Origin of the sequence: Streptomyces zinciresistens K42, from assembly GCF_000225525.1 — a bacterium.
In the GTDB taxonomy this organism is placed as follows: domain Bacteria; phylum Actinomycetota; class Actinomycetes; order Streptomycetales; family Streptomycetaceae; genus Streptomyces; species Streptomyces zinciresistens.
In genome coordinates this window covers 1-57,671 of the sequence record NZ_AGBF01000006.1, presented here as the reverse complement: position 1 = coordinate 57,671, position 57,671 = coordinate 1, and the positions used below count along the sequence as shown (strand labels likewise).

41 protein-coding genes, 3 pseudogenes and 1 riboswitch (1 of these 45 running past the window's edge) are annotated in these 57,671 nt (G+C 71.3%); of the genes and pseudogenes, 32 read left to right on the top strand and 12 right to left on the bottom strand.

Going from position 1 to position 57,671, the window contains the following annotated elements; translation table 11 throughout:
* From SZN_RS03960 to SZN_RS03950, 3 genes are all read left to right on the top strand, one after another.
* Positions 1-196 carry the end of an IucA/IucC family protein gene (locus SZN_RS03960; protein WP_007491614.1) on the top strand. The gene continues 1,796 nt to the left of window position 1, outside the view, so the window shows 196 of its 1,992 coding nt (coding positions 1,797-1,992); the start codon falls outside the window, past its left edge; it ends in the stop codon at positions 194-196.
* A 38-nt stretch (positions 197-234) separates the two neighbouring features.
* The gene (locus tag SZN_RS03955; RefSeq protein ID WP_007491611.1) at positions 235-1,152 is read left to right on the top strand and encodes a GNAT family N-acetyltransferase; all 918 of its coding nucleotides are present in this window, start codon (positions 235-237) and stop codon (positions 1,150-1,152) included.
* A 295-nt stretch (positions 1,153-1,447) separates the two neighbouring features.
* Positions 1,448-3,469, top strand: a complete 2,022-nt coding sequence (locus SZN_RS03950; protein WP_007491610.1) for an ATP-dependent DNA helicase — start codon at positions 1,448-1,450, stop codon at positions 3,467-3,469.
* A 235-nt stretch (positions 3,470-3,704) separates the two neighbouring features.
* Here the strand turns inward: SZN_RS03950 and lexA are convergent, their stop codons facing one another.
* Positions 3,705-4,484 carry a transcriptional repressor LexA gene (gene lexA, locus SZN_RS03945; protein ID WP_007491609.1) on the bottom strand — a complete coding sequence of 260 codons (780 nt, stop codon included), beginning with the start codon at positions 4,482-4,484 and terminating at the stop codon, positions 3,705-3,707.
* Between the two features lie 549 nt (positions 4,485-5,033).
* On the opposite strand from lexA, the gene nrdR reads away from it, so the two are divergent.
* Both nrdR and SZN_RS03935 read left to right on the top strand, forming a co-directional pair.
* Positions 5,034-5,597: a transcriptional regulator NrdR gene (gene nrdR / locus SZN_RS03940; RefSeq protein ID WP_007491608.1), complete on the top strand. Its 564-nt coding sequence runs from the start codon at positions 5,034-5,036 to the stop codon at positions 5,595-5,597.
* Between the two features lie 162 nt (positions 5,598-5,759).
* A complete protein-coding gene (locus SZN_RS03935; protein ID WP_007491607.1) occupies positions 5,760-8,654 on the top strand; it encodes a vitamin B12-dependent ribonucleotide reductase in 2,895 nt (964 codons plus the stop codon).
* A gap of 171 nt (positions 8,655-8,825) precedes the next feature.
* Here the strand turns inward: SZN_RS03935 and SZN_RS03930 are convergent, their stop codons facing one another.
* Positions 8,826-9,359, bottom strand: coding sequence for a TerD family protein (locus tag SZN_RS03930; protein ID WP_007491606.1), 534 nt, complete (start codon positions 9,357-9,359; stop codon positions 8,826-8,828).
* 168 nt (positions 9,360-9,527) lie between these two features.
* On the opposite strand from SZN_RS03930, the gene SZN_RS03925 reads away from it, so the two are divergent.
* The 7 genes and pseudogenes from SZN_RS03925 (at position 9,528) to SZN_RS03895 (ending at position 15,931) form a co-directional block, all read left to right on the top strand.
* Positions 9,528-10,133, top strand: coding sequence for a YdbC family protein (locus SZN_RS03925; protein ID WP_043727971.1), 606 nt, complete (start codon positions 9,528-9,530; stop codon positions 10,131-10,133).
* 891 nt (positions 10,134-11,024) lie between these two features.
* Complete coding sequence (locus SZN_RS03920; RefSeq protein ID WP_208865754.1) at positions 11,025-11,798, top strand: group II intron maturase-specific domain-containing protein; 774 nt, start codon at positions 11,025-11,027, stop codon at positions 11,796-11,798.
* 107 nt (positions 11,799-11,905) lie between these two features.
* Positions 11,906-12,565, top strand: coding sequence for a histidine phosphatase family protein (locus SZN_RS03915; protein WP_043727964.1), 660 nt, complete (start codon positions 11,906-11,908; stop codon positions 12,563-12,565).
* A 12-nt stretch (positions 12,566-12,577) separates the two neighbouring features.
* On the top strand, positions 12,578-13,483 hold the full coding sequence (locus SZN_RS03910) for an ADP-ribosylglycohydrolase family protein (protein WP_007491599.1): 906 nt from the start codon (positions 12,578-12,580) through the stop codon (positions 13,481-13,483).
* Between the two features lie 300 nt (positions 13,484-13,783).
* Positions 13,784-14,443, top strand: a pseudogene (locus SZN_RS03905) (TetR/AcrR family transcriptional regulator).
* Between the two features lie 82 nt (positions 14,444-14,525).
* Complete coding sequence (locus SZN_RS03900; protein WP_007491594.1) at positions 14,526-15,227, top strand: ribonuclease HII; 702 nt, start codon at positions 14,526-14,528, stop codon at positions 15,225-15,227.
* A gap of 68 nt (positions 15,228-15,295) precedes the next feature.
* Positions 15,296-15,931, top strand: coding sequence for a hypothetical protein (locus tag SZN_RS03895; RefSeq protein WP_078508428.1), 636 nt, complete (start codon positions 15,296-15,298; stop codon positions 15,929-15,931).
* A 511-nt stretch (positions 15,932-16,442) separates the two neighbouring features.
* On the opposite strand, the gene SZN_RS03890 is transcribed toward SZN_RS03895, so the two are convergent.
* A complete protein-coding gene (locus SZN_RS03890; RefSeq protein ID WP_007491592.1) occupies positions 16,443-17,078 on the bottom strand; it encodes a hypothetical protein in 636 nt (211 codons plus the stop codon).
* Positions 17,079-17,587: 509 nt separating this feature from the next.
* On the opposite strand from SZN_RS03890, the gene SZN_RS03885 reads away from it, so the two are divergent.
* The 7 genes from SZN_RS03885 (at position 17,588) to SZN_RS03855 (ending at position 29,383) form a co-directional block, all read left to right on the top strand.
* Positions 17,588-19,747, top strand: a complete 2,160-nt coding sequence (locus SZN_RS03885; protein WP_007491591.1) for a RecQ family ATP-dependent DNA helicase — start codon at positions 17,588-17,590, stop codon at positions 19,745-19,747.
* Between the two features lie 159 nt (positions 19,748-19,906).
* Positions 19,907-21,676 carry a DUF4192 domain-containing protein gene (locus SZN_RS03880; protein WP_007491590.1) on the top strand — a complete coding sequence of 590 codons (1,770 nt, stop codon included), beginning with the start codon at positions 19,907-19,909 and terminating at the stop codon, positions 21,674-21,676.
* A gap of 505 nt (positions 21,677-22,181) precedes the next feature.
* Positions 22,182-22,940, top strand: coding sequence for an NUDIX hydrolase (locus SZN_RS03875; RefSeq protein WP_007491589.1), 759 nt, complete (start codon positions 22,182-22,184; stop codon positions 22,938-22,940).
* Between the two features lie 215 nt (positions 22,941-23,155).
* The gene (locus SZN_RS03870; RefSeq protein WP_043728026.1) at positions 23,156-25,327 is read left to right on the top strand and encodes an ABC transporter ATP-binding protein; all 2,172 of its coding nucleotides are present in this window, start codon (positions 23,156-23,158) and stop codon (positions 25,325-25,327) included.
* Positions 25,328-25,490: 163 nt separating this feature from the next.
* Positions 25,491-26,375, top strand: a complete 885-nt coding sequence (locus SZN_RS03865) for a FadR/GntR family transcriptional regulator (RefSeq protein WP_078508427.1) — start codon at positions 25,491-25,493, stop codon at positions 26,373-26,375.
* A gap of 495 nt (positions 26,376-26,870) precedes the next feature.
* Complete coding sequence (locus SZN_RS03860) at positions 26,871-28,409, top strand: RNA polymerase sigma factor (protein WP_007491585.1); 1,539 nt, start codon at positions 26,871-26,873, stop codon at positions 28,407-28,409.
* Between the two features lie 134 nt (positions 28,410-28,543).
* Positions 28,544-29,383: a S1 family peptidase gene (locus SZN_RS03855; protein WP_007491583.1), complete on the top strand. Its 840-nt coding sequence runs from the start codon at positions 28,544-28,546 to the stop codon at positions 29,381-29,383.
* A 133-nt stretch (positions 29,384-29,516) separates the two neighbouring features.
* Here the strand turns inward: SZN_RS03855 and SZN_RS03850 are convergent, their stop codons facing one another.
* Complete coding sequence (locus SZN_RS03850; protein WP_007491582.1) at positions 29,517-29,747, bottom strand: DUF7455 domain-containing protein; 231 nt, start codon at positions 29,745-29,747, stop codon at positions 29,517-29,519.
* Positions 29,748-30,193: 446 nt separating this feature from the next.
* On the opposite strand from SZN_RS03850, the gene SZN_RS03845 reads away from it, so the two are divergent.
* The 3 genes from SZN_RS03845 to SZN_RS03835 all read left to right on the top strand — a co-directional run bounded on the left by SZN_RS03845 (position 30,194) and on the right by SZN_RS03835 (position 34,646).
* Positions 30,194-32,317, top strand: coding sequence for a DNA gyrase/topoisomerase IV subunit B (locus SZN_RS03845; protein WP_007491581.1), 2,124 nt, complete (start codon positions 30,194-30,196; stop codon positions 32,315-32,317).
* Positions 32,318-32,595: 278 nt separating this feature from the next.
* Entirely contained in the window at positions 32,596-33,057 is a 462-nt protein-coding gene (locus SZN_RS03840) for a DUF485 domain-containing protein (protein ID WP_078508426.1), read from the top strand.
* The gene (locus tag SZN_RS03835; protein ID WP_007491579.1) at positions 33,054-34,646 is read left to right on the top strand and encodes a solute symporter family protein; all 1,593 of its coding nucleotides are present in this window, start codon (positions 33,054-33,056) and stop codon (positions 34,644-34,646) included. The genes SZN_RS03840 and SZN_RS03835 overlap by 4 nt, the downstream gene beginning before the upstream one ends.
* A gap of 414 nt (positions 34,647-35,060) precedes the next feature.
* Here SZN_RS03835 and SZN_RS03830 read toward each other — a convergent pair whose 3' ends face one another.
* From SZN_RS03830 to SZN_RS03810, 5 genes are all read right to left on the bottom strand, one after another.
* Positions 35,061-35,741 carry a response regulator gene (locus SZN_RS03830; protein WP_007491578.1) on the bottom strand — a complete coding sequence of 227 codons (681 nt, stop codon included), beginning with the start codon at positions 35,739-35,741 and terminating at the stop codon, positions 35,061-35,063.
* On the bottom strand, positions 35,738-37,414 hold the full coding sequence (locus tag SZN_RS03825) for an ATP-binding protein (protein WP_043727957.1): 1,677 nt from the start codon (positions 37,412-37,414) through the stop codon (positions 35,738-35,740). Before SZN_RS03825 ends, SZN_RS03830 begins: the two co-directional genes overlap by 4 nt.
* A gap of 89 nt (positions 37,415-37,503) precedes the next feature.
* The gene (locus tag SZN_RS03820; protein WP_007491575.1) at positions 37,504-38,445 is read right to left on the bottom strand and encodes a sucrase ferredoxin; all 942 of its coding nucleotides are present in this window, start codon (positions 38,443-38,445) and stop codon (positions 37,504-37,506) included.
* A 236-nt stretch (positions 38,446-38,681) separates the two neighbouring features.
* A complete protein-coding gene (locus SZN_RS03815; protein WP_086021328.1) occupies positions 38,682-38,918 on the bottom strand; it encodes a hypothetical protein in 237 nt (78 codons plus the stop codon).
* Positions 38,919-39,063: 145 nt separating this feature from the next.
* The gene (locus tag SZN_RS03810; protein ID WP_341865551.1) at positions 39,064-39,561 is read right to left on the bottom strand and encodes a DUF6082 family protein; all 498 of its coding nucleotides are present in this window, start codon (positions 39,559-39,561) and stop codon (positions 39,064-39,066) included.
* Positions 39,562-39,933: 372 nt separating this feature from the next.
* Between SZN_RS03810 and SZN_RS03805 the strand changes: the two are divergent.
* The 4 genes and pseudogenes from SZN_RS03805 to SZN_RS03790 all read left to right on the top strand — a co-directional run.
* Positions 39,934-40,323, top strand: a pseudogene (locus SZN_RS03805) (GTP-binding protein); the annotation flags it as partial.
* A 225-nt stretch (positions 40,324-40,548) separates the two neighbouring features.
* Positions 40,549-41,598, top strand: coding sequence for a tyrosine-type recombinase/integrase (locus SZN_RS03800; protein ID WP_007491569.1), 1,050 nt, complete (start codon positions 40,549-40,551; stop codon positions 41,596-41,598).
* Between the two features lie 190 nt (positions 41,599-41,788).
* Positions 41,789-44,041: a tyrosine-type recombinase/integrase gene (locus SZN_RS03795; RefSeq protein WP_244313281.1), complete on the top strand. Its 2,253-nt coding sequence runs from the start codon at positions 41,789-41,791 to the stop codon at positions 44,039-44,041.
* Positions 44,042-44,088: 47 nt separating this feature from the next.
* A complete protein-coding gene (locus tag SZN_RS03790; protein ID WP_007491567.1) occupies positions 44,089-44,700 on the top strand; it encodes a hypothetical protein in 612 nt (203 codons plus the stop codon).
* Positions 44,701-45,136: 436 nt separating this feature from the next.
* On the opposite strand, the gene SZN_RS03785 is transcribed toward SZN_RS03790, so the two are convergent.
* Positions 45,137-46,243 (bottom strand): hypothetical protein, encoded by a 1,107-nt coding sequence (locus SZN_RS03785; RefSeq protein ID WP_007491566.1) that lies wholly within the window; start codon positions 46,241-46,243, stop codon positions 45,137-45,139.
* Between the two features lie 208 nt (positions 46,244-46,451).
* Here SZN_RS03785 and SZN_RS03780 point away from each other — a divergent pair.
* Positions 46,452-47,177, top strand: a pseudogene (locus tag SZN_RS03780) (CobW family GTP-binding protein); the annotation flags it as partial.
* Here SZN_RS03780 and SZN_RS03775 read toward each other — a convergent pair.
* Positions 47,174-49,630 (bottom strand): DNA gyrase/topoisomerase IV subunit A, encoded by a 2,457-nt coding sequence (locus tag SZN_RS03775; protein ID WP_007491564.1) that lies wholly within the window; start codon positions 49,628-49,630, stop codon positions 47,174-47,176. The pseudogene SZN_RS03780 and the gene SZN_RS03775 sit on opposite strands and share 4 nt — an antisense overlap.
* A gap of 506 nt (positions 49,631-50,136) precedes the next feature.
* Between SZN_RS03775 and SZN_RS03770 the strand changes: the two genes are divergently transcribed.
* The 4 genes from SZN_RS03770 to SZN_RS03755 all read left to right on the top strand — a co-directional run bounded on the left by SZN_RS03770 (position 50,137) and on the right by SZN_RS03755 (position 54,953).
* Positions 50,137-51,504 carry a M16 family metallopeptidase gene (locus tag SZN_RS03770; protein ID WP_007491563.1) on the top strand — a complete coding sequence of 456 codons (1,368 nt, stop codon included), beginning with the start codon at positions 50,137-50,139 and terminating at the stop codon, positions 51,502-51,504.
* Positions 51,501-52,889, top strand: coding sequence for a M16 family metallopeptidase (locus SZN_RS03765; protein WP_007491561.1), 1,389 nt, complete (start codon positions 51,501-51,503; stop codon positions 52,887-52,889). Before SZN_RS03770 ends, SZN_RS03765 begins: the two co-directional genes overlap by 4 nt.
* A 213-nt stretch (positions 52,890-53,102) precedes the next feature.
* Positions 53,103-53,266, top strand: a riboswitch (cyclic di-AMP (ydaO/yuaA leader).
* 12 nt (positions 53,267-53,278) lie between these two features.
* Positions 53,279-54,067: a M23 family metallopeptidase gene (locus tag SZN_RS03760; protein WP_007491559.1), complete on the top strand. Its 789-nt coding sequence runs from the start codon at positions 53,279-53,281 to the stop codon at positions 54,065-54,067.
* Between the two features lie 190 nt (positions 54,068-54,257).
* Positions 54,258-54,953, top strand: a complete 696-nt coding sequence (locus SZN_RS03755; protein WP_007491558.1) for a GntR family transcriptional regulator — start codon at positions 54,258-54,260, stop codon at positions 54,951-54,953.
* A 249-nt stretch (positions 54,954-55,202) separates the two neighbouring features.
* Here the strand turns inward: SZN_RS03755 and SZN_RS03750 are convergent, their stop codons facing one another.
* On the bottom strand, positions 55,203-55,484 hold the full coding sequence (locus tag SZN_RS03750) for an HPr family phosphocarrier protein (protein WP_003973180.1): 282 nt from the start codon (positions 55,482-55,484) through the stop codon (positions 55,203-55,205).
* 205 nt (positions 55,485-55,689) lie between these two features.
* On the opposite strand from SZN_RS03750, the gene SZN_RS03745 reads away from it, so the two are divergent.
* Positions 55,690-57,671 (top strand): GNAT family N-acetyltransferase (locus SZN_RS03745; protein ID WP_007491557.1); only part of this gene is annotated, 1,982 nt, incomplete at its 3' end.

Genomic DNA, 57,671 nt, shown 5'->3' with positions numbered 1-57,671 from the left:
GTTCCGCCGCTTCCTCGGCGACGTGGCGTCGGGCCCCGCGCGTCTGCGCACCCCCCTCCCCGCGCGACTCCTCGACTCGCCCGTGCTGCGCTGCAAGGCCAACCTGCTGACCCGGCTCCAGGGCCTGGACGAACTCGTCGGCCCCGTCGACACCCAGTCCGCGTACGTCACGATCACCAACCCCCTTCATCTCTGAGGAACATGCCCCACCCGCCTCCTGAGAGGAGCGTCGCCGTGCCCCCCACCGACGCGAGCGCCAACGCCGACACGTCCCCGGCCACCGACATCGGCACCGAGCCGGGAGCCGGCCGCGGCGACGGCCGCACCCCACCGGCCTCCCCACCGGCCGCCCCGCGAGGTGCGTCGAAAGCGGTCGAGGACACCGACCCGGACAGCGAGGACACGCTGGACCTGGAACTGCCCCCCGAGTTCGTCGCGCTCTTCGCCGATGACAGCACGGACGGCACAGAGCGCACAGACAGCACGGACCGCACAGAGAGCACAGACCGCGCGGACCATGCAGAGCGCGAGGGCGACAAGTGCGCGGTCCCCGGCTCCGCCCGCCCCACTCCGCTCACGGACGATCTGCTCGACCACCTGGCCGACTGGGGGCCCACCCGCACCCCCGCCGGGCTTCTCCACCTCGTGCCCGTACACGTCGAACGCGACCTGCGGATCATCAGCCGGTGGATGAACGACCCCGCCATCGCCGCCTTCTGGGAACTGGCCGGCCCCTCGAACGCCACCGAGGAGCACCTGCGCTCCCACCTCGGCGGTGACGGGCGCAGCGTCCCGTGCGTCGGCCTCCTGGACGGCACTCCCATGAGCTACTGGGAGGTCTACCGTGCCGACCTCGACCCGCTGGCCCGGTACTACGCGGCCCGCCCCCACGACACCGGCGTCCATCTGCTGATCGGCGCCGCGGGCGACCGGGGACGGGGACTCGGCACCGCACTCCTGCGGGCGGTCGCCGACCTCGTGCTCGACAAGCGCCCCGCCTGCGCGCGCGTCGTCGCCGAACCCGACCTCCGCAACACCCCGTCCGTCGCCGCGTTCCTCGGCGCCGGATTCCGGTTCTCCGAGGAGGTCGAGCTGCCCGCCAAGCGCGCCGCCTTCATGGTCAGGGACCGCACCCTGCGCCATCTCATGTGACGCCGCGCAATGCGATCGTCACCCCGCTCCCGGCCCTCCGGCGCGGTGGCCGGGAGGGTTCACCGGCTCGCGGCGCCCGGCACCTCCCCCGAGCCCTGCGGGCAGGGGGACCCCCAGGCCGCGTCGTCGCGTCATCCGGGTGCGTCCCGTACGCGGGTGACGCTCCGCCTCGCGGGGCACCGCACCGGACGCCGCGAGCCGCCCCCACCGCACCAGGAACCAGGGTCTTGATCCCGCCCCCCGTCCCCACCGTGATCGCCCGATTGTCAGTGGCGGGTCGTAGGGTGGTCGCGCTATGACGAAGCCCTCACTCCCCGAACTCCTCCATGCCGCCGTCACCGCCGTCGGCGGTATGGAGCGCCCCGGCCAGGTGACCATGGCCGAATCCGTCGCGCAGGCGATCGACGACGGCTCCCATCTGCTGGTCCAGGCCGGCACCGGCACCGGAAAGTCGCTCGGCTACCTCGTGCCCGCGCTGGCGCACGGCGAGAGGGTCGTCGTGGCGACGGCGACCCTGGCGCTCCAGCGTCAGCTCGTGGAGCGGGACCTTCCGCGCACGGTCGACGCGCTGCATCCGCTGCTTCGGCGGCGGCCCGAGTTCGCGATGCTCAAGGGCCGGTCGAACTACCTCTGCCTGCACCGCCTGCGCGAGGGCGTCCCGCAGGACGAGGAGGACGGCCTCTTCGACCAGTTCGAGGCGGCCGCCCCCACGAGCAAGCTCGGCCAGGACCTGCTGCGGATGCGCGACTGGGCGGACGACACGGAGACGGGCGACCGCGACGACCTGACTCCCGGTGTCTCGGACCGCGCCTGGTCCCAGGTGTCGGTGTCCTCGCGCGAGTGCCTGGGCGCGACGAAGTGCGCGTACGGCGCCGAGTGCTTCGCCGAGGCGGCGCGCGAGCGGGCCAAGCTCGCGGAGGTCGTCGTCACCAACCACGCCCTGCTGGCGATCGACGCCATCGAGGGCGCTCCGGTCCTGCCGCAGCACGAGGTGCTGATCGTCGACGAGGCGCACGAGCTGGTGTCCCGGGTGACCGGGGTCGCCACGGGCGAGCTCACCCCCGGCCAGGTCAACCGGGCGGTGCGCCGTGCCGCGAAGCTGGCCAACGAGAAGGCCGCCGACCAGCTCCAGACCGCCGCCGAGGGCTTCGAGCGGCTGATGGAGCTGGCGCTGCCGGGCCGGCTGGAGGAGATCCCGGAAGACCTGGGCTACGCGCTCATGGCGCTGCGCGACGCCTGCCGGACGGTCATCTCGGCGATCGGCGCGACCCGCGACAAGTCCGTGCAGGACGAGGACGCCGTCCGCAAGCAGGCACTCGCCTCGGTGGAAGCCGTCCACGGCGTGGCGGAGCGGATCACGAACGGCTCCGAGTGGGACGTCGTCTGGTACGAGCGGCACGACCGTTTCGGCGCGTCCCTCCGCGTGGCCCCGATGTCGGTCTCCGGTCTGCTGAGGGAGAAGCTCTTCGCGGACCGTTCCGTCGTCCTGACGTCGGCGACCCTGAAGCTGGGCGGGGACTTCAACGGCGTCGGCGCGTCCCTGGGACTGGCCCCGGAGGGCACCGAGGGCGACGACCTCCCGCAGTGGAAGGGCGTCGACGTCGGCTCGCCGTTCGACTATCCCAGGCAGGGCATCCTCTACGTCGCCAAGCACCTGGCCCGCCCCGCGCGGGACGGCGACCGGACGGACATGCTGGACGAGCTGACGGAGCTGATCCAGGCAGCCGGGGGCCGCACTCTCGGCCTCTTCTCCTCGATGCGGGCCGCTCAGCTGGCCGCCGAGGAACTACGGTCCCGCATCCCCGAGTTCCCGATCCTCCTCCAGGGCGAGGAGACGCTCGGCGAGCTGATCAAGAACTTCGCGGCCGACCCCCGGACCTGCCTGTTCGGGACGCTGTCGCTGTGGCAGGGCGTCGACGTCCCCGGGGCCGGCTGCCAGCTCGTGGTGATGGACAAGATCCCGTTCCCCCGCCCCGACGACCCCCTGATGAGCGCCCGGCAGAAGGCGGTGGAGGACGCCGGAGGCAATGGGTTCATGGCCGTCGCCGCCACCCACGCCGCCCTCCTGATGGCCCAGGGCGCCGGCCGCCTCGTCCGTGCCTCCGGTGACCGGGGGGTGGTGGCCGTGCTGGACCAGAGGCTGGCCACGGCTCGCTACGGCAGCTATCTGAAGGCGTCACTGCCCGACTTCTGGTACACGACGGACCGTGATCAGGTCCGCCGGTCGCTGGCCGCGATCGACGCCGTGGCCCGGAAGGCGGAGGCGGAGGCGGAAGCTGCGGCGCCGGAGCCGGCAACAGTGGACCGGGCGGAGTGAAATGAGGTGGGTGGTCCTTCGCGGCGCCGTGAAAGGCCACCCACCCCTCGCGGACCCACGGGCACCGGGGTGGAGAGCGGAGCCGAACGGGGTGGGCGAACGGTCCTCGCACACCACCCCGGCCCCGGAGGGCGGCGCCTTGGCCGCCGGACAGCACAGGGCCCCGGAACCGGCGCAGAGGTCCCGGGGCCCGGTCAGAGGGCGAAAGCCTATGGCCCGCCCGCCGCGGCGGTCGTCAGACTCGCCGCAGCACCGCCACCACCTTGCCCAGAATGGTCGCGTCGTCACCGGGGATCGGCTCGTACGCGGCGTTGTGCGGGAGGAGCCAGACGTGTCCGTCCTCCCGCTTGAAGCGCTTCACGGTGGCCTCGCCGTCGAGCATGGCGGCCACGATGTCGCCGTTCTCGGCGACGGGCTGGCGGCGGACCGTGACCCAGTCGCCGTCGCAGATCGCGGCCTCGATCATCGAGTCGCCGACGACCTTGAGGACGAACAGTTCACCGTCGCCGACGAGCTGCCGGGGGAGCGGGAAGACGTCCTCGACGGACTCCTCCGCGAGGATCGGGCCGCCGGCGGCGATGCGGCCGACGAGCGGAACGTACGACGCGGCGGGCTTGCCCGTGGTGTCGGTGGGCTGCACCGAGGCGGCCTGGTCCGAACCGCGGACCTCGTACGCGCGCGGGCGGTGCGGGTCGCGGCGCAGGAAGCCCTTGCGCTCCAGGGCCATGAGCTGGTGTGCGACCGACGACGTGCTCGACAGTCCGACCGCCTGGCCGATCTCCCGCATCGACGGCGGGTAGCCGCGCCGCTGGACGGAGTCCCTGATGACCTCGATCACGCGGCGCTGGCGATCGGTGAGTCCCGAGCTGTCCGCCCGGATTCCGGGAGGTCGGCCGGGTAGGGAGCGCTTTTGTCCCTCGGGATTCACGGCTTCGTTCATCGCATGCACCGGCTCGAGTCGGCCCTGGGAGCGGTCCTGGGCAGTGATGGCGGCACTGTCTGCGGTGGTGGTCACGTCGGCCCCTCTCGATGGTCTCCCTGCTGCACAACGGTAGTTGCTTTCGAAAGGTTGCGCCAAACACACGTTCGAGTGAAAAATCGCGGAGCGCCTGACCTGATCGCATGTCGGGGTGTATGGCCAGACGATCCGGCCTACGGGCAAAAAGGTCCATTGCTGTACTCTTCACCGCCGGGCCGGCGCCCCAGTCTGTCATCCGGGGTCTGCCCGCTCGCGAACCGGCCCCGATCTGTGCGGGAGTCCCACGTCCCCTCCGTGCCGCGCTCACGCTATCTCCGTATGTGCCGCGGCGATACGGCCGTGCACCCCGAGGTGCGCCGTGCGGGTGCCCGCGTACGGCGCGTTCCGATGTTCCCGCGACACGCGTGTTCGGCGTGGATGTATGAGCCAATCCCCACATCTAGTGGTTGGATTGCGGCAGCGGCCCAGAAGTTGTGGTCCCCCCGGTCTTCGGACGTTCGGAGATCGCCTATGCTTGGGGCTGCTTCGAGGGGCCCATGTGGCCCTGCGAGGCTATTGAGTCTGCTGTGAGGAGGGTTGGGACTGATGCACTGCCCCTTCTGCAGGCACCCCGACAGCCGGGTCGTCGACAGCCGTACGACCGACGACGGCACGTCGATCCGCCGCCGCCGCCAGTGTCCCGACTGCTCCCGTCGTTTCACGACGGTGGAGACGTGCTCACTGATGGTGATCAAGCGGTCCGGGGTCACCGAGCCCTTCAGCCGTACCAAGGTCATCAACGGCGTGCGCAAGGCGTGCCAGGGACGGCCTGTCACCGAGGACGCGCTCGCCCAGCTCGGCCAGCGGGTCGAGGAGGCGGTGCGGGCCACCGGAAGCGCCGAGCTGACCACCCATGACGTGGGGCTGGCCATACTCGGCCCGTTGCAGGAACTCGACCTCGTCGCCTATCTGCGATTCGCCTCCGTCTACCGGGCGTTCGACTCGCTGGAGGACTTCGAGGCCGCGATCGCGGAACTGCGGGACACGCCGGGAGGCCCCGCCGCGGACGACGAGGACCGTGAGGAAGACGCGGTGGCGGGGAGCCGTGAAGACGGCCACGGGCCCGGAGGGACCGGCCAGGTCCCCGTGCCCGCGGGCGCCGCCGACTGAGGGCTGACCGGATCCGCCTTCAGGGCGGATCCGGTCGTGCGGCGGCCACACAAGACCTGTTGCGGGTGGCGATCCAGCGGTGCCCGCGACACCAGACAGAACCACGTGCCACGGGGAACATCGCGGCACTTCAGGGCGTTTTCGCCCGTAGAGGGAGGCGGCATGACAGAGACGGCGAGCGGTCCGGCACGGAGTTCCCGAGCCAAGGGCACCAAGGCGACCAAGGGACTGCGTATCGAGCGCATCCACACCACCCCCGGCGTGCACCCGTACGACGAGGTGGTCTGGGACAGCCGTGACGTCGTCATGACCAACTGGCGCGACGGCTCGGTGAACTTCGAGCAGCGCGGCGTCGAGTTCCCCGGCTTCTGGTCGGTGAACGCGGTCAACATCGTCACCAGCAAGTACTTCCGGGGTGCCGTCGGCACTCCGCAGCGCGAGGTGAGCCTCAAGCAGCTCATCGACCGCATCGTGAAGACGTACCGGAAGGCCGGCGAGGACCACAAGTACTTCGCCTCGCCCGCCGACGCCGAGATCTTCGAGCACGAGCTGGCGTACGCCCTCCTGCACCAGATCTTCAGCTTCAACAGCCCCGTCTGGTTCAACGTGGGCACCCCGCAGCCCCAGCAGGTCTCGGCCTGCTTCATCCTGTCCGTCGACGACTCCATGGAGTCGATCCTCGACTGGTACAAGGAAGAGGGCATGATCTTCAAGGGCGGCTCCGGCGCAGGTCTGAACCTCTCCCGGATCCGCTCCTCCAAGGAACTGCTCTCCTCGGGCGGCAACGCCTCGGGCCCGGTCTCCTTCATGCGCGGTGCCGACGCCTCCGCGGGAACGATCAAGTCGGGCGGCGCCACCCGCCGCGCCGCCAAGATGGTCATCCTCGACGTCGACCACCCCGACATCGAGGACTTTATCGAGACCAAGGTCAAGGAGGAGGAGAAGATCCGCGCCCTGCGCGACGCGGGCTTCGACATGGACCTGGGCGGCGACGACATCACGTCCGTCCAGTACCAGAACGCCAACAACTCGGTCCGTGTGAACGACACGTTCATGAAGGCGGTCGAGTCGGGCGGCACCTTCGGCCTGACCTCCCGTATGACCGGCGAGGTCATCGAAGAGGTCGACGCCAAGGCGCTGTTCCGCAAGATGGCCGAGGCCGCCTGGGCCTGCGCCGACCCCGGCATCCAGTACGACGACACCATCAACCACTGGCACACCTGCCCGGAGTCCGGCCGCATCAACGGCTCGAACCCCTGCAGCGAGTACATGCACCTGGACAACACGTCCTGCAACCTCGCCTCGCTGAACCTGATGAAGTTCCTCAAGGACGACGGCCTGGGCAGCCAGTCCTTCGACGCCGAGCGCTTCGCGAAGGTCGTCGAGCTCGTCATCACCGCGATGGACATCTCCATCTGCTTCGCGGACTTCCCGACGCAGAAGATCGGTGAGAACACGCGCGCGTTCCGCCAGCTCGGCATCGGCTACGCCAACCTCGGCGCCCTGCTGATGGCCACCGGACACGCCTACGACTCCGACGGCGGCCGTGCCCTCGCCGGTGCCATCACCTCTCTGATGACCGGCACGTCGTACCGGCGGTCCGCCGAACTCGCCGCGGTCGTCGGCCCCTACGACGGCTACGCCCGCAACGCCCAGCCGCACCTGCGCGTCATGAAGCAGCACGCCGACGCCAACGCCGTGGCCGTCCGCATGGACGACCTCGACACGCCGATCTGGGCCGCCGCCACGGAGGCCTGGCAGGACGTGCAGCTCCTCGGCGAGAAGAACGGTTTCCGTAACGCCCAGGCGTCCGTCATCGCCCCGACCGGCACGATCGGTCTGGCGATGTCCTGCGACACCACCGGCCTTGAGCCCGACCTCGCGCTGGTCAAGTTCAAGAAGCTCGTCGGCGGCGGCTCCATGCAGATCGTCAACGGCACGGTCCCGCAGGCCCTGCGCCGCCTGGGGTACCAGGAGGAGCAGATCGAGGCGATCGTCGCCCACATCGCCGACCACGGCAATGTCGTCGACGCCCCGGGCCTCAAGCACGAGCACTACGAGGTCTTCGACTGCGCGATGGGCGAGCGTTCCATCTCCGCGATGGGCCACGTCCGGATGATGGCCGCGATCCAGCCCTGGATCTCCGGCGCCCTGTCCAAGACGGTCAACATGCCGGAGTCGGCGACCGTCGAGGAGGTCGAGGAGATCTACTTCGAGGCCTGGAAGATGGGCGTCAAGGCGCTCGCGATCTACCGCGACAACTGCAAGGTCGGCCAGCCGCTCTCCGCCAAGACCAAGGAGAAGGAGAAGGCCGAGGTCACGCAGAAGGCCGAGGCCACCATCCGCGAGGCGGTCGAGAAGGTCGTCGAGTACCGCCCGGTCCGCAAGCGGCTGCCGAAGGGCCGCCCCGGCATCACCACGTCCTTCACCGTCGGCGGCGCGGAGGGCTACATGACCGCCAACTCCTACCCGGACGACGGTCTCGGCGAGGTCTTCCTGAAGATGTCCAAGCAGGGTTCGACCCTCGCCGGAATGATGGACGCCTTCTCCATCGCCGTCTCCGTGGGTCTGCAGTACGGCGTGCCGCTGGAGACGTACGTCTCGAAGTTCACGAACATGCGCTTCGAGCCGGCCGGCATGACGGACGACCCGGACGTGCGGATGGCGCAGTCGATCGTCGACTACATCTTCCGCCGCCTGGCGCTCGACTTCCTGCCCTTCGAGACGCGTTCCGCCCTCGGCATCCACTCCGCCGACGAGCGTCAGCGTCACCTGGAGACGGGTTCGTACGAGCCCTCCGAGGACGAGGTCGACGTCGAGGGCCTGGCCCAGTCGGCGCCGCGCGCCCAGGAGCTGAAGGCCGTTGTGACGCCCAAGGCCGAGGTCGAGGCCGCCAAGCCCGCTCCGCAGCAGGCGCACACCAGCGCCGAACTGGTGGAGATGCAGCTCGGCATCCAGGCGGACGCCCCGCTGTGCTTCTCCTGCGGTACGAAGATGCAGCGGGCCGGCTCCTGCTACATCTGCGAGGGCTGCGGCTCCACCAGCGGCTGCAGCTGACGCCGCGCGGGGCCGCGGGGCCCGTGGCTCCCGAGGGGGCCTGACGCAGCGCACGCAGAGGGGCGCCGACAGACAGTCGGCGCCCCTCTCCGCGTACGCGTCGACCGCCCACGCGTGCGCGTGGGGACGTCTCCGAGCCACGCCCGCCCACGCGTGCGTGGGCACGCCTTTTCAGGCCAGGTCTGCGTGGCCCATGGTCGCCGTGAAGGTGGCCGGGTCGTCCTCGAAGCCGTGGACGCCGGGCCGGAACTCCCAAGGGCCCGCACCGTCGCGCACGAACTCCGCGACCGTCGCCGCCGTGGCCCCGAGGACACCGCCGAAGTCGTCCTCGGCCAGCTCGGTGTAGCCCTCCCGGATGCGCAGCGCCGGATTGACGACACTGACGAACGTGCGCTGCGCCGGGCGCTGCTGGATCACGACGCCGACCAGCACGCGCGCGTACTTGGCGTCGAGCCGGTCGAGCTCGACGGTCAGCACCTCGTCCCAGCCGAAGCCCTTGCCGTCCTTGCTGTCCCGGTTCAGATAGATGGTGCCGTCGGGGGAGCGGCTGTCGAAGTGCACCACGTACGCGGGATCGCCGTGCGGATCGCCCGCCAGGTAGGTCGCGGCGACCACGTCCAGGTCGGTGGGCGGCTGACCGGACGGACTCGGGTCCCACTTGACCGAGATCTCGACCTTCCGACTGCCCTTGTTGATGGCGTTCACCAGGTTTCCCCTTCCCCGTGCCGCGTTGTCGTCAGCCTTGACCGCCTGCCCGCAACCACCAGGCGGAGAAGGCCGGTTGTCCATCCTGCCACGTCCTCGGGAGCGAGCGCGGGAGAGCACTCGCGCAGACCGCGACCGCGCCACGCTTCCTGGCCTTACCATGGCGCGGTGCTGGTCAAGTGGATTCGCTGCACCGTGGTGGACCGCCGCGGCTTCGAGCGGGGGCAGCGAAAATGGGCGGGGCTTCTGGGAGAGCCGGGGTTTCGGGGACAGGGTGGCGGGTGGAGCCGGGGGCGGCAGGGCGTGGCACACGTCTTCTCCTTCTGGGAGAGCCGCTCCTTCTACGACTCCTTCATGGCCCGCTCCCACGACCGGCTCGCCGCGTCCCAGTCGGGCACGTTCAAGGACGCCCAGGTCAAGCTGTTCGACTACCGCTTCGACGTGAAGACCGGATTCGAACCGCGTTTCACCGACGCCGACCTCGTCCGGGTGGCCCACTGCCGGGTCCACGAGGAACGCGCCGAGCACTTCACGCTCATGCAGGAGAAGGTGTGGAACCCCGCCATGGCCGGTTCCCCGGGCATGATCCGCGGGCTCTTCGGTGAGGCCCCCGGCCCGGAGTTCCTGATCCTCTCCATGTGGCTCTCGGCGGCCGAGCACGGCAAGTACCGCACCGAGCGCGTGGAGCGACTGGCGCTGCGGGCCCAGACCGAGGCGGACGTCGCCGCCCTCACCGGGGACATCGTCGGCCTCGAACCGTCCTGGACGGTCTGAGCCGGCCGCCGCCTGCCCGCTGCCCGGACCCGCGTCCACCACGTCTCCGTGTGACCGATGGTGCGGGAAATGTGTGACCTACGCCGTATGGAGCCCGTACGAGTGCTCGATCAGCCGTCACCCGATCTAGGGTTTTGGCATGTTGCGTCCTGAAGGCTGGTCCAGGCTCGCGGGTGGAAGTCCCGTCCGGGTGGACACCGGAGTGCCCGGTAGCAGGCCCCGGTTCGTCGTGGAGACGCGGCGGGCTGAGCGGGGCGTCGAATGCCTCTTTGGAGGGAGCAAGCACGCGGGCCGTAGCATCAAGCGAACCTTGCAGCCTCGTCAAACCGACAGCGGAGAAGCCGAGCCCGTCATGCCGCGGCGAAGGCCATGTCCTGGGGGCCCTGTTCCGGGGGCAGCCTCCGGGGTTCTCCCGGGGTACGGAGGGCGGCACGTGTGCATAGTCTGGGCCGGAACAGGAGAGCCCCGTCTGACCACGCCTGACGTCGGGCACGAGACCGGACGTATAAGCCGATGGTGAAGTCGTCCGGAGGGCAGCGGGAGTCCGAGCGGGGCGTAGTACCGCTGATCGGCGTGCAACATAACGCGCCGGGAGGGAAGGGCCCGCACTTTGATCACGTCCGTGGCGGGGGTAAGCGCGAGGGCATGACCGGGGAGACCCGGTCCAACCACCCCGACGGGCACTGCACCGTCGTAGTGGACGGGCATGCGTCCGTCTCGAAAGTGCGAAAACTCCAACGCGGACTATGGGCTGCGGCCAAGCAGCCTCCGGAGCGGTGTTTTCACGCCCTGTATGACCGTATCCACAGAGGTGACGTGCTGTGGGAGGCGTGGGAACGTGTCCGGGCCAATAGGGGAAGTGCCGGGGTGGATCGGGTCACCTTGGCGTTTGTGGAGAACGAGTATGGGGTCCGCCGGATGCTCGGCGAACTTCAGCGTGATCTCCGCTCAGGTATGTATCGTCCTGCGCCGGCCAGGCGTGTAGATATGCCGAAACCGCAGGGTGGCAAACGGCCGCTGGGTATTCCGACGGTGCGCGACAGGGTTGCTCAGCAGGCGGCGAAGATTGTGCTGGAGCCTGTTTTCGAGGCGGGGTTTCTCCCGTGTTCGTACGGTTTCCGGCCGAAGCGGTCGGCGACGCAGGCGATGGAACGGCTTCGTGTCGGCTTCGCTAAGGGCAGCTGCTTTGTCGTGGAGTTCGATATCCGTAACTTCTTCGGTGGATTCAGGCTCAGAGAGGGCCGGGGAGGACTCGACTTCCTCGGCTGCCACTTCAGAGCCCGCTTTTCGGGCCGGTCGTGGGAGAAGTACGACACAGTCCGCTTCTACCTGCATCGCCGGCCCTCGCAAGCGGCGATGAAGCGACTCCGGGACAAGGTCCGTGTGCGGACCGACCGCCGCCGGTCTGGAATGGATATTCGCGATGTGATCGCGGAGCTGAATCCGATCCTGCGCGGCTGGGGAAACTACTTCCGAACCGGGAATGCCGCCAGGAAGTTCCGCCAAGTTGACAACCATGTAGTGTGGCGACTTCGCCGATTGATGCTTGAGAAGCGGGGGCGTAACTTGCGTGGTGGGCAACAAAATGCGTGGACGGAAGAGTGGTTCGTGGGGCACGGCCTGTACTGCCTGCGTGGCACCATCCGCTACCCGAAGACTGCGTAACCATGCCAAGAAGATCATCGGTAAGCCGTGTGCGGGAAAACCGCACGCACGGATTGAAAGGGGAATGGGGAAACGGGCTCGAAAGAGCACCGCGCCCCTGACTACCAATGGCACGACCACGGCGCATCGTCCTTGTCCGGCACGGGGAGTCAACGGGCAATGTTGATGACACCGTCTACGAGCGTGAGCCCGACCACGCGCTGGCCCTGACGGAGCGGGGCTGTAGGCAGGCCGAGGAGACGGGAAAGCGCTTGCGCGAGGTGTTCGGCCGCGAGCGCGTGAGCGTGTACGTCTCCCCGTACCGCCGCACGCACGAGACACTGCGGGCCTTCCACCTGGACCCCGGGCTCATGCGGGTGCGCGAGGAGCCCAGGCTGCGTGAGCAGGATTGGGGGAACTGGCAGGACCGCGACGACGTGCGCCTCCAGAAGTCCTACCGGGACGCCTACGGCCACTTCTTCTACCGCTTCGCCCAGGGCGAGTCCGGCGCGGACGTGTACGACCGCGTCGGCGGCTTCCTGGAGAGCCTGTTCCGCAGCTTCGAGGCACCCGACCACCCCCCGAACGTGCTGCTCGTGACCCACGGCCTGGCGATGCGGCTCTTCTGCATGCGGTGGTTCCACTGGACGGTCGCCGAATTCGAATCCCTGTCCAATCCGGGGAACGCGGAGATGCGCATGCTCGTTCTCCGCGGCGACGGCCGATACGAGCTTGACCGGCCGTTCGAACGCTGGCGTGAGCCGGAACCGTACGGAATCACCGGATAGAGTGGCAGAGCGATGACCGCTGACCCCTCCCCCGCAGGGCGCCTGGACCGCGCCCTCGCCAGCCTGCGCGGACTCGCGGTGGGGGACGCGCTGGGCTCGCAGTTCTTCGTGCCGGCGAACCATCCGCTGCTGAAGCGCCGCGAACTGCCGGCCGGTCCCTGGCAGTGGACGGACGACACCGAGATGGCCTGCTCCGTCGTCACCGTGCTGACCGCGCACCACCGCGTCGACCAGGACGCCCTGGCCCGTTCCTTCGCGGAGCGCCACGACTTCGACCGGGGCTACGGCCCTGCGGTCAACCGCCTGCTGCGCCTGGTCCGCGAGGGCGGCGACTGGCGTGAGCTGTCGGCCGCGCTCTTCAACGGCCAGGGGTCCTGGGGCAACGGCGCCGCGATGCGTATCGCCCCCCTGGGTGCCTGGTACGCGGACGATCCCGAGCAGGCCACCCACCAGGCCGAGATCTCGGCCTACCCCACGCATCAGCACCGGGAGGCCGTCGTCGGGGCCATGGCCGTCGCCGCGGCCGCCGCTCTCGCCGCCGCACCGAGCGGCCCGCCCCGCCCGGAGGCCCTGCTCGGCGACGTCATCGCCCTGGTCCCGAAGAGCGCGGTCGGCGCGGGGCTGCGCCGCGCCCGGGACATGCTCGACTACGCCGACGCGGCCACCGTGGCGGCCGTACTGGGCTGTGGGCGGCGTACGACGGCCCACGACACCGTGCCCTTCGCGCTGTGGTCCGCCGCGCGGGCCCTCGGCGACTACGAACAGGCTTTCTGGACCACCGCCCAGGTCGGCGGCGACGTGGACACGACGTGCGCGATCGTGGGCGGAGTGATCGGCTCCGGCAAGGCCGGTGCGGTGCCGGGCCCGTGGCTGGAGCGGACCGAGGCCCTGCCGGACTGGGTCCCTGCGGCTGCCTAGGACGGGCCCTGTCGCCGCCTGGGCGGGATGACCGGGATAACTTTCTGTGCCTTCCGGGAACTCTGCGTGACGGTTCGGCCGTTGTGGAGGCAGCGGGGTGCCCGCTGGGGTCGCGGCTGTGGGCTCGCGACTGTCGGGGGGCGGATGTGGAGGTGCGGGTGTGGAGGTGCGGGGCTCCTGGTGCGGGGCGGTCGTGGCGGTCGTGGCGAGGGGCTCGGGGGTGAGTGAACGCCCGCGTTCACTCATGTGTTCTTCGTGCGGCCGGTTCTCCCGTCGTGGCCGTGCGGTGTGCCCGAGTCCCTGTCATCCCCGCTTCACTCGTTCGTTGGAGACGCGCAGACGGTTGCCTCGCGCTGCAGGGCCGCATCCGCACGGTCGGCCGCCCCCGTCGACGTGGCGCCGTGCTCGAACGCGCAATCCTGGACACCGCGTTGGAGCAGTTGAGTACGGTCGGCTGCAAGGGCCTGACCATGGAGGGCGTCGCGGCAGGCGCGCAGACCAGCAAGGCTGCCGCCCACCGCCGCTGGCCGTCCAAGGAAGACCTCGTCGTTGACGCCCTGCGCGTGACTGCCCCACTTCGAGGAGGCTCCGTGCCGGGGAAGCGTGCGCGAAGATCTGCTCGAACTGGCCCGGCAGGCGCGTGACGCGACGTTCTCGCGGCCCGGCCTCGCGCTGCGGGCGGTGATTCACGAATGCGACGGAACTGAGGCCGAGCGGTTCCACGCGGCGATCTTCGAGGGGGTCGTGGAGCCGACGATCAGACTGCTGCGTGAATTCATCATGCCGGGAGTTGAGCGGGGTGAGCCGCATAAGGAGGCCGCTGGCGACTACGTCGTCGACGCTGTCCCGGCCATGAGGATGTACCGGTCGAAGATGTGCGCGAGTGAATGGAACGACCAGGATCTGGAGGAGATGATCGACCAGCTCATCCTCCCGCTGCCGCGTCCTGCGGGCGGCTGAGTCCTCGCCGCGCCGACTCCGGTCCCGATTCGGTGAACCGGGGTGTCGGAGCGGCTTCCGGGCGGCGTACGCTAAGGGCGCCATGCCGTACGAACCACCTACCCACACCGTCGAGCGCTCCCTCAGGGCCACGACCGGAGCGAAGATCATCGCCGGGGTCGACGAGGTCGGTCGTGGCGCCTGGGCCGGTCCCGTCACCGTCTGCGCGGCGGTCACCGGGCTGCGCCGGCCCCCCGACGGGCTCACCGACTCCAAGCTGCTCACCGTCAAGCGGCGGAACGAACTCGCCGAGACGCTGCGCACCTGGGTCACGTCCTTCGCACTCGGTCACGCCTCCCCCGAGGAGATCGACGCGAGGGGGATGACGGCGGCGCTGCGCCTCGCCGCGGTGCGTGCGCTGGAAGGGCTGCCGATCCGTCCCGACGCCGTGATCCTCGACGGGAAGCACGACTACCTCGGATCGCCCTGGCGGGTCCGTACGGTCATCAAGGGCGACCAGTCCTGTGTGGCGGTCGCGGCGGCCTCGGTGATCGCCAAGGTTCAGCGCGACAAAATGATGGCCGAACTGGGTGCCGACCATGCAGACTTCGCTTTTGCGGACAACGCCGGGTACCCGTCGCCCGTGCACCAGGCCGCGCTGGCGGATCGGGGCCCCACCCCGTACCACCGGTTGTCGTGGGCGTATCTTGATGCGCTGCCCCAGTGGCGGCACCTCAAGAAGGTCCGCAGCTGGGCGGAAGGAAACGTTCCGGAGATCGAGGGACAGCTCGGCTTCGACTTCTGACGACTCCGCGCGCGCTCGCGTGCCACCCGCCGACGCAAGTCGCACCAGTGTTTGATAAAAATCAGCTCATGCCTCTCATTCCCGAGGAGCCTCAGATTCACGAGAGTGCCCAGGGTCCCCGCGCCACGCCGGCCGCCGGCCGTACCGCGCCGACCCCTCGTCCTGTACCCGGCCCCCGCCCCGCGGCCCCACCGCGTCCGGGCCGCCCCGGGCCCCTGCGTCCCACGCCGCCGGTGCAACGTACGGCGCGCGACGTGGCGGCGCCCAAGCCGGGACCGTCGGCCCCCGCTTCCCCCGCTGCCCCGGCCGCGGCGACCCCTCAGATCCAGGTGATCCCGGCCTCGCCCGAGGGAGCGCTCGACGCCGCCGAAGGCGCCGTCGACCTGCTCCTCGACTCCGGTCGAGCCCCGGGCGAGGTGCTGGTGGTCACCGTCGGCGAACGGCATCCGTGGGCCACCCACGAGCTGTCCTTCGGCGAAGCCTCCTACTGGGCCCAGCACGACGCGGGAGACGATGTCTTCTACGCCGGTGCGGGCGAGATGGGCCGGGCCGGCTCGCGTCCCGTGGTGGTCGTGGCCCTCAACGGCGGTACCGACGCCGTCGCTGCCGCGACGCTGCCCACGGCTCTCGGCCTGGCCGGTGCCCTGCTGATCGCCTGCGGCGATCCGGAGCGGATCAACTCGGCGCTGGGCGCGGCGGTCTGACCCCGTTCGGGCTCGCCCGGAGGTGGTGCCCGGAGGCGACTCCGGGGACCCGGGGGAGAAGTGCCCGGGGGCCGGCGGCCACGCCGGTCATACCTCGGGGCATGACGTCACGGCGTCAGTACGGCGGGATGTCAGGCGCGCGCACGGCGGGGAGCCGTGGTTTCGCTGGACGCGGCCCCGTCACGTGCGAGGCCGCGCCCCCGGCGTCCGCTCCGTACCGAAGGTGCGCGGCGGAGACGGGCGTCCCGTCCGGGGCGGGGCCGACCGCGAGCCCTGCTGCGGCGGTGGCCGCGGACGGGATTCAGGCTCGTTCGCCGGGTGCGCGTGGTGCCGCGTCGCCGCGCGGTGACTCCTCGCCGGACAGTTCGCCGCCCGGTGTTGCCGCCGTGCCTCGACCCGCTCGCGTCCACCCGGTCGTGCCGCCGTGCCGCGGCAGGGCGGCGTCGGTGGCATCACGCCGCACCGCGAGCCGGTCGGCGCGGGACCGGGCGCGACGTCGCCGGTTCCGTCCTCAGCGCGCCGCCGCTCGGCGGAGTACCTCCGAGGCCGAGCCACCGGTACGCGGCGCCGGGAACGGCGACTCGGACAGGGCGAACGGCTCGGGCGTCGAGTCGACGTGGGGGCGGCGGCCACCGCGGCCCTCGCCGAGCACCTGCCAACCGTCGTGCGTCAGCGTGATGTACGCCCCGCAGCGCAGGCCGTGCAGCGTGCAGGCGTCACGCAGCCCCCACATCCAGGCGCCGTCCTCCTCCGTCCAACGGGCGTCGCCGTCACGGCAGTAGAGAAGCACCGCGGTCCTGACCGGTGTGCGACGGCGCAGGTCGTGCGGGATGACGCGGCGCAGCTGCGAAAGGAGCGCGTTGCGGAACATCCACCCGTCGGCCGGGGCCGGGCGACGGACGAACGACGCGCTCGCCCGCAACCGCTCGTCCGCGTCCAGGACGGCCACGATCGCGGTCGCCGGTCTCGGACGGTGCCGAGAGTGCAGACCGCTCACGACCTCACGCGGATTGCGCAGCAGAGGGATGCCCGCGGCGGCCCACTCCGCGGGTTCGAGCGTGCGGGCCAAGGAGTTGGCGGAAGCGGCGGGCAGGTCGGCTGACGTCGACGTGGATGCCGCGGAGGACGGAGCGAATCCGAAGGTCACGGTCCTCCCTTCGGCTACGCGCCCACACTGCGGGCGGGGTCGGATTCGGGGGAGCGCGCACCGCAGCAGAGCCCTACCGGATCACGGACGGGCCGTGCGGGGAGCGGACTTCAATTCTTCCTGGCGAACCTGGTTGCGGCAACGAGCAATTGGGGTCACCGACCGAAATCTGGTGGTGCGAGTGTTATATCCCTACCCGTAGCTCGACCTGGCGACGCATGGGGCGCCGTGTACGACGGGAGTACCGCGAGTCGGCGCAGGTCCCACCTCTTCGCGCGGGCGGTCGGCGCAGTGCCGAGGGTCCGGCACGCCGGGGCGCGCGACGAAGCCCGCCGCTGCCGCGACCAGCGGCGTCAGCGGGCGCCGGTGCCGGTCACGGGCGGCGATGTCGGTAACGCGCGCGTGGTACAGCGGCGGCGGCCCCGGGCAGCGGGGGCGCGCGGCCTGGATCGCTCGGTGCCGGCCGGTGCGAGTGGCTGATTGTCAGTGGCATCGGGTTGCATGGAGACATGAACGACCTGGAACTGCGCACGGAAGCCGATGCCGTCCTCGCCGAGCTCGTGGGCGCCCCGCAGGGAGCGGCGCGGCTGCGGGAGGATCAGTGGCAGGCGGTGGACGCGCTGGTCAGGGAGCGACGGCGTGCCCTGGTGGTGCAGCGGACGGGCTGGGGCAAGTCGGCCGTGTACTTCGTGGCCACCGCGCTGCTGCGCAGGCGCGGCGCCGGTCCGACGGTGATCGTCTCGCCGCTGCTGGCGCTGATGCGCAACCAGGTCGAGTCCGCCGCGCGGGCCGGCATCAGGGCGCGCACGATCAACTCGGCCAACCCGGAGGAGTGGGACACCATCCACGGGGAGATCGAGCGCGGCGAGACCGACGTGCTCCTCGTGAGCCCCGAACGGCTGAACTCCGTCGACTTCCGCGATCAGATGCTGCCCAAGCTCGCGGCCACCACCGGCCTGCTGGTCGTGGACGAGGCGCACTGCATCTCCGACTGGGGCCACGACTTCCGCCCCGACTACCGCAGGCTGCGGGCCATGCTCGCCGAGCTCTCTCCCGGCGTACCCGTGCTGGCCACGACGGCGACGGCCAACGCGCGCGTGACCGCGGACGTGGCCGAGCAACTGGGCACCGGGGCGGGCGAGGCCCTGGTGCTGCGCGGGCCGCTGGAGCGGGAGAGCCTGCGGCTCGGGGTGGTCCGCCTCCCGGACGCCGCGCACCGGCTGGCCTGGCTCGCCGAGCATCTGGACGAGCTGCCGGGGTCCGGGATCGTGTACACGCTGACGGTGGCCGCGGCCGAGGAGGCCACGGCGTTCCTCCGCCAGCGGGGCTTCGCGGTGGCTTCCTACACGGGCCGCACGGAGAACGCCGACCGCCTCCAGGCCGAGAACGACCTGCTCGGCAACCGGGTCAAGGCGCTGATCGCGACGTCCGCGCTGGGCATGGGCTTCGACAAGCCCGACCTGGGCTTCGTGGTGCACCTCGGGTCGCCGTCCTCGCCGATCGCCTACTACCAGCAGGTCGGCCGTGCGGGACGAGGCGTCGCCCACGCCGACGTCCTGCTCCTGCCGGGGCAGGAGGACGAGGCGATCTGGCGCTACTTCGCCGATACGGCCTTCCCGCCCGAGGCGCAGGTACGCCAGACCCTCGCGACCCTGTCCGAGGCCGGACGCCCGTTGTCGGTACCGGCCCTGGAGGCGTCGGTCGAACTCCGGCGCAGCCGTCTGGAGACGATGCTGAAGGTGCTGGACGTCGACGGCGCGGTCAAGCGCGTGAAGGGCGGCTGGACGTCGACGGGAGCGCACTGGGCCTACGACGCCGAGCGCTACGCACGCGTGGCACGCCAGCGGGCGGCCGAGCAACAGGCCATGCGCGAGTACGTCAGCACCTCACAGTGCCGGATGGAGTTCCTGCGTCGGCAGCTGGACGACGAAGGCGCGGCTCCGTGCGGCCGCTGTGACGTCTGCGCGGGTGCCTGGGCCGACGCGTCCGTGTCGGCCGAGACGCTGACCGGAGCGACGAAGGAACTGGACCGGCCGGGCATCGAGGTCGAGCCGCGCCGGATGTGGCCGACGGGCATGCCCGCGCTGGGCGTCGACCTCAAGGGCAGGATCCCGGCCGACGAGCAGTGCTCCACCGGACGCGCCCTGGGGCGGCTCTCCGACATCGGCTGGGGCAACCGGCTGCGCCCCTTGCTGGCGGAGAACGCGCCGGACGGTCCCGTCCCCGACGACGTACTGCGAGCCGCGGTGTCGGTCCTCGCCGACTGGGCGCGTTCCCCGGGAGGCTGGGCGCCGGAGGTCGCCGACGCCGCCCCCCGGCCGGTCGGAGTCGTCGCCGTGCCGTCCCTGGCCCGCCCGCAGTTGGTGGATTCGCTCGCGCGGGGGATCGCCACCGTAGGCCGGCTGCCGTTCCTGGGCACCCTGGCCTACACGGGAGAGGGCGGCGCGCACGCGGCGCGACGCAGCAATTCGGCTCAGCGCCTGAAGGCACTGTCCGACGCCTTCGCGGTGTCGGAGGAGCTGGCCGTTGCTCTGGCCGGGGCGCCAGGACCCGTGCTGCTGGTGGACGACTCCACCGACACCGGCTGGACCCTGGCGGTCGCCGCCCGGATGCTGCGGAGGGCGGGCAGCGGGAAGGTGCTGCCGCTCGTCCTGGCCGCGGCGGGCTGACCGGCGGGCTGACCGGCCCGTCGGCCCGGCTCGCGGTGGGGCGAGCACGGGTGCGGCTGTGTGCACCGAGCACCGAGCACCGAGCACTGTTGTCGTGTCCCTGGTCGGGGTTATCCACAGGCCAAAGCGGAGTTTTGGATTCCGCGAGATCGTCGACGCATGACGAACCACAGCGAAGCGACCGGAACCCCCGAGGACGACGACGCCATGACCGCGGCCGGGCAGCCCTCCGTCCCCCGTACGGCGAGCCCGAACAGTGCGCCACACGACCACGAGGCGCGGGGTGGGCCCCGGTCACCGGGCGGAACCGACGGCAGCCCGGTACCGGTCCAGCACGTGGACCGGTACGGGTGCTCGACCTACGAGGGCCACGGCCCGGAGCACCAGGTCACCCTGCGCACGCCTGCCGAGCTGGCGGACGCCCTGCCCTACCTGCTCGGGTACCGCCCCGAGGACAGCATCGTGCTCGTCGCCCTGCACGACGTGGCGGGACGCGGAAGGTTCGGCGGCCGGGCGCGACTCGGCATCCCCGCGAGTGCCGAGGACTGGAACTTCGCGGCCCAGCAACTCGCCCAGGGCCTCGTCACGGGCAGCGAGCGCAGGGGAGGCAAGCCCGAGCAGTTGGTCGCCTTCCTCTGTCACGAACCGGCGGAGGGCGAATCGGGCCAACAGGTCATGGAACGGCTGCGACCCCTCGCGCAGAAGCTGCGCATCGCGTGCGGCGACATGGACGTTCCGGTGATCGAGGCCCTGTGCATCTCGGACGGCCGCTTCTGGTCCTACTGCTGCGACAGGGCCGAGTGCTGCCCGCCGGACGGACGGCCCATGGGCCTGCCCGGTACGTCCGTCCTGGCGGCGGCCGCCGCCTACGCCGGAGTGCAGGTGCGCGGCTCACTGCGGGAGCTGCGGGCCCGCCTGATGCCGCTGGAGACCTCCACCGTCGTGGGCCAGCGAGTCGCCCTGGACAACGCGGGCGTGGCCCTCGTCCCCCGGATCCTCGACGACGCCTCACGGGCCGGTGTGGGGAAGGAGACACTGGAACTGGCCGAGCGGATGCTGCGCCGGTTCGCCGCGGCACCGCCCGTGGCCGCGATCTGCACCTCGGACCTGCGCGACGACGGCCTGCTCGACCAGGAGGAGGCCGCGAGGCTGATTCTGGGACTGCAGGACCGCTCCGTCCGTGACCGCGTGGCCGAGTGGATGGAGGGCGACGAGGCCGCACCGGCCCTGCGTCTGTGGCGAGCGCTGGCCCGGCGCTGCGTCCACCCGTACACCGAGCACGCCGCTGCGCCGCTCACGCTCGCGGGCTGGGTCGCGTGGTCCGCCGGCGACGGCCTGGAGGCCCGCGAAGCGCTCGCCATGGCCCTGGGCGCCGACAGCGAGTACCTGTTCGCCCGGCTGCTGCACCAGGCATGCAATGAGGGCCTTGACCCCGAGTCGATCCGCCGCTGTCTGCGCAGGGAACGCTCGGGCCGCGTGCTGACCGGCGAGAGCGGTATCGGCACACCCGGGCCGGACATGCCCGCCGTGGAGCCCGGCGGCCGGGAAGCCGCACACGGCTGCGGGAGGCCCGGTGAGCCGGAGCACCGGGCCTTCGACGTGACACCGGCTGCGACGAGTACGCCGGGAGGGGCAGCGGCCGACGGTGGTGCTGTCCGTCCGGGCGGGGACGGCGACCTGCCCCGGAGCAAGCCGGGTCCGGCGAGGGCCGCCGGCCGCAGGAGCGGCACGAAGATTCCGCGCCCGCGGGTACCGGCCGGGGTCCGCCCGCATGGACAGCGATCGAGCGGGGTGCCTTCACGCACCGCGAAGGGCACGACAACACGCGGGCCCGGCAAGGGAGGAACCACCCGTCGGAATGGGGCGCAGCGGGATGGCGCGCGTTCCGGGGACGCCGGTACCGGTCCCGGTGCCGAGGGGGATGCGTGAGACCTCGCGCCGGTGCCGAGTCACACCCCACTGCGCCCTCCGCGCCGGAGGAGGGAGCGCGTGCCGCCCCACGTCAATCTCCACGGAGGTGAACGGCTTTGCCCGGTCCGCACCCGTGACCCTGCCGGAACGGGGGGCAGTTGGACGACCGGAGTCGGGACGTGAGCTGCCGCTACCGTCAACGTGCCTGCACGCCGTGCCGAGTCGACCGGAGCGGCAGGGCGACTGGGCGACTGGGCGACTGGGAGGAAGGGATGCCGGGTACAACCCGTTCGAGCACCGCAGTGGCGCGTCGCCGGAGGTGTACCCCTCCCGCATCCGGCGACCTGCCGCACCCCGGCGAGGGCGGCGGCTGACGGCGCGACGGGACGCGTGACCTGCGGCGACGGTCCGCAGCGGGCAAGATCGCGACGAGCGGGAGTGGATTTCGAGCCGAAATGGATCAGTCCTCGATGAGCCCGGCGAAGGGAGTGTTTATCGTCAGGCAGACGACTATGATCGCGGCATGCCCTACGACCCGTCAGCTTTCCCGCCCTTTGCCGTCACCGTGGACCTGGTCGTGCTGACCGTGCGTCGTCACGCCTTGTGCGCGCTGGCGGTGCGCAGGGGTGAAGCGCCCTTCCAGGGGCGGTGGGCGCTGCCCGGCGGCTTCGTGCGGGCGGACGAGGATCTGGCGCAGGCGGCGGCACGGGAGTTGGCCGAGGAGACCGGGTTGCGGGCCCATGAACCCGCCGCCCCGGTACAGGACAACGGCGCTCACCTGGAGCAGCTCGCCACCTACGGCGACCCCGAACGGGACCCGCGGATGCGGGTGGTCAGCGTCGCCCACCTGGCGCTCGCGCCCGACCTGCCCGCGCCCAGGGCCGGGGGCGACGCCAGCAACGCTCGCTGGGCGCCGGTCGAGGAGCTGCTGCAGCGGGGCGGCCACGCCCGGGACGGCGAGCCGGTCGCGCCGCTGGCGTTCGACCATGCGCAGATCCTGGCCGACGGGGTGGAGCGGGCCCGTTCGAAGATCGAGTACTCGTCGTTGGCCACGGCGTTCTGCCCGAGCGAGTTCACGGTCGGTGAGCTGCGCCGGGTCTACGAGGCGGTGTGGGGCGTGGCGCTCGACCCGCGCAACTTCCACCGCAAGGTGACCGGCACGCCCGGCTTCCTGGTGCCCACGGGCGGTACCACCACACGTCAGGGCGGTCGCCCCGCTCAGCTCTTCCGGGCCGGCGGGGCGACCCTGCTCAACCCGCCGATGCTGCGACCCGAAGTCTGACGCGACGCGTCACGCGCGGCTTCGGTGATCCGCGGATCCACAGCTGTACCCGCCCACCTGTCCCCTGCCCCTCGCCTGCCCCCATCCGTCTGCTCCATCTGCCCCTGATCCGCCGCCAGAGACCTCTCCGTGAATCCGACCGCTCCGGCGTGCGGAGGGGGCAACGGGCCTAGCCCTACCGGAAAAAACGGACATAGCGCGCTATCTTGCTGCGGGTGATCCAGGCCATCGGACTGACCAGCGAACCCCGCAAGGAACTTCCTCCCACCGTCGACGACGTCTCCTTCGAGGCGCGCGCGGGCCGCGTCACCGCGCTGCTCGGGGCGTCCGGGACGGGCAAGACCACCGCCCTCCGACTCATGCTCGAACTCCAACGGGGCCGTGGCGTCACCTACTTCAGGGGCCGTCAGCTGCATCGCCTCGCACACCCCTCGCGCGAGGTGGGCGTGCTCCTGGGGGACGTCCCCGGCCACCCCTCGCGCACGGTACGCGGCCATCTGCGGATGCTGTGCGCCGCCGCCGGGGTCCCGGCCCGGCGCGCCGACGAGGTCCTGGAGGTGGTGGGCCTGGTGAGTCTGCGCGAGGAACGGCTCGGCACCCTCTCGCGAGGTATGGACCGACGCCTCGGCCTGGCCTGCGCGCTCCTCGCGGACCCGCACACGCTCGTGCTCGACGAACCCGCGACCTCCCTCTCGTCGCGCGAGAGCCGTTGGCTGCACGGCATGCTGCGCGCCCACGCCGCCCAGGGCGGCACCGTCCTGCTGACCACCGCCGACGCCAAGGAGGCCGCCCGCACTGCCGACCAGGTCGTCACCCTGGACCGGGGCCGGGTCGTCGCCGACCAGGACGCGGCCGAGTTCGCCCGCACCCGGCTGCGCCCCCGCGTCGCCGTCCGCAGCCCCCACGCCTCGCGTCTGGCCGCGCTGCTCGGCAAGGAGGCGCGGGCCGGGCACCGTTCCGTCGAGGTCGTGCGCGAGAGCGGCAACCGGCTCTCCGTGTACGGCAGTACCTGTGCCGACATCGGCGAGACAGCGCACCGCCACGGCATCCTCGTACATCAACTCGCGGACGAATCAGGGGACATGGGGCCGCGCTCCGGGGCGGACCAGGACGCGGACGAGTCGCGGGGCGGTGCGGTGTCGCGGCGGCCGGACGCCAAGGCCACCGCGACCGCTTCCCGTGACCTCGCGGTCGCGCGCGGGCAGGCCGGCGGTGCCTCGGCGGGCGGTGCCTCCGGCGAGCGGGACGAGCGTCCGGCGCGGTTCAGCGCCCAGAAGACGGCCGCGCGCACACCGCAGGCACGCTCTGGCGACCGCCCCACGGCGGACGTGTCCCCGTCCGAGCCGTCGGACGACCCGGCCGCCCGGTCCGCCACCCCGCCCTCCACGGCCGAGTCTTCCCCCCCGTCCGTCACCCCGCCCTCCACCGAACTGTCCGTCACCCCGCCCTCCACCGAGTCCCCCGCCGAACTGTCCGCCGACCCCTCCAACGAGTTGTCGGACCAGCCGTCGGGCGAGTCCTCGGACGGGCAGGCGCCGCGGTCGGCGGGTTCACGGGTGCCGGTCCCCGCCGCCGACGCGCTCCCCGATCTCCCGCCCCCGATCGCCGTCCGCCCCGCTCCCGGCCCCCTGCGCCCCCTGCGCTACGAACTGCGTCGCGCCACAGGCGTCAGTACCGGATTCGTCACATGCGGAATCGTGCTTCTGGTGTCCGCCGTCACCGCCGTACTGCTGGCGCGTCTCGGACACACCCCGCAGCCGCGCCTGATGGCCGCGTGGCCGCGGGAACTGCCGCTGCCGCCCGCCGCGATCGGCGCGGGGCTGCTCGGTGCGATCACCTTCGGCGACGAGTTCCGCCACCCCGCGCTGGCGGCCGACCGCGGCACCGTGCCGCGACGGCTGGGGCTGCTGGTCGCGAAGCTCCTCGTCACGACGGTCACCGCGGTCGCGCTCGCCGTGCTGACACTCGGCTGCGACATCGAGGTGCTCTACCTCGTCTACGGACGGGAGCTCGCCGAAGTTCCCTCCGACTGGCTCGCCCTGGGGGCGAGTTGGATCGGGCTCGTGGTCGGCTGCGGCTGGGCCGGAGTCCTCGCCGCGGGACTCTTCCGTTCGACCACGGCCGGGCTGGCCGCCGTGGTCTCCGTACCGGTGGTCGTCGTCCCCCTCGTACAGAAGCTCGTCGACGGACCGTCCGTGCGCACCGCGGCCGGGTTTCCGCTGCGGCTGCGGGAGCTGCTTCTGTCGCAGTGGCCCTTCGGAGGAGAGCGTTATGTGGAGGCGGTCGCGCGCGTCGTGGCCCAACCCGTGGGCGGCGCTCTGACGTTGTCGCTCACCGCTCTGCTCAGCGCCTATCTGCTGACGACGATGCGCAGCAGGGTCCGATGACGACCGAATCTGGCGTTGCTGGACCCGTCCTGCGCGCAACTCCCCAGGGAAAGCCCATTTCTTTCCGATAAGGCGTCAATTGCGACGGGGTGAGCGATCACCCTTTCGTGTGCTTTTCACCAAAGACCTCAAGGGAGTTGGAGAGGGCGCCGACAAAGGACTCGTGAGTACCCTTGCGCACACCATGATGACCGCCGCCCGCGCCGACTCCGGACTCGTCGGACCGGGCGAACTCGACCGCTACCCCTACGCCGAGGCGCCCGTCGCCGGCCGCGTCGGAGCCCACGCCTGGGAGAGTGCGGACCCCGAACTCGGGCGTGTCGGCCGCCGCACCGCGGGCAGCCGCGGGCGCGGGCTGCACGGCCAACTCGTTCAGCAGCTCGGCCAGATGATCGTCTCCGGCGACCTGGGCGCCGACCGCCCGCTCGTGCCCGAGGAGATCGGCCAGCGCTTCGAGGTCTCCCGCACCGTCGTCCGTGAGTCGTTGCGCGTGCTGGAGGCGAAGGGCCTGGTCAGTGCCCGTCCGAACGTCGGCACGCGCGTGCGCCCCGTCAGCGACTGGAACCTCCTGGACCCGGACATCATCGAGTGGCGGGCGTTCGGGCCGCAGCGCGACGACCAGCGCCGCGAGCTGAGCGAGCTGCGCTGGACGATCGAGCCGCTCGCCGCCCGCCTCGCCGCCGGGCACGGCCGTGACGACATTCAGCAGCGGCTCGCCGACATGGTCGAGATCATGGGCCACGCCATGGCACAGGGTGACGTCCTCACGTTCTCCCGCGCCGACACCGAGTTCCACGCCCTGCTCATCCAGGTGGCGGGCAACCGCATGCTGGAGCACCTCTCGGGCATCGTCTCGGCCGCCCTCCACGTCTCCGGCGGCCCGGTGACCGGGTGTGACCGGCCGAACGACGCCTCGCTCGCGCTGCACGGCCGGATCGTCGACGGCCTCGCCGCCGGTGACGGCGCCGCCGCCGAGACGGCCATGCGGCAGCTGCTCACGATCCACCCCGAGGTCGAGCGCGTGGTGCCCGCGCCCCGCGAGCACTGACCGCGCCCCCGGGTGACGCGTCCGCGCGGTGCCTCCCCCTCCTGGGCATCCCTCGGCGCGCACCCTCCCCGTCGGACCCGCAGGATCCAGCAGGGATCCTGCGGGTCCGACGGTGCTACGGGGCGGACATGCGGTGCGTCAGGGCATTGCGGCCGTGCTGCGGGGTAGGGGTACTTACAGGACGGCGGACGGGCGCATAGGCGCCGTACCGTGCCGGGAGCACCACGAGGGGCCACCTCTTGTGTCCATATCTGAACGCTTTTGATCGATTACGGGATGTGACTCGGGCCACGCAGATTGGGCGTAACGCTCGGCGAAACAGCGCGATGACCTAAGAGGTGACAGCCGCGGAGGGAATACGGACGCCGTTCAAGGCGCTGTGCATCTCCCCGGCCCCTGCCCGCACCGTCGGCCCCATCCCCACGGCCGGTGGTCGGCTCCTGTCCTCACCGGACGGGGCCGGAAGCCGTTTTCCAACGTTCCGAGAGGTTGTTCGTGTCGGCCAGCACATCCCGTACGCTCCCGCCGGAGATCGCCGAGTCCGTCTCTGTCATGGCTCTCATCGAGCGGGGAAAGGCTGAGGGGCAGATCGCCGGCGACGATGTGCGTCGGGCCTTCGAAGCTGACCAGATTCCGGCCACTCAGTGGAAGAACGTACTGCGCAGCCTCAACCAGATCCTCGAGGAAGAGGGTGTGACGCTGATGGTCAGTGCCGCGGAGCCCAAGCGCACCCGAAAGAGCGTCGCAGCGAAGAGTCCGGCCAAGCGGACGGCCACCAAGACGGTCGCGGCGAAGACGGTGACCGCCAAGAAGGCGACCGCCACCGCCACGCCCGCGGCGCCCGTCGTCGCCGAACCGGTCGTCGAGGACGAGACGCCCGCCAAGAAGGCCGCCGTCGCCAAGAAGACGACGGCCAAGAAGGCGGTGGCCAAGAAGGCCACGGCCGCGAAGAAGACGGCCGCGAAGAAGACCGCGGGCAAGAAGGACGACGCCGAGGCCGTCGAGGACGAGGTCCTCGAGGACGCCAAGCCCGGCGACGAGCCCGAGGGCACCGAGAACGCCGGATTCGTGCTCTCCGACGAGGACGAGGACGACGCGCCCGCCCAGCAGGTCGCCGCCGCCGGTGCCACGGCCGACCCGGTCAAGGACTACCTCAAGCAGATCGGCAAGGTCCCCCTGCTCAACGCCGAGCAGGAGGTCGAGCTCGCCAAGCGCATCGAGGCGGGTCTGTTCGCCGAGGACAAGCTGGCCAACGCCGACAAGCTCGCGCCCAAGCTCAAGCGCGAGCTGGAGATCATCGCCGAGGACGGCCGCCGCGCCAAGAACCACCTGCTGGAGGCCAACCTCCGCCTCGTGGTCTCCCTGGCCAAGCGCTACACCGGCCGCGGCATGCTCTTCCTGGACCTCATCCAGGAGGGCAACCTCGGTCTGATCCGCGCGGTCGAGAAGTTCGACTACACCAAGGGCTACAAGTTCTCCACGTACGCCACCTGGTGGATCCGTCAGGCGATCACCCGCGCCATGGCCGACCAGGCCCGCACCATCCGCATCCCGGTGCACATGGTCGAGGTCATCAACAAGCTCGCGCGCGTGCAGCGCCAGATGCTCCAGGACCTGGGCCGCGAGCCCACCCCGGAGGAGCTGGCCAAGGAACTCGACATGACCCCGGAGAAGGTCATCGAGGTCCAGAAGTACGGCCGTGAGCCCATCTCCCTGCACACTCCGCTGGGCGAGGACGGCGACAGCGAGTTCGGTGACCTCATCGAGGACTCCGAGGCCGTCGTCCCCGCCGACGCCGTCAGCTTCACGCTCCTGCAGGAGCAGCTGCACTCCGTCCTGGACACCCTGTCCGAGCGCGAGGCCGGCGTCGTCTCCATGCGTTTCGGTCTCACCGACGGTCAGCCGAAGACCCTCGACGAGATCGGCAAGGTCTACGGCGTCACGCGTGAGCGCATCCGCCAGATCGAGTCCAAGACCATGTCGAAGCTGCGCCACCCGTCGCGGTCCCAGGTGCTGCGCGACTACCTCGACTGAGCCGCACCACCACGACAGACCAGGCCCGGCCCCCTCCCAGGGGGCCGGGCCTGGGTGCTGTGCCGCGCGGGTGCGGGGGGCGGCGGGCTGGATCACTCTGGGTCTTCCATGACCACCCGAGAGTGAGGAGCGTCATGCGTCGTCCCTTTGCCCGTGCCCTGGCCCGGCCGCTGGTCCTGGCGGCCGCGGTGGCCGCCATACCCCTGGTCTCGGCCGTCCCCGCGGCGGCCGACAGCGTCGTCGTCGGCGGTTTCCCCGTCGACGTGTCGAAGAGTCCCTGGACCGTGGCGCTGTCCACTCGTGACCGGTTCGGGGGTACGCGGGCCGGTCAGTTCTGCGTCGGTGTGGCGGTCGGCCGCACCACGGTGCTCACCGCGGCCCACTGCCTGAGCACGGAGGTTCTGGGCACGCCGGTGGGCCGGGTGAGCGACCTCAGCGTGATCTCCGGCCGTACGGACCTGCTGTCGGACCGGGGGGAGGAGATCCCCGTACGGGACACCTGGGTGAACCCGGCCTACGACAGCGCCACCAACGCGGGGGACTTCGCCGTGCTCTCCCTCGACCGGCCCCTGCCCGCCTCGGCGGTCATCGGGATGGCCGACGCCGGGGACGCCGCCTACGAGGCGGGCACACGGGCGCTGGTCTACGGCTGGGGGGACGCCACGGGCGCCGGGGACTATCCGCGCGGGCTGCGGGCCGCCCGCGTGCAGGTGCTGCCGGACACGCGGTGCGAGCAGGCGTATCCGGGGAGCGGGGAGGGCACGTACCTGGCCGGCAGCATGGTCTGCGCCGGGGCGCCCGAAGGAGGCCGGGACGCCTGTCAGGGGGACAGCGGAGGGCCCCTGGTCGCCCGGGGGAAGCTGATCGGGCTCGTGTCCTGGGGGAACGGCTGCGGGCGGGCGGGCAGCCCCGGCGTCTACACACGGGTGTCCGAGGTCGTACGGACCCTGGGGACGGGCGCGTCCGGGGGATAGGCCCGTGCCGGGCGGCCGCCGACGGGGGCGGGCCCGGGAGAGGGAAGAGCGGCGGGCGGCCGACCCTGGGTTTCGGGGTCGGCCGCCCGACTTCCGGCCTGTGCCGGAGCTGGCTCGTCGTAGTGCGAGATTGTCAGCGCTCTTCTTCGGACGCCGTCACGGGAACGGCCGTGAGCCGCTCCGTCTCGTCCTGTATCTCAGCGGCGATCTTCTTGAGTTCCGGCTCGAACTTGCGACCGTGGTGGGCGCAGAAGAGCAGTTCTCCGCCGCTCAGCAGGACGACGCGCACGTACGCCTGGGCGCCGCAACGGTCGCAGCGGTCAGCGGCCGTCAGCGGGCTCGCGGGGGTCAGAACAGTAGTCACGTCGCCTCTTCTCTAGCTCGACGAGCTGTCGTACCAGGGTCAACATCCAACCAGCCCCAAAACGTTCCCGCTCGCGGCTTCTCCCAGAGAGAAATTTTTTCCCCGGGCCGGGTGGCTGCTGCCGGTGTGGCGGCGAATGTGCCGTATCGCGTGTCTGTCGTGCTTACGGTTTCGCGCTGTCGGTCATAGGTCGGTCCCTCCGGCTGGGTTGCCGGTTGTTCTTGAGGACGTGCCCGGAGCCTAAATGGTTCATGCCCCGAAGGGAACGTGATATGTGCTTCACTCCGACGAGGGATCGAACGTTCATACGACTCTGGACTAGTCTGCGTGCAGACGAGGGTGGCGTGACAACGGCTCTACCAGGGCTCGGTACCCTCTGAGCAGCGACCGACGCCGTGCCCTTACCCACAAGGGTGCCCACTGAAATTCAGCGAGGAGCGAACCGCGTGACCGCCGAGACGTCCGTGCCGTCCACAGCGCTGCTGGCAGGAGCAGACCGGGACGGTTCCAACTACACCGCGCGGCACCTGCTCGTCCTCGAAGGGCTAGAGGCCGTACGCAAGCGACCGGGCATGTACATCGGCTCGACCGACAGCCGCGGTCTGATGCACTGCCTGTGGGAGATCATCGACAACTCCGTCGACGAGGCCCTGGGGGGCTACTGCGACCACATCGAGGTGATCCTCCACGACGACGGCTCCGTCGAGGTGCGCGACAACGGCCGGGGCATCCCGGTCGACGTCGAGCCCAAGACCGGCCTGTCCGGCGTCGAGGTCGTCATGACCAAGCTGCACGCCGGCGGCAAGTTCGGCGGCGGCTCCTACGCCGCCTCCGGCGGTCTGCACGGCGTGGGCGCCTCCGTGGTGAACGCCCTGTCCGCGCGGCTCGACGTCGAGGTCGACCGGGGCGGCAGCACCCACGCCATCAGCTTCCGGCGCGGTGTCCCCGGCGCCTTCACCGGCGACGGGGCGGACGCGAAGTTCGAGGCCCGCAGCGGACTGCGCAAGGGCAAGAAGATCCCCAAGAGCCGCGAAGGCACGCGCGTGCGGTACTGGGCCGACCGCCAGATCTTCCTCAAGGAAGCCAAGCTGTCGCTGGCCACGCTGCACCAGCGCGCCCGCCAGACCGCGTTCCTCGTCCCCGGCCTGACCCTGGTGGTCCGCGACGAGTACGGCCTCGGCGAGGGCGGCAGCAAGGGCGAGGAATCCTTCCGCTTCGACGGCGGGATCAGCGAGTTCTGCGAGTACCTGGCCACCGACAGGCCCGTCTGCGACGTCCTGCGCTTCACCGGCCAGGGCACCTTCCGCGAGACGGTCCCCGTCCTGGACGAGCACGGCCAGATGACGCCCACCCAGGTCACCAGGGAACTGGGCGTCGACGTCGCCATGCGCTGGGGCACCGGCTACGACACGACCCTGAAGTCGTTCGTGAACATCATCGCCACCCCCAAGGGCGGCACCCACGTCGCCGGCTTCGAGACGGCCGTCACGGCCACCGTGAACGAGGTGCTGCGCACGAAGAAGATGCTGCGCGTCGCCGAGGACGACGTCGTCAAGGACGACGCCCTGGAGGGCCTGACCGCGGTCGTCACGGTCCGGCTCGCCGAACCGCAGTTCGAGGGCCAGACCAAGGAGGTCCTCGGCACCTCGGCGGCCCGCCGCATCGTGAACACGGTGATCGCCAAGGAGCTCAAGGCGTTCCTGACGTCCGCCAAGCGTGACGCCGCCGCACAGGCGCGCGTGGTGCTCGAAAAGGCCGTCGCGGCCGCCCGCACCCGCATCGCGGCCCGGCAGCACAAGGACGCGCAGCGCCGCAAGACGGCCCTGGAGTCCTCGTCGCTGCCCGCCAAGCTCGCCGACTGCCGCAGCGACGACGTCGACCGCAGCGAGCTGTTCATCGTCGAGGGCGACTCCGCGCTCGGCACCGCCAAGCTCGCCCGGAACTCCGAGTTCCAGGCCCTGCTGCCGATCCGCGGCAAGATCCTCAACGTCCAGAAGTCGTCCGTGACCGACATGCTCAAGAACGCCGAGTGCGGTGCGATCATCCAGGTCATAGGAGCGGGCTCCGGACGCACCTTCGACATCGACGCCGCCCGCTACGGCAAGATCATCATGATGACCGACGCCGACGTCGACGGCTCCCACATCCGCACGCTGCTGCTCACGCTGTTCCAGCGCTACATGCGGCCGATGATCGAGGCGGGCCGGGTGTTCGCGGCCGTGCCCCCGCTGCACCGGATCGAGCTGGTCCAGCCCAAGAAGGGGCAGGACAAGTACGTGTACACGTACTCGGACCGGGAGCTGCGCGACAAGCTCATGGACTTCCAGAACAAGGGCGTCCGGTACAAGGACTCCATCCAGCGCTACAAGGGCCTCGGCGAGATGGACGCCGACCAGCTGGCGGAGACCACCATGGACCCGCGCCACCGCACGCTGCGGCGCATCAGCCTCACCGACCTGGAGGCCGCCGAGCGGGTCTTCGACCTGCTCATGGGCAATGACGTGGCACCGCGCAAGGAGTTCATCTCCAGCTCCGCGGCGACCCTGGACCGCTCGCGCATCGACGCCTAGGGCGTGCTGCGCCGCCCCGCGGGGCCCGAGGCCGGGAGGTACCGGCTCCGGGCCCCGCGCGCGTCTCCGGCGGCCCGCCGACGGCGCTCGCCGTACCGCCCGCGTCGCTCGGCCCGGCGCGCGTCCCCGGCGGCGCTCGCGCGCGGGCGCCTGAGGGGCCCGCACCATGCCTGGACGACACCTGTCCCCGATGCGGCTTCGGCGGGTAAATCACCTGATGGGGTGAAGCGTCCGGAGAAGCGGAGTCGGCGGCAGCGGCGTTCTGCCCATGCTTGAGCATGTACTCAAGCGACGGTCGTCCACACGACGCCAGAAACGTGCGGTACGACGATCCCTGGTACGACGCGCTCGCCGCCGGCTGGGGGGAGTCGGAGGTCGCGGACGCTCCCGACGCGGCGCCGCGGGCCGCGGCCGACGTGTACCTGGAGGTGCAGCGCAGCGTGGCGTTCCAGGAGGTGCGCCGCCGCTACCGGCGGTTCGTGGTGCCGGCCGTCGCCGGGTTCCTGACCTGGTACGTCGCCTACGTCGTGACCGCCACGACCGCCCCGGGACTGATGGCCCGGCCCGTGGCGGGTGCCGTGAACGTCGCGATGCTCGCGGGACTCGGGCAGTTCCTCACCACGTTCCTGCTCACCTGGGCCTACGCCCGGCACGCCCGGCTGCGCCGCGACCGCGCGGCACTCGACATCCGCTGGGACACCCAGGAGTTGACGCGCGCCACGCGGGGCGGTGCCGCGTGACCGAGGACCACCGGACCCTGGCGCTGCTGCTGTTCAGCGTGTTCGTCGCCGTCACTCTGGGCATCACGACCTGGGTGGGCCGCAACCGGCGCGGCTCGGCGGAGGAGTTCTACGTCGGCGGGCGGCTCTTCTCACCCATGGAGAATGGTTTTGCCATCGCGGGCGACTACATGTCGGCCGCCTCCTTCCTCGGCATCTCCGGGCTCATCGCCCTCTTCGGCTACGACGGCCTGCTCTACTCGGTGGGATTCCTGGTCGCCTGGCTGGTGGTGCTCTTCCTCGTCGCCGAACTCGTCCGCAACTGCGGCCGGTTCACCCTGGCCGACGTGGTCGCGGCCCGGATGCGCGAGCGACCCGTGCGGATCGCCCTGGGCACGTCCTCGGTCACCGTGTCCGTGATGTACCTGGTGGCGCAGATGGTGGGCGCGGGCACGCTGGTCGGACTGCTCCTCGGGGGCAAGGGCGGGGCGGCGCAGGCATGGACCGTGATCGGCGTCGGCGCGCTCATGGTGGTCTACGTCTCCATGGGAGGGATGCGGGCGACCACCTGGATCCAGATCGTCAAATCCGTCCTGCTGCTCGGCGGCACCGTCGCGTTGACGGTCCTCGTCCTGGTGCGCTTCCGGGGCGACCTCGACCAACTGCTGCTCACGGCAGCCGAACGCAGCGGCGAGGGCGCCGCGTTCCTCGCCCCGGGCCTGAAGTACGGCGGTGACTGGACCTCCCGCTTCGACTTCGTCAGCCTGGGTCTCGCACTGGTCCTGGGCACCGCCGGGCTGCCGCACATCCTCTCCCGCTTCTACACCGTCCCCACCGCCCGCGCGGCCCGGCGCTCGGTGGTCTGGGCGATCGGGCTCATCGGAAGCTTCTACCTGATGACCATGGTGCTGGGCTTCGGCGCCGCCGCGATCGTCGGCAGCGAGACCGTGCGCGGCTCGAATCCGGCCGGCAACACCGCCGTACCGCTGCTCGCCCTCGACCTCGGCGGCGGTGCGGGCTCCACCGGCGGCACCGTGCTGTTCGCCGTCGTGGCCGCGATCGCCTTCGCCACGATCCTCGCCGTGGTCGCCGGGATCACGCTCGCGTCCTCCGCCTCCGTGGCCCACGACCTGTACGCCTCCCTGCGGCGCAAGCGGTCCCGGCCGCGCAGCGAGGTCGCCGTCGCCCGGGTCGCCGCGGTCGGCATCGGCGCGCTCGCGATCGCCCTCGGACTGCTCGCCCGCGACCTGAACGTCGCCTTCCTGGTCGGCCTCGCCTTCGCCGTCGCGGCCTCCGCAAACCTGCCGGTGCTGCTCTACTCCCTGTTCTGGCGGGACTTCACCACGCGCGGCGCCGTCTGGTCCGTCTACGGCGGGCTGATCCCGGCCGTCGTCCTGGTCGTGCTCTCGCCCGTCGTGTCCGGGGAGCCCGGGTCGCTCTTCCCCGGCGTCGACTTCCAGTACTTCCCCCTCGACAACCCCGGCCTCGTGTCCATCCCGCTCGGGTTCGCCGCGGGCTGGCTCGGCGCGGTCACCTCCTCCGAGGCCCCCGACGAGGCCAAGCACGCGGAGACGGAGGTCCGGTCCCTGACGGGCGCGGGTGCCGTCTGATGCGGTGACCGGGCAGGTTCGCCGGCTCAAGGCGCCCGGCCCGGTTCACCCGTAGCTCTGCGGGCAGGGTGCCTCACGCGCTGTGGTCGCGTCACCCGCGTACGTCCGAGGCGCGGGTGACGCTCCGTCTCGCGAGGCACCGCGCCGGACGCCGCGGGCCTCCGGCCGACCTTCCCGGCCGCAGCACCAGCCCGCGGCGAGTCGTACGGAAGGCCGGTGCGCGGTGACGCGCCGCGCGTCTGACGTCCCGGTGTTCGACGACCCTTGTTGTCCTCAAGACGGAAGAAGTCGGCCAGGGCACGGCCCGCGGCGGCGGGACGGCGCACACTCGTGCCCGGCCGGCTGACGGATCGGCGGCCCCCGTCCGTATCCACAGGGGGCACGGTTCCTTCCCCCGCCCCCACGGGCCGTGCCTCAGGCGCGGGTCGCCCACACGTAACGGTGTTCCGGGCGGCCCGCGTCCCCGTACTTGAGGGTCAGCCGGGCCCGTCCCGTGCGCTCCAGGAGCTTGAGATAGCGCTGGGCGGTCTGGCGGCTCACTCCCGTGCGCTCGGCGATCTCCTGGGCCGACAGCGGTCCGTCGGCGCTGATCAGCGAGCGGCGGACCAGTTCGGCCGTGGTGGGGGAGTGCCCCTTGGGCAGGTCCGGCTCCGAGGACGCCGACAGCGCGCCGAAGATCCGGTCCACCTCGGCCTGTTCCGCCTCACCCCCGCCGTCGAGCGTGCGGCGCAGCTCGGCGTACGCTTCCAGCTTGGCGCGCAGCCCCGCGAAGGCGAACGGCTTCACCAGGTACTGCAACGCCCCCTGCCGCATCGCCGCCTGCACGGTCGACACGTCCCGCGCCGCCGTCACCATGATCACGTCGGCCTGATGGCCGCGCCTGCGCATCTCCTGGACCACCGCGAGACCCGTGTCGTCGGGCAGGTAGTGGTCCATGAGCACCAGGTCGAGCCGGGGCAGCTCCTCCAGCCGGCGCAGCGCCTCGGCCGCGCTGTGCGCCTCACCGGCCACATGGAAGCCCGGCACCTTCTCGACGTAGGCGGCGTTGACCCGCGCCACGCGCGTGTCGTCGTCCACGACCAGCACCTCGATCATCGCGACTCCTCCTCGGCGGCGTCGTACGGCTGTGCCGGCACCGTCAGGGCCGGTTCCAGATCGGTCTCCGTCAGCGCCTCGGGCAGCACGACGACGAACTCCGCGCCCCCGCCGTCCGCCGCGCCCGCCGTCGCGCTGCCGCCCTGCCGCTCGGCCAGCCTGCGTACGAGCGAGAGCCCGATCCCGCGCTCGCGATGGGCGGGCCGCTGCTTGGTCGACCAGCCGTCGGTGAAGATCAACTCCCGCTGCTCCGCCGGGATTCCCGGCCCGGTGTCGCGCACCCTGAGGGTCGCGCTGCGCCCCTCGGCGCGCAGCTCCACCTCCACGCGCGCGTGGGGCGTGCCGGCGACGGCGTCCAGGGCGTTGTCCACCAGGTTCCCCACGATCGTGACGAGCCCGCGCGGATCGATCAGCCGGTCCGGCAGCCCCGTACGGTCCGACAGCCGCAGCGCCACCCCGCGCTCTGCCGCCACGGTCGCCTTACCCACCAGCACGGCGGCGAGCAGCGGATCCCTGATCCGCTCGGCCACCTGTTCGGCGGTGGCCCGGTGATCGCCGACCACCTCGCCGACGAAGTCGACGGCGTCGTCGTACATCTCCAGCTCCAGCAGCCCGAGGAGCGTGTGCATGCGGTTGGCGTGCTCATGGTCCTGGGCGCGCAGCGCGTCGATCAGCCCCCGGGTGGAGTCCAGCTCCCGGCCCAGCTGCTCCAGCTCGGTGCGGTCCCGCAGGGTGGCGACGGCACCGCCGTCGTCGGTGGGCATCCGGTTGGCGACCAGGACCCGCTGGCCCCGCACGGTGAGCAGATCGGTGCCGGTGACCCGGCCGGCGAGCACGTCGGCCGTACGGCCCGTGCCCAGCGCCTCGTCGAGGGAGCGGCCCTCGGCCTCGTCGCCGAGGCCCAGCAGCCGGCGGGCCTCGTCGTTGAGCAGGCGGATACGGCCCGCGCGGTCCAGGGCGACGACGCCCTCCCGGATGCCGTGCAGCATCGCCTCGCGCTCGGCGAGCAGCGCCGAGATGTCGGAGAAGGCCAGGTCGCGGGTCTGGCGGTGGACGCGGCGGGAGATCAGCCAGGCGGCCAGCGCACCCACCGCGAGGGCGCCGCCCGCGTACGCGAGCAGCCCCGGTATGGCCTGCAGCAGACGCGCGCGCACACTGTCGTAGGCGATCCCCACCGAGACCGCGCCGACGATCCGGCCGCTGTCGTCGCGCAACGGCACCTTGCCGCGCGCGGTGCGGCCCAGGGTTCCGCTGTCGATCTGCATGACTTCGTGGCCGGCCAGGGCCCGGCCCGGGTCGGTCGAGACGAGCCGGCCGATCTGGCTCGCGGTGGTGTGCGACCAGCGCACCCCGCGCCGGTCCATCACGACGATGTACTCGGCCTTCGTGGCCGCGCGGATCCGCTCCGCCTCCCGCTGGACCGGACCGTCGGCCGTCGCGGGCGTGCGTGCCAGGTCCCGCGCGATCTGCGGCTGCGCGGCGGTGGTCTGGGCGATCGACAGCGCGCGGCGCATGGCCTGGTCGTCCAGCTGGTCGCTGAGCGGGGCGAGGAAGAGTCCGGTCGCGAGCACCGCGACCCCCGCGGCGATCGCCACCTGCATCAGCAGCACCTGCGAGAACATCCGCCGGGGCAGACCCAGCCGCAGACGACGGACGGGGGGAGTGGGGCTCATACCCATGACGGTACGTGGCGCGGCGGCGGGTGCCGTAGGGGGATGTGGCGCGGATCTCCTGATCGTCGCGGAACCGGCCGCCGCGCCGGTCAGCCGGCGAGGGCGGCGGCCACCGCGAGGGCGCGCACCTCGACCACGTCCATCCGCGCCGGGGTGCCGAGTCCGGAACCGCAGCTCTCGGGGCGGGCCGGCAGGGAGGCGCCCTGGGCCACGCCGACCCGCCAGTGCCGTCCGTCCACGTGGGCGACGGTCACCTCCCAGCGGGGAGCGGACCCCTCGGTGCGTACGACGCTCAGCGCCTGCGCGGCGTCCTCGCCGACGGCCCGGCGCACCGCCAGCTCGGCCGCCTGGCCCGGCCGCTCCCACGCGGAGTTCCCGCGGCACCCCTCGACGACGATGCGGCCCTCCTGGACGCCGTGCAGGACCTCCTTGACGGCGGGGGCGTGCGCCCGGCCGTAGGCGTAGCCGTACGGCAGCACGAGCAGTGTCGGCGAGAAGCGGTGCCCGCCGAGATGGGTGACCTCCCAGACGCCCTCCACACCGGAGGCGGCCAGCTCGGCGGCCAGCGGGCGGCCCAGGAGCGCGCAGCAGCGGTCGCGGCGGCCGTTGGTGCAGACCAGGGCGAGGGGGGCGCCGGTGTGGGGCCGGCCGCGGAGCAGCGTGTCGAAGCCGTGGTGCTCGCCCCTGCCGAGGGCGGCGAGGTCCAGGCCGAGCAGTTCACCGGGGTCGCGGGTGGTGGCGGTGCGCAGCCATACGCTGCCCGGGGTGGTGTGCGCCGCGTACACCCGGCGTGGCGCGCTCCGGTCGCAGTCGGCGTGGCGGCCGGGCCTGCGGATGAGGGCGATCCGCACGCCGGTGCCCTCGGCGGCCGCCTCCAGGGCGCGGCCCAGGGCGGGGTCCAGGTGGCTCTGGGTGAGCGCCTTGGCACCCCAGGGGCCGGGCTGCTCCAGCAGCAGCCAGGTCGCAGCGGTCGCAGCGGTCCCCGCGACGGGCTCGTCGAGGTCCAGCGAGACGGTTGAGCACGTACTCACAGAGGTGAGCCTAACCTGAGTTGGCGCGGCTGACTTCCTGAGGGGCCGGTGCGTGCGTTGCGGGCCGGAGACATGCGTGTGGCCTGGTGCCGTTCTGGCGCCAGGCCTCATCGGTACGGTCGAGCAGGGACGGGGTGCCGACGTGCTCGCGGGGTTTCCGACTCGCTCCGTGGGTGCGCGCGGCCGGGTGAAGCTTCACGGGACGGGTCGGGGTGGACGCGTGCTCGTGCGGGGGCTCAGGCGTCGGGAATGTCCGCCTTGGCGCGGATGAGGGTCTCCCGGCTGACGATGACGATGCGCTCGTAGTCCGCGCGGGCGGCGTCGGCGGGCAGTTCCGACTCAAGCGCCTCGGTGGCCTCGGTGCCGATGACGGCGAAATTGCCGTCGCTCAGCTCGAACACGTCCGGGCAGTTCGCTCCCGAGGCACTGCCCCGGGCACTTGGAGGCACACCGATGCGGCGCACGATCTTCAAGGTGCTTCCGATCCTAACGAAGTGGTTCGTGGTCGGCAGCACGTTAACCGGGATTCCCGGGGCATGAGGGCATAGTGAGGCGACTCGTGTCGCCGCGTTGACCCTTCCTCCCGAATTGGCCCAAGTCATCGCCCGGGTCGGCCCGTCACGTGGTCGGTGGATTCCCCACCACCCACCACTCGTCCGTGTCGGCCTCGTCCAGATCCTTGATCAGTCCGTCGACCAGGCGGCCGACGCGCGCTTCGTCGGACGAGTCCTTCAACGTCGCCCGCTGCCCCTTCGAAGCCTCCCAGTACTCGCGCATCAGTGCGTTCTGGAACAGTTCGCGCGCGTGTCCGTAGAACTCCTCCTGGTTGAGGATCCCCGTCCGGTGCAGGTGATACAGGTTGATGTACCAGGCGTTGGCGTAGAAGTACTGGCGCCGCCTCTCCGCGGGAATGCCCGGGTCGTAGGTGTCGATCACGGCGGCCAGGGCCGGGTTGTCGATCGCCCTGGACAGCAGTTCCCAGTGCATCCGCTGCTGGTGCGCGAGGGCTCTGCGCCGGGAGGCGCGCTCCGCCAGCTCCAGACGCCTCAACTCCAGCCGTTCCGCTTCGAGGCGCCGTTGGCGCGCCGCCAGTGTCATGCCTGCGGTGACGAGCATCAGGCCGACCGCGGCTGAGCCCAACCTCCCCGCACCGTTTCTCTGTGTGCTCATGTCAACCCCCGATCAGGCGGCCGTCCGCCGGTCGTCGGGATGCGGGTCGACTGGAGGGGACCGGCGTGTGGGCGGCGCTTGCCGTCTCCCCAGGGTGCCGAGCGGCTCTGATCGGCGGGGAGGCGGAGAGGAGGCGCACGGAGGGAAGCGAGGGTCGCACACTCCGGCGCCATGCCCAACGTCTGCCCGTCCCGCACTGCTAACAATCGTTCACTGCACGGTGATTCTGACCGCTCGTATCCTGGTTCGGCATTCGTTCCTCGTGGGGTGCGCCGGGCCGTGAGCCGGTGCACCCGTCGGCGTGAGAGAGGTCGCACGGTGAGTCAGCCACCCCCCGGTCCGCAGCGGATTCCCGTCGTCGTGCTCGCCGGATTCCTCGGTTCCGGCAAGACGACCCTGCTCAACCACCTCCTGCGGCGCAGCAAGGGCACCCGCATCGGTGCCCTCGTGAACGACTGCGGCACCATCGAGATCGACGCCATGGCCGTCGCGGGCGCGCTCGGGGACTCCACCGTCTCGCTCGGGAACGGCTGCCTGTGCTGCGCCGTGGACGCGAGCGAGCTGGACGTGTACCTCGAACGGCTCGCCAGGCCCTCCGCGGGCATCGACGTCATCGTCATCGAGGCCAGCGGGCTCGCCGAACCCCGGGAACTCGTCCGGATGCTGCTCGCCAGCGAGCACCCCGGCATCGTGTACGGGGGCCTGGTCAGTTGACTGCACTAGCTCAGGCCACGGCTCGACTCCGTGACCTTGGTTCACGAGCATGCGGGGGTGCATGAAGCTCCTTCGATTCATCGAGATCTGATTGACGGCCGGGTACGGCTGCCCCGGATGGGGGCGGTGGTAGAAGGCGAGTCGCCTTCGCTGCCGTGGCGGGTGGTGGATGCTGCTGGTCGGGAGATCGAGCCGGTCAGCAGTTACCTTCGGGACCGGATGCTGGGCGATGCCAGCCCGCTGACATGCCGCAGCTACGGCTTTGACCTGCTGCGCTGGTACCGGGTGCTCTGGGCACTGGATGTGGGCTGGGAACAGGCCACCGAGGCGGAGACCGCCGCGTTGGTGGGCTGGCTCCGTTCGGCCCGCAACCCACAGCGCCAGCGCCGCGCCGGTGGCCACCGGGCCGGGACGGTGAACCCGAAGACGGGCAAGCCGACTCTTCGGGCCGGGTACGCGCCGGTGACCATCGCTCACAACCTGTCGGCAGTTCATGGGTTCTACGCCTTTCACCTGCACTTCGGCCGGGGTCCGGTGGTGAACCCGGTGCCTGAGAACAGGGCACGCCGTGCTGCGCTCGCGCACCTGTCGCCGATCGAGGCTCGCGCCGCGTACCGGCGCGGTCGGCTGCGGCCGAAGGTGCCTGCCCGGCAACCGCGGGCACTGCCCGATCACCAGTGGGACGAACTGTTCACTCAGATGAAGTGCGCACGGGACCGGGCATTGCTGTCCTGCTACGTCTCGTCTGGCGCCCGAGCATCCGAACTGCTCGGGGTCGAACTCGGAGACGTCGACTGGACCAAGGGCCAGTTGTGGGTGATCTCCAAAGGCAGCCGGGCCCGACAACCGGTCCCGGTATCGCCCGAGGCCCTCGCCCACCTCGCCGCCTACCTGGAGGAGGCCGGACTCCCACCCGACGGCATGCCACTCTGGCGCACCCGCCGCGGCCAGCCGAGACCGCTGACCTACTGGGCGGCCCGCCGCATCATCCAGCGCGCGGACGAAGCGATCGGGGCGAACTGGACGCTGCACGACCTGCGGCACACCGCCGCGACCCGACTCGCCCGCGACCCGGAGTTGACGCTGGTGGAGGTGCAGACGATCCTGCGACATGCCCATATCAGCACCACGGCGCTTTACACCGTGGTCGGGCTGGATGACCTGGTGGACAAGCTCGCAGAGCACTACGCACGGCCGGTCCAGGCGACCACGTGGCCGCAGCGATACGAGGCGAGCGACATCGAGGCGGTGTTCGGTGCCGGGCGCTAAAGTCGGCGACAGCCTGCGGCTTGCAGGCCCGACGACCAATCGGGTCCGCCGTCATGAGAGTGCCGAAGGCCGGGTGTCGACCGGAAACTTCGCGCCTACTGCCATCATTCCCGCCCCTCCGCCACGGCCGATGCGGCCGCCTCGCTCGCTTGGGGACTTCGCGACGGCCTCGGTGGAGGAGATCACCGAAGTGGTCATCGGACACTTCCTGCCTGCCGGTTCCAAGACGTGGCGAGCACGTCAGGAAATGCAGGAGTTCCTCGGCTACCTGACCGGATTTCCCGGAGATACCTGGCAGGAGCGCTGGGAAGCGGCCGGCCATGATGCGGGCATTCCCGTCGGCCGGGTCGCAGGAGACGACCGTGCCCTGAGTCGTCGGCTGAGCGCGGCGGCGGGCCGTTGCTTCGCCATGCGGTTGATCCGACCCACGCTGCTGGGCCTGCGCTCCAACACCTTCACCCGCTACACCCCGTGGTTCCCCAGCATCGCGAATGATCCGTGGCTGGAGGAGTTCTGCGAGCGGGTTGATCAGCTGCCCGTCGGCTCCTCCCGTCGTGGCCGGGCGAAGTCCGACGTCTGCTACGCGTTGACGGTCTTCGGGATCGACCTGGACGGGCTCACGCCCGAGGCCCTGCTGCACTACGCCGTCGAATGCCGAGCCCATGCTCTGGCCGGGGAAGATGCCGAATCGGGCACCTTCTCCGGAACACTGGCTTGGCCGGTGTTGCACGAGATGGGGCAGTTTCCGCGCTCCGCTCCGCGAACTCTGCGGGCTGCTGTCACCCGGGGGCAGTTGTCGATCGAGGAAGCCGTAGACCGCCATCAGCTGCGCAACCGCGAGGTGCGAGACCTGTTGGTGGAGTACGTACGCCGCCGCTCCGCCGAGCTGGACTACTCGACCCTGCGGCACCTGATCACCCGCCTGGTCAAGACGTTCTGGAAGGTGATCGAGGAGATCAATCCTGAGCAGGTTGACCTGCGGCTGTCGGAGGAGACCTTCACACAGTGGAAGGAGAAGCTGCTGGTCCTGCCCGGCGGCAAGCCGCGCCTGGACATGGACGGCCCGCTGCTGGCGGTCCGGTCCCTCTACCTCGACCTGCACACCTGGTCCGTCGCCGAGCCCGAGCGGTGGGCGAAATGGGTCGCGCCCTGCCCGGTCCGGGATGCCGACCTGCGCCACTTCCAGCTGCGCCGGCGCCGCCTGAACGAACGGATCGCCAACCGCACGCGAGTCCGCCAGCCGCTGCTGCCGATCCTCTCCCAGCACGTCAACGACACCTGGCACCAGCGCAGAGAGCTGCTCAAGGCTGCGCAGAGCGTGAACCCCGGCGAAGAGTTCGTGCACGACGGCACCACATGGCTGCGGGTGTCTTGCAACGAGCGCCACAACCGGCCCCCGGTCCGTGTGGTCAACCGCACCACTGGCGACCTCGTACGCGTCTCCCAGGATGAGAACGCCGCGTTCTGGCAGTGGGCCGTCGTGGAGACACTCCGGCTGGCCGGCCTGCGCGCCGAGGAACTCACCGAACTGAGCCACCTCAGCGTCAGGCAGTACCAGCGCCCCAACGGCGAGGTCGTCGCGCTCCTGGTCATCAGCCCGTCCAAGAGCGACCGTGAACGCGTCATCCCCATGTCGGCCGAGCTGTTCCACGTCATCGCCCAGGTCATCCGCCGCCACCGCGAGGAACACGGCACCGTCCCGGTCTGCGCCCGATACGACCTGCACGAGAAGGTGTGGAGCGAGGAGCTTCCCTACCTCTTCCAGACGGTCCACAGCAGCAGCCAGCGCGGCATGTCCAGCACGACGGTGTGGCGCATCGTGCGACGTGCGTGCAATGAGCTGGCCGCCACGCACCCGGAGTTCGCCAACGTGCACTTCGCCCCGCACGACTTCCGACGTCTGTTCGCGACCGAGCTGGTGAACAACGGTCTGCCCATTCATATCGGTGCCGCCCTGCTCGGGCACCTCGACATCCGCACCACCCGCGGCTACGTTGCGGTCTTCGACGAGGACGTCATCAGCCACTACCACCAGTTCCTCGCCCGACGCCGAGGAACGCGACCAGTGGAGGAGTACCGGGAGCCGACCCGGGACGAGTGGGAGGACTTCCAGGAGCACTTCGACAAGCGCCGCGTGGAACTCGGCTCCTGTGGCCGTCCCTACGGCACCCCGTGCGCGCACGAGCACGCCTGCATCCGCTGCCCGATGCTCAGCATCAACCCGAAGATGCTTCCCCGCCTCAACGAGTTGGAGGAGGACCTCATCGCCCGCCGTAGGCGAGCTGTCGAAGAGGACTGGCGAGGCGAGATCGAGGGTCTCGATCTGACGCTCACCTTCTTGCGGAGCAAGCGCGAGCAGGCCCGCCGTTTCCAGCGCAGCGATCCTGTCTCCCTTGGAATGCCTCCGATCCCGCATCAGAAACCCCAGGCCACAGAGAGGTAAGCAGCACTGCGAACACCAGAAACGCGGCCTGGGTCAGAATCAGGCGCATGGATGTTCCCAAGCTGCTGGAAGCCGCTTCCCTGCTCGTCCCCGAGGAAATGGCCACCGAGAACGACATCACGGTGGCCGACGTCTGGGAGTACCTCATCCAGGATGAGTGGGAGGTGGCTCTCGGGCTGCTGGAGGAGCTCGGAGACGTCCAGCCGCTTCCGCTCGGCTTCTGGGAAGCCCTGGCCACCGCAGCCGAGCAGATGCGGCTGGAGACGAGTGCGGCCTGGTGCCGCTGGCGCGGCTACGAGACGCGCAACGGCATCATCCGGGCCGACCTCACCCTCCGCCCGGCCGCCGAGGCCAGACGACAGACGCCCATCTCCGGCGCCGGCGTCCTGCGACCGATGTGGGACATCGGAAACCGAACCCCGACCGGCGAACCGGCCCTCAACATCGCCGTGCTCTGGGTTGAGCGCACGCCCTTCCTCGAACCTGGCGGGCGAGCCTCGGTGCGACTCGCGCCCCTTGACCCTCAGCAGTGGCAGCATCTTGAGCCCGGCCAAGTGATCACCATGCACGAGGACCGATCCGTGGCCGGGACGGCAGTCGTCCTGGAGGTTCAGCGACCCTGCGACCACACCCACGGCATAGAGTCGAACGATCAGTAACGACCGCGGGAGGGGAACATGGCGGAGCGGAGTTGGCAGCTCAGACAGGGTGAGCGGCTGGTGGGAACCTTGGCCCTCGAAAGCGGCGACATGTTCTGGTCCGACTGTCGCTTCGAACCCGGCCCAGCCTGGGAAGGGCTTGCTCCCCTGTTCGCCGCTTCCCGTGATGCCTGGCGCCGTGGTGACGAGGATGCGGCCTGGCCGCAGACGAGACGATCTACGCCCAAGACCTTGCCCTCGTTCCAGACAGCGGCGCAGCCCCGATCACGGAGTTCCTGATTCGGATCGAGGGAGAAGTCGCCCGATTCCGTTACTGATCCGGCGCGGTCACGCTCCTTCGGACTTCTCACGCCCGCTGACTTTGTGCACGAGATGGGAAGCAGATGTCGACCACTTTGGGAGGCACGAGAGTCTGGTGCTGTGCGATGCCGGACGGTCAGAAGAGGCCAGCCGAGGTGTTCTGCGTGAGGGTCTCAAGGATCGGGCGCAGCCATGGGCTGCGTACGGCTGGTAGCCGGACCAAGGTGTGTTGGAACGTTCCCCGGTCGGCACGGAACAGGTGGTTGGGGAGCAGCGGGGGCGGGTAGTCGCGGAGGACATCTCGGGCTATGCGGCCCGACGCGGGAACCGGCAAGTTCGGTTCGGGAGAGGCCAGCCACAGCCACACCCCCAGCGGCAGGGGCACCAGGTATGCCGGTGCGGTCGGGTCGGCAGGGGTCCAGGTCCGGCCCGTCTGGGGGTGGACGGGGATGAGGAGGATGTCGACGCCCGCGTCCGGGGAGGGCTGTCCCGGTCCGGCCAGGACGGCGCGCCGCTTCGGGGTGCCTGCCGGCAGCAAGGCGTCGAGCGCGCGTTGGAAGACGTCCGCGGTCAGGCCGCCCGGGACCTCCACCGGCTGCCCCTGGGAAGCGATGAGCAGGTGGGCGAGTGCCTGGCCGGCTGCCGCCTCCCACTGCGGACTCCACGACCAGTAGTGGTTCGGCCCCAGCCGTCCTCCCCACGTGGCGATCGGCTCGAACGGGGGCGTCTTCTCCCCCGTCTCTGCCAGCTCCGCCCAGGAGAGCGGCGCGGCGTGCATACCGTCGACGGGGACGCGGTGCACGACGTCTGAGCCGAGTCGCACCATCTGCCAGAGGGAGCAATCGTCGACCCTGGTTGCCACGGGGAGGTCGCATGCCTCGCAGGCCATGTTGGGCCCGTCGGCCCCGTCGAGGCCACAGCAGGCACCGCCACGCTTCTCAGGAATCAGCCGGGTTCCGCGGATATCACCGGGCGCGATGACATTCGCCCCGGTCGTGCCGTCGGACAGGGCGTGGACCGGAGCGTAGATACCGCGTGCCTCAGCCTCGCCCGGATCAATCTCGTCCCACATCCGCCACGGCCCTCCCCAGGGTTCCGGGTCCACGGCAAACGTCCCTGACTCCATGAGCACCGGAAGCTGGGCCCCGTTCCCGTACTGCTGACGTGCGTGGACCGGCAGTGAGACCTGGGACAGCGGGATGGTCAACTCGGCCCCGCATCCCGCACACACGAAAACGAACAAATTTCCTCCGGATGGGAAACGGACGCATCTTCGCAGCTCACCGGCAGCCGGCCAACATGATTTCTCATCCGCTGCGGGAACGGCACCAGCCACTGTCGTGGAGGATCAACGCAGCGCGATCAAGTGCTGGCTGCGCCTCGGACTACGGCAGGCGACTCACTCGGTGTTCGAATCCCGGTGTGCTGCAAAGCCAGCCCGCGTTGGTGCAGAGAAGGTCGAGGTCGTCGACGCCGCCGAGTTCGACGACACCCGGGCCAGGCACCCCGAGATCGACCGGCATCTGGCCCTCGCCGACCTGGTCGTGGTCAACAAGCTCGACCGGACGGACGCCGGGGAACGGGTGCTCGGCCTGGTCCGGCAGCTCGCCGGGAGCGCGGCCGTCGTGCCCGCCCGGTACGGCCGGATCGACCCCGGCCTCCTCTTCGACCGCCGGCCCGCCGCGGAGCGCGTCGGACAGCTCTCCTTCGACGACCTCCGCGCGCCCGACGGGACCGGCCGGTCCGATGCGCACGGCGAGCATCCGCACGCCCGCTACGACAGCCTCTCCTTCACCTCCGAAGTACCCCTCGACCCGCGCCGGTTGATGGCCTTCCTCGACACCCGGCCGGAGGGGCTGTACCGGATCAAGGGGCACGTCGGCTTCGGGGCGCACGACGTCCGCAACCGCTACGGCGTCCACGCCGTCGGCCGCTTCCTGCGCTTCACCCCCGAGCCGTGGCCGCGCGGCGAGGCCCCGGTCACCCGGCTCGTCCTCATCGGCTCCGGCATCGACGCCGCGACCCTGCGCAAGGAACTGGAGGCGTGCCGGAGCGACGCCCCGCACACCGCCGACGAGCACGGCATGTGGGGCGTACTGCGCTACGTGCGCGACCCGGAGGAGGAGCCCCGGGAGGAGGAGCCCCGGGAGAAGGCGTCCCCGGATCCGCGGGCCTAGACCGGTCCCGCCACCACCGAGACCGTCTTCGCCAGCGACACTCCCGAGCCGTCCCGGCGCGGGTCCATCTCCGGCAGGTCGACCGGTGTGCCGTTCTTCTGCGCGGCGCGCGCCGGGACCGCGCCCGCCCAGGCCAGGGACAGGCAGTCCTCGCCCTTGAGGAACCGCTGGCAGCGCACACCGCCCGTGGCGCGGCCCTTGCGCGGGTACTGGTCGAACGGGGTGAGCTTGGCCGTCGTCTGGACCGAGTCGTCCAGCGTGCCGCGCGAACCCGCGACCGTGAACACCACCGCGTCCACCGCCGGGTCGACGGCCGTGAAGGAGATGACCTTCGCGCCCTCCGTGAGCTTCACGCCCGCCATCCCGCTGGCCGGGCGGCCCTGCGGACGGACCTGCGCGGCCTGGTAGCGCAGCAGTTGCGCGTCGTCCGTGATGAAGACGAGGTCCTCCTCGCCGGTGCGCAGCTCGACCCCGCCGACGATCCGGTCGCCCTCCTTGAGGGTGATGACCTCCAACTCCTCCTTGTTGGACGGGTAGTCGGGCACCACGCGCTTGACGACGCCCTGTTCCGTGCCGAGGGCCAGCCCCGGCGAGGACTCGTCGAGCGTGATCAGGCAGACCAAGGTCTCGCCGTCGCCCAGGGAGACGAACTCCGAGACCGGCGCGCCGCCCGCGAGGTTCGGCCGCGCCGCCGTCTCCGGCAGCTGCGGCAGGTCCACGACGCTGATCCGCAGCAGCCGGCCCAGGGAGGTCACCGCGCCCACCTCGCCCCGCGCCGTGGCCGGCACCGCCGAGACGATCACGTCGTGCTTGGAGCGCCTGGCGTCGCCGTCCTCCGCGAACGGGTCGCCGTTGGCCGTACGGGCCAGCAGCCCCGTCGACGACACCAGCACCCGGCACGGGTCGTCGGCCACCTGGAGCGGCACGGCGGAGACCGCGGTGCCCGCCGCCTCCAGCAGGACCGTACGCCGCTCGGTGCCGAACTTCTTCGCCACCGAGGCCAGTTCGGCGGAGACCAGCTTGCGCAGTTCCGCGTCCGAGTCGAGGATGCGGGTCAGCTCGGCGATCTCCTCGTTGAGCCGGTCCTTCTCCGCCTCCAGTTCGATCCGGTCGTACCTGGTGAGCCGGCGCAGCGGGGTGTCCAGGATGTACTGGGTCTGCACCTCGCTCAGCGAGAAGTGCTCCATCAGGCGCTCCTTGGCCTGCGCGGAGTTGTCGCTGGAGCGGATCAGGCGGATGACCTCGTCGATGTCGACGAGCGCGGTCAGCAGCCCCTCGACCAGGTGCAGGCGGTCGCGCCGCTTGGTGCGGCGGAACTCGCTGCGGCGCCGGACGACCTCGAAGCGGTGGTCGAGATAGACCTCCAGCAGCTCCTTGAGACCCAGCGTGAGCGGCTGGCCGTCGACCAGCGCGACGTTGTTGATGCCGAAGGACTCCTCCATCGGCGTCAGTTTGTACAGCTGCTCCAGGACCGCCTCCGGCACGAAGCCGTTCTTGATCTCGATGACCAGACGCAGGCCGTGCTCGCGGTCGGTGAGGTCCTTGACGTCGGCGATGCCCTGGAGCTTCTTCGAGCCGACCAGATCCTTGATCTTGGCGATGACCTTCTCCGGGCCGACCGCGAACGGCAGCTCGGTGACGACCAGGCCCTTGCGGCGGGCGGTCACGGTCTCGATCTCGACCGTGGCGCGGATCTTGAAGGTGCCGCGGCCCGTCTCGTACGCGTCCCGGATGCCGGAGAGGCCGACGACCCGGCCGCCGGTGGGCAGGTCGGGGCCCGGGACGAACTTCATCAGGGTGTCCAGATCCGCGTTCGGATGGCGGATCAGATGGCGGGCGGCGGCGACGACCTCGGCCAGGTTGTGCGGCGGCATGTTCGTGGCCATGCCGACGGCGATCCCGGACGCGCCGTTGACCAGGAGGTTGGGGAAGGCGGCGGGGAGCGCCACCGGCTCCCGCTCCTGGCCGTCGTAGTTGGGGGCGAAGTCGACCGTGTCCTCGTCGATCGACTCGGTCATCAGGCTCGTCGCCGCGGCCTGCCGGCACTCGGTGTACCGCATCGCGGCCGGCGGGTCGTCGTTGCCCAGCGAGCCGAAGTTGCCGTGGCCGTCGACCAGCGGGAGGCGCATCGAGAAGGGCTGCGCCATGCGCACGAGCGCGTCGTAGATCGACGCGTCGCCGTGCGGGTGCAGCTTGCCCATGACCTCGCCGACCACGCGCGCGCACTTCACATAGCCGCGTTCGGGGCGCAGGCCCATCTCGTTCATCTGGTAGACGATGCGCCGGTGCACCGGCTTGAGGCCGTCGCGGGCGTCCGGCAGGGCGCGGGAGTAGATGACCGAGTACGCGTACTCGAGGAAGGAGCCCTGCATTTCGTCGACGACGTCGATGTCGAGGATCTTCTCCTCGTACGCGTCGTCGGGCGGCGGGGTCTTCGTGCTGCGGCGGGCCATCGCTGCCGGCTCCTTCTGTGTGCTGGTCGCGCGAGAGTCTGACGGGTCTGACGCGGACCATTGTGGACCGTGGCACTGACAACCACCGACCAGGACCCGAGGTTGGGCTCCCGTCCGGCGTGCCAGCAGTGTCGCCGACGCCGGTGCCGGGCGGCGACCGAGGGGAGCCCCGGGCCGCCAACGGCCCGGCCCGGCGCGTGAATCGCCGCACGGCGGCAAGCCGGCGCCGCGTGACCGTTCACTCGCCGGAGTGATCGACGCGAAGCATGCCAGGTCGCGGACGGCGGGGCCACGCCCGCGCGCGGTCCGCGCCGACGCGGTGTGCCGCCCCGCGGGGCGCCGGGACGTCCCCGCGCGACGCCGGACGGCCCGCGTCCGGCGCGCTGCGGGCACGGCGTTCGGGCCGGGAACTTCGCCGACCCTTCGGACGCTGCATACAGTGGCGGGAGCTGAGCAGGAACCGCATGACACAACGCAGCGCACGCGACCGGAAGGACACCTTGCCCATGGGTCACACGGCCACACCGGAGGCACAATCCGGCGGCCTCACCGCGACCGAGCACCGCCTGGCCAACGGCCTGCGCGTGGTGCTCTCCGAGGACCACCTCACCCCGGTCGCCGCGGTCTGCCTCTGGTACGACGTCGGCTCCCGCCACGAGGTCAAGGGCCGTACCGGACTCGCCCACCTCTTCGAGCACCTGATGTTCCAGGGGTCGAACAGCGTGCAGGGCACGGGCCACTTCGAGCTCGTCCAGGGCGCGGGCGGCTCGCCGAACGGCACCACCAGCTTCGAGCGCACCAACTACTTCGAGACCATGCCCGCCCACCAGCTGGAGCTCGCGCTGTGGCTGGAGGCCGACCGCATGGGCAGCCTCCTGGTGGCGCTCGACGAGGAGGGCCTGGAGAACCAGCGGGACGTCGTGAAGAACGAGCGCCGCCAGCGCTACGACAACGTCCCCTACGGCACCGCCTTCGAGAAGCTGACCGCCCTGTCGTACCCGGACGGGCACCCGTACCACCACACGCCGATCGGGTCCATGGCCGACCTGGACGCGGCGAGCCTGGAGGACGCGCGCGCGTTCTTCCGCACGTACTACGCGCCCAACAACGCCGTGCTGTCGATCGTCGGCGACATCGACCCGGAGCAGACGCTGGCCTGGGTCGAGAAGTACTTCGGCTCCATCGCCTCCCACGACGGCAAGCCCGCGCCGCGCGACGGCGCGCTGCCCGAGGTGATCGGCCGGGAGCTGCGCGAGGTCGTCGAGGAGAACGTCCCGGCGCGCGCGATGATGGCCGCCTACCGGCTCCCGCAGGATGGCACGCGCGAGTGCGACGCCGCCGACCTGGCGCTGACCGTCCTCGGCGGCGGCGAGTCCTCCCGCCTGTACAACCGGCTCGTACGGCGCGACCGCACGGCCGTCGCGGCCGGCTTCGGCCTGTTGCGGCTGTCGGGCGCCCCCTCGCTCGGCTGGCTGGACGTGAAGACCTCCGGCGACGTCGAGGTGCCCGTCATCGAGGCCGCCGTCGACGAGGAGCTCGCCCGCTTCGCCGCGGAGGGCCCCACGGCCGAGGAGATGGAGCGCGCCCAGGCCCAGCTGGAGCGGGAGTGGCTGGACCGGCTCGGCACCTGCGCCGGCCGCGCCGACGAACTGTGCCGCTACGCCGTCCTGTTCGGCGACCCGCAGCTCGCGTTCACCGCGGTGCAGCGCGTCCTGGAGGTCACCGCCGACGAGGTCAAGGCCGTCGCCGCGGCCCGCCTGCGCTCCGACAACCGCGCGGTGCTCGTGTACGAGCCGGTCGCCGACGAGGCAGGCGAGTCCGACGGGGCCGACGAGGCCCCCGCCACCGACGAGAACGAGGAGTCGGCGCAGTGACCGAGCTCGCCAGCATGGAGTTCCACCCGCAGCCCCCGGCGGGCGAGGCCCGGCCCTGGGCGTTCCCGGCGCCCGAGCGCGGCCGGCTGGGCAACGGCCTGACGGTGCTGCGCTGCCACCGCCCCGGCCAGCGCGTCGTCGCCGTCGAGGTGATCCTCGACGCGCCCCTGGACGCCGAGCCGAAGGGCCTGGACGGCATCGCCACCATCATGGCGCGCGCCCTGTCCGAGGGAACCGACAAGCACACCGCCGAGGAGTTCGCGGCCGAGCTGGAGCGCTGCGGAGCCACCCTCGACGCCTTCGCCGACCACCCCGGCGTCCGCGTCAGCCTCGAAGTCCCGGTCTCCCGGCTGCCGAAGGCGCTCGGGCTGCTCGCCGACGCGCTCAGGGCGCCCGCGTTCACCGACACCGAGGTGGAGCGCCTGGTGCGCAACCGCCTCGACGAGATCCCGCACGAGCTGGCCAACCCCTCGCGCCGGGCGGCGAAGGAGCTCTCCAAGGAGCTGTTCCCGGCGGCCTCGCGCATGTCCCGGCCGCGCCAGGGCACCGAGGACACGGTCGAGGGCATCGACGCGGCGGGCGTACGCGCCTTCTACGAGCGGCATGTGCGTCCCGCGACCTCCACCGCCGTGGTCGTCGGCGACCTGACCGGGGTCGACCTCGACGCCCTGCTCGCCGACACCCTGGGAGCCTGGACGGGCTCCCCGGCCGAGCCCCGGCCGGTGCCGCCCGTGACCGCGGACGACACCGGGCGCGTCGTCATCGTGGACCGCCCCGGCGCGGTCCAGACCCAGCTGCTGATCGGCCGGATCGGCCCCGACCGGCACGACCGCGTCTGGCCGGCGCAGGTGCTCGGCACCTACTGCCTGGGCGGCACCCTCACCTCCCGGCTGGACAAGGTCCTGCGCGAGGAGAAGGGCTACACCTACGGCGTACGGGCGTTCGGGCAGGTGATGCGGTCCGCGCCGGACGGCACGGGCGCGGCGATGCTCGCCATCAGCGGCTCGGTCGACACCCCGAACACCGGGCCCGCGCTGGACGACCTGTGGACGGTCCTGCGGGGCGTCGCCGCCGGGGGACTGACCGACGCGGAGCGGGACTTCGCCGTGCAGAACCTCGTCGGCGTGGCCCCGCTGAAGTACGAGACCGCCGCCGCCGTGGCGAGCACGCTGGCCGACCAGGTCGAGCAGCATCTGCCGGACGACTTCCAGGCCGAGCTGTACCAGCGGCTCGCCGCCACCGGCACCGTGGAGGCCACCGCCGCGGCGGTGAGCGCCTTCCCGGTGGACCGCCTGGTGACGGTCCTCGTCGGCGACGCGGCCGAGATCCGCGGGCCCGTGGAGGCCCTCGGCATCGGCGAAGTGACCGTCGTGGCGGCCGAGTAGAGCACGGCCGCCGCGTCCGGCGGCGGCCCGCGCGGGGCGAGCCCTGGTGACGTACGCGCCACCAGGGCTCCCTTATGCCCGAATTGGGGGAGAGGTTACCTGTCTGCCCTGTGGCATGCGCTACAAAAAGCCCGATCGGTTTGGGGAGGGAAAGACGTCCCGTTTAGCGTCTTCCGGGCTGTCCGTCAGGCAGTGCGCCGCGCCCGCGGCACCGGACAGCCATCGCCGAGTCCCCGTACGGCGCGAGCCAGGGGAGCCGGGGACCCATCTGTGTCCCTGGGGTGAATCGGACGCCCGCGCCACGGCGAGGGGGTCCGTAGGAGACCTTCCTGCTCCGAACCCGTCAGCTAACCCGGTAGGCGAGAGGGAAGGAAAGGACGAGCCTCTACATGGCCACCTGCGCCACCGGGAAGAACCGCACTTCCGGCAAGCACCGCCGGCCCGGTCGGTTCGAGCGCACCACCGCCCGCGCCGCGGGCGTCGCCGCGATCACCGCCACCGGTGTCATCGGCACCCTGGCCGCCCCCGCGCTCGCCGCGGAACCCGCCGCCGCCCCCGAGCAGACCGGCTTCATCCCGGTCGTCGCCGTCGGCAGCACCGTCGCGGACGAGATCGACGCCCAGGCCGCCGCCCAGGAGCAGTCCGCGTACGAGGCCGAGGCCCTGCGCAAGGCCGCCGAGGAGGCCGCCCGCAAGAAGGCCGCCGAGGAGGCCAAGGAGAAGCGTGAGGCCGAGGAGCGTGCCGCCCGCGAGGCCGAGCGCAGGCTCCTGGGGTCCTTCGTCGCCCCGGTCGCCGGTTCGAACCTCTCCACCAGCTACGGCACCGGCGGCTCCCTCTGGTCCTCCGGCAGCCACACCGGTGCCGACTTCACCGCCGCCACCGGCACCTCCGTGCGCGCGGTCGGCGCCGGCACCGTCGTGCAGGCCGGCTGGGGCGGGGCGTACGGCAACCAGGTCGTGATCAGGATGAACGACGGGACCTACACCCAGTACGCCCACATGTCCTCGCTCAGCGTCTCCGCGGGCCAGACCGTGACCCCGGGCCGGCAGATCGGCCTCTCGGGCGCCACCGGCAACGTCACCGGCCCGCACCTGCACTTCGAGGCCCGCTCCACGCCCGAGTACGGCTCCGACCTCGACCCCGTGGGCTACCTCCGCTCGCGCGGCGTCGCCCTCTGACCCGCAGCGGTCCGTCCCGAAGGCCCCGGCTCACCGAGCCGGGGCTTTTCGGTCTTTCCCGGACCGTCGGCCGGCCAAAAAATACCCATGGATTCCTGCTCGCCGTCGGAAATTCCCGCCGTCTGCAATAGAGTCACTGAACACACGTCATTCGTCGGCGTTTCACGGGGATTAAGGCGGAGGTCGAGTCATGCGTGTTCCGGCGCAGTCGGTGTGCACCGCGATCCGGGACGACATCGTCGCCGGCGTCCATGAGCGCGGCAGCCGGCTCACCGAGGAAGTCCTCGCCCGCCGCTACGGAGTCTCCCGCGTCCCCGTGCGGGAGGCCCTGCGCACCCTGGAGGCGGAGGGCTTCGTGGTGACGCGGCGGCACGCGGGCGCGTGCGTCGCCGAACCCACCGAGCAGGAGGCCGCCGACCTGCTGGAGATGCGCGTGCTCCTGGAGCCGCTGGGCGCCCAGCGGGCCGCGCAGCGCCGCACCGAGGCCCATCTGAAGGTGCTGCGGGGCCTGGTCAGGCTCGGCCAGGAGCGGGCCAGGCGGGGGAACAGCGACGACCTGCGCTCCCTGGGCACCTGGTTCCACGAGACGCTGGCCCAGGCGTCCGGGAGCCACGCCCTCACCTCGACGCTGACGCAGCTGCGCCACCGGATCGCCTGGATGTACACCGTGGAGGCGCCCGCCCATCCGCTGGAGTACTGGACCGAGCACGGCGCGATCGTGGACGCGGTGGCGCGCGGCGACGCCGAACGCGCCCGCGCGCTGACCGCGCTGCACACCGAGCGGGCGCTGTCCGCGCACCGGCTGCGGTTCGGCGCGGGCGGCGACCGCGCGGACCGTGTGAGGAATTCGCAACATGCCGTAAACATGCCGAGCCTGCGCAATTAACACGAGCGCCGTATACAAAGAGAAGGAATTCGCGGGAGATTTTCCGCGCTGCCCGGAACCGGATAATTAACGCTGTCCGCGGCCGAACAGATCCTCCTGCCGGGAACCGGACAATTCCCGCTGTCCGCCGGAAAAGCCGAAGGGCCCACCCGGTAATGCGGGCGGGCCCTTCGGTGCGGCGGCCGGCGTCCGGAACGAGCCGCGCTCACCGGCGGTCGGGGACGCCCGGTGGCGCGGACGCCGGAGTCCTCAGACGGTCTCGGGAAGCTCCTCGAGCCCTTCGGCGACCAGCTTGGCCAGACGCTCCAGCGCGGCCTCCGCGCCCTCGGCGTCGGAGGCGAGGACGATCTCCTCGCCGCCCTGGGCGCCCAGGCCCAGCACGGCCAGCATGGAAGCGGCGTTGACGGGACTGCCGTCGGCCTTGGCGATGGTCACCGGGACACCGGTGGCCGTGGCGGCTCGGACGAAGATGGAGGCGGGGCGGGCGTGGAGGCCCTCGGCCCAGCCGACGTTGACGCGGCGCTCAGCCATGTGATGCTGCCCTTCGGTGTTCAATGTTGTCTAGACCGATTTGGTTGTCTAGACCAGTTTCCCACAGGTGTGAAGCCCGCCGGAACGGAACGTCCGCACCCGCCCGGGTGACCGCGGGCCCGCGGCCCAGGCCACCCGGCCCCGCGTGACGTCCCGAACAGACTGCCCCGCGCCGCTGTCGTACGCGAGCCGTACTCTGGGCCCCATGCAGAGCCCCTCGGACCGGCACGCGTACCCCGCCCACTGGGAAGCCGACGTGGTGCTGCGCGACGGCGGCACCGCACACATCCGCCCCATCACCGTCGATGACGCCGAGCGCCTGGTCAGCTTCTACGAGCAGGTGTCGGACGAGTCGAAGTACTACCGCTTCTTCGCGCCCTACCCGCGCCTGTCCGCGAAGGACGTCCACCGCTTCACGCACCACGACTTCGTGGACCGGGTGGGACTCGCGGCCACCGTGGGCGGCGAGTTCATCGCCACCGTACGCTACGACCGGATCGGCGCCGACGGGACGCCCGCGTCCGCCCCCGCCGACGAGGCCGAGGTCGCCTTCCTCGTCCAGGACGCCCATCAGGGCCGCGGTGTCGCCTCCGCCCTGCTCGAACACATCGGGGCGGTCGCGCGCGAGCGCGGCATCCGCCGCTTCGCCGCCGAGGTGCTGCCCGCCAACAGCAAGATGATCAAGGTGTTCACCGACGCGGGGTACACCCAGAAACGCAGCTTCGAGGACGGCGTCGTCCGCCTGGAGTTCGGCCTGAAGCCCACCGACCGCTCGCTCGCCGTGCAGCACGCGCGCGAACAGCGCGCCGAGGCGCGGTCCGTGCGACGCCTGCTGACGCCCGGCTCGGTCGCCGTCGTCGGCGTGGGCCGCACCCCGGGCGGAGTCGGCCGCGGCGTCCTGGGCAACATCGCGGACGCCGGGTTCACCGGCCGGGTCCACGCCGTGAACCGCTCCTTCCCCGACGATCTCGAGGAGATCGACGGCGTGCCCGCGCACCGCTCGGTGCGCGCCATCGGCGAGCAGGTCGACCTCGTGGTGGTCGCCGTACCCGCCGAGCACGTCCCCGAGGTGGTCACCGAGTGCGGCGAACACGGCGTGCAGGGCCTGGTCGTGCTGTCCGCCGGGTACGCCGAGAGCGGCCCCGACGGCAGGGAGCGCCAGCGTGAACTCGTCCGCCGCGCGCGCACGTACGGCATGCGCATCATCGGGCCGAACGCCTTCGGCGTCATCAACACCTCCGCCGGCGTGCGGCTGAACGCGTCACTCGCGCCCGAGATGCCCCGCCCCGGCCGGATCGGGCTGTTCGCGCAGTCCGGCGCCATCGGGATCGCGCTGCTGTCCCGGCTGCACCGCCGCGGCGGCGGTGTCACCGGCGACACCGGGGTGTCCACCTTCGTCTCGTCCGGCAACCGGGCCGACGTCTCCGGCAACGACGTCCTGCAGTACTGGTACGACGACCCGGACACCGACGTCGCCCTGATGTACCTCGAATCCATCGGCAACCCGCGCAAGTTCACCCGCCTCGCCCGGCGCACCGCCGCCGCCAAGCCCCTGGTCGTGGTGCAGGGCGCCCGGCACGGCGGCGCCGCCCCGCAGGGCCACACCGTGCGGGTCACCCGGCTGCCCCACGCCACGGTGTCCGAGCTGCTGCGCCAGGCCGGCGTCATCCGGGTCGACACCATCACCGAACTGGTCGACGCCGGTCTGCTGCTCGCCCGCCAGCCCCTGCCGGCCGGCCCGCGCGTGGCGATCCTCGGCAACTCCGAGTCGCTGGGCCTCCTGACGTACGACGCCTGCCTCGCGGAGGGGCTCAGGCCGCTGCCGCCGCTGGACCTGACCACCGGTGCGTCGGCGCCCGACTTCCACGAGGCGCTCTCCCGCGCCCTCGCCGACGACACCTGCGACGCGGTCGTCGTCACCGCGATACCGGCGATCGGCGGCGCGGCGACCGGCGACGCCGAACTCGCGGCGGCCCTCAGCTCGGCGGCCGAGCGGGTGCCGGGCAAGCCGGTCCTGGTGGTCCACGTGGAGCTGGGCGGGCTCGCCGAGGCGCTGTCGGCCGCCGTGAGCACCGCGCCGCGGACCGGCGCGACCGCCTCCTCCGGCACCCGCCGCATCCCCCCGACCGCCCCGGAGCCCGACCGGCCGCCGTCCGCCGCCGGGGACGCCGGGACGCGCGCGACCGC

Bases quoted from the DNA above. Each gene is read 5' to 3' on its own strand.
- SZN_RS03950 (WP_007491610.1), top strand. From the start codon at position 1,448: ATGACGAAGCCCTCACTCCCCGAACTCCTCCATGCCGCCGTCACCGCC.
- nrdR (WP_007491608.1), top strand. From the start codon at position 5,034: ATGCACTGCCCCTTCTGCAGGCACCCCGACAGCCGGGTCGTCGACAGC.
- SZN_RS03935 (WP_007491607.1), top strand. From the start codon at position 5,760: ATGACAGAGACGGCGAGCGGTCCGGCACGGAGTTCCCGAGCCAAGGGC.
- SZN_RS03915 (WP_043727964.1), top strand. From the start codon at position 11,906: ATGGCACGACCACGGCGCATCGTCCTTGTCCGGCACGGGGAGTCAACG.
- SZN_RS03910 (WP_007491599.1), top strand. From the start codon at position 12,578: ATGACCGCTGACCCCTCCCCCGCAGGGCGCCTGGACCGCGCCCTCGCC.
- SZN_RS03900 (WP_007491594.1), top strand. From the start codon at position 14,526: ATGCCGTACGAACCACCTACCCACACCGTCGAGCGCTCCCTCAGGGCC.
- SZN_RS03895 (WP_078508428.1), top strand. From the start codon at position 15,296: ATGCCTCTCATTCCCGAGGAGCCTCAGATTCACGAGAGTGCCCAGGGT.
- SZN_RS03885 (WP_007491591.1), top strand. From the start codon at position 17,588: ATGAACGACCTGGAACTGCGCACGGAAGCCGATGCCGTCCTCGCCGAG.
- SZN_RS03880 (WP_007491590.1), top strand. From the start codon at position 19,907: ATGACGAACCACAGCGAAGCGACCGGAACCCCCGAGGACGACGACGCC.
- SZN_RS03875 (WP_007491589.1), top strand. From the start codon at position 22,182: ATGCCCTACGACCCGTCAGCTTTCCCGCCCTTTGCCGTCACCGTGGAC.
- SZN_RS03855 (WP_007491583.1), top strand. From the start codon at position 28,544: ATGCGTCGTCCCTTTGCCCGTGCCCTGGCCCGGCCGCTGGTCCTGGCG.
- SZN_RS03840 (WP_078508426.1), top strand. From the start codon at position 32,596: ATGTACTCAAGCGACGGTCGTCCACACGACGCCAGAAACGTGCGGTAC.
- SZN_RS03830 (WP_007491578.1), bottom strand. From the start codon at position 35,741: ATGATCGAGGTGCTGGTCGTGGACGACGACACGCGCGTGGCGCGGGTC.
- SZN_RS03825 (WP_043727957.1), bottom strand. From the start codon at position 37,414: ATGAGCCCCACTCCCCCCGTCCGTCGTCTGCGGCTGGGTCTGCCCCGG.
- SZN_RS03810 (WP_341865551.1), bottom strand. From the start codon at position 39,561: ATGCTCGTCACCGCAGGCATGACACTGGCGGCGCGCCAACGGCGCCTC.
- SZN_RS03800 (WP_007491569.1), top strand. From the start codon at position 40,549: ATGCTGGGCGATGCCAGCCCGCTGACATGCCGCAGCTACGGCTTTGAC.
- SZN_RS03790 (WP_007491567.1), top strand. From the start codon at position 44,089: ATGGATGTTCCCAAGCTGCTGGAAGCCGCTTCCCTGCTCGTCCCCGAG.
- SZN_RS03775 (WP_007491564.1), bottom strand. From the start codon at position 49,630: ATGGCCCGCCGCAGCACGAAGACCCCGCCGCCCGACGACGCGTACGAG.
- SZN_RS03770 (WP_007491563.1), top strand. From the start codon at position 50,137: ATGGGTCACACGGCCACACCGGAGGCACAATCCGGCGGCCTCACCGCG.
- SZN_RS03760 (WP_007491559.1), top strand. From the start codon at position 53,279: ATGGCCACCTGCGCCACCGGGAAGAACCGCACTTCCGGCAAGCACCGC.
- SZN_RS03755 (WP_007491558.1), top strand. From the start codon at position 54,258: ATGCGTGTTCCGGCGCAGTCGGTGTGCACCGCGATCCGGGACGACATC.
- SZN_RS03750 (WP_003973180.1), bottom strand. From the start codon at position 55,484: ATGGCTGAGCGCCGCGTCAACGTCGGCTGGGCCGAGGGCCTCCACGCC.